Genomic DNA, 57,671 nt, shown 5'->3' on the forward strand with positions numbered 1-57,671 from the left:
GTTGTTTTTCCATGCGTTCCTGCAATAGCAATACAAAACATTCCTTTACTGATAATCCCCAATACTTCTGAACGTTTTTTCAGACTGAAACCACCACTTTTAAAATGATTTAAAATTGTAGAATCTTTAGGGATTGCCGGCGTATATACAACCAATGTATGTTTATCCTGATGAGCAAATTCTTGAGGAACTGCAGACAACTCATCCTGGTAAGTTACGGCAATGCCTTCTGCTTCTAAGGCGCTGGTCAGTTTAGTTTTAGTTTTATCGTAACCCGAAACCGATTGACCGCGTTTGGCAAAATAACGTGCAAGCGCACTCATACCGATACCACCGATACCCACGAAATACACTTTTGTTATTTTACTTAATTCCATTTCTTTAAATTAAATGCAGAAAGACTAAAGCTTAAAGCAGTCTTTCTACAGTCTTGTTATATTTTATTTTGTTGCTAATGTTGCTTTTACCACGCGTAGCATTTTGTTCTTGCTTTGGTTTTTCAACTATAGTCTATAATCTTATTCAATCAACTTTAATACTTCTCCGGCTATAATTTCATCAGCTTGCGGCAATGCCATTTTCGCCAGGTTTTCACTAAGTTGTACAGATTGCTTTTCATCCTCTAACAACAACAAAGCTTCTTTAACCAAGGTATCTTCTGCAGCACGATCTGTGATCAGTATCGCTGCTCCATTTTTTACCAATGCCATTGCATTTTTAGTTTGATGATCTTCCGCTACATTTGGCGAAGGCACCAAAATCACCGGTTTTTTAATTAAACAAAGTTCTGCGATTGTACCCGCTCCTGCTCTGCTGATGATAACATCTGCTGCTGCGTAAGCCAGATCCATTTTATTTAAAAACTCCAGTATGCGCACATTCGGATGGTAATTCATGCCCAATCTTTCTATAATTCCTTTATAATAGAATTTACCTGTTTGCCAAATTACCTGAACATCATTCGCGATAAGCTCACCAATATGTTTTTCTATACTTTTATTCAATGTTCCGGCACCTAAACTTCCTCCGGTTACTAAAATGGTTTTCTTTAAAGGATCGAGCTTTAACAACTCAGCACCCGCATGGTGTTTACCTTTAATATCTACCACTTCTTTACGCACAGGATTTCCGGTTTTTAAAATAGCAGCTGCCGGAAAAAACTGTTCCATATCATCAAAAGCAACGCAAATTTTAGAAGCTTTTCTTCCCAGCCATTTGTTGGTTACACCGGCATAAGAGTTTTGCTCCTGAATTAAATACGGAATACCTTTTAACGATGCCGCATATAATAATGGCCCAGAAGCATAACCACCAACACCAACAACTGCATCTGGTTTAAATTCTTTAATAATTTGTAACGCCCTTCTAACACTGCCAATTACTTTGAAAGGAAGCGATAGGTTTTTAACAATAGAACCACGCTGCATTCCGGCGATATTAAGTCCGACAATTTTATAACCCGCAGCCGGAACTTTTTCCATTTCCATCCGGCCGTTTGCGCCCACAAACAAAATTTCACAAGCGGGCACCAAACGCTTTAGCGCATTGGCTATGGCTACGGCGGGAAATATATGCCCGCCGGTGCCACCACCTGATATGATAATTTTTGGGGAATTATTCATTTTACTTTAGTTTAAAGCTAAAAGACTAAAGTCTAAAGCTTCTTCTAGTGTTTAATTATTATTTCAATTTTCGTTTTACTTTAAGCCTTAAGTACTAGTCTTTTAGCTTTAGTCTTTTAGCGCTCTATCCCATAGCCGGAATTTCTCCAACGATCACTTTATTCGTTTTCGATTTTTCTTTCTCAGGAGCCTCTTTACCCAACACATTTTCTTCAACATCACGGCTTACCGACAATATAATTCCAAAAGCAACGCTGGTAAAAATCATCGATGTACCTCCCATACTTACCAGCGGCAAAGGAACTCCGGTTACCGGGCCCAATCCTACCGCAACGGCCATATTTGCAAAAGCCTGTATAGTTAAACTAAAACTTAGTCCGGCGGCAAGCAATGCACCAAAAGCTTTGGGTGCGCGTGTTACGATTTTTATACATCGGTATAAAAGCACCAGGTAAAGCGTCATAATTACAATTCCGCCCACAGTTCCCCATTCTTCAATAATAATGGCAAAAATAAAATCCGAATACGGATGTGGAAGGAAATTGCGCTGCGTACTATTACCTGGTCCTTTACCAAAAACTCCACCGGTAGCCAAAGCAATTTTTGCCTGATCTGCCTGGAAAGTTTTATCTGAATGCACCAACTCTGGATGCATAAAGGTTTTTATACGGGATTTATAAGTTTCTCTCCTCGGACCTAAAAATCCTACAATCAATAACAAAACTAAACCGCCGGCACAAACGATGGAAATCTGTTTAATGCTGATCCGGCCAATAATTAACAACAAAATGCTTACGCCAAATAACATTAAGGCGGTAGACATGTTTGCCAGTGCAATAAGCACAAAAACGGTACAAACAGATGCCATAATCGGAATAAAAGATTCTTTCAAATCTTTTATATTCTCTTGTTTCTTGGTCAGCATTCTGGCCAAAAATGTGATTAAGGCAAGTTTGGCTAAATCTGACGTTTGGAAGGTAAGCCCAATTACCGGGATTTTTACCCAACGTGATGCATCATTCAGATTTGTTCCAAAAATCAACGTGTAAATCAAAAGCGGAATCGTTATAATCATCAGGATTTTTGAAATTCCGGCGTAATATCTGTAATCAAGCAAATGCGCAATATAAATCATTCCAATACCCAGCAACACAAAAATCAAATGTTTGGTGAGCAATAGTTTTTCAACCGCTTCGCCTTTTTTATACGCCAAGGTTCCTGTTGCGCTGTACACTGCCATAACAGATATAAGCGAAAGCAAGATGATAATCAACCAGATCCATCTATCGCCTTTTGTTTTATTAAGTAGTGCATGCAACATATTAGGTTCTCCTATTTACAATTCTTTTACCGCAGCTTTAAACTGGTTGCCGCGATCTTCATAACTTTTAAATAAATCAAAACTTGCGCAAGCCGGTGAAAGCAAAACCGCATCGCCTCTTTTTGCCAGGTGAAAAGCAATCTGCGCAGCTTCTGCAGCAGAAAAAGTATTGACAATAATGTCTACATCATCTTCAAAAGCATCATGAATACGTTTGTTGTCTTTTCCTAAGCAAACAATTGCTTTCACTTTGGATTTAACCAAATCTTTAAGCATTTCGTAGTCATTTCCTTTATCTACGCCACCCATAATTAAAACCACCTCGCTGGTCATACTTTCCAGTGCATACCAGGTAGAATTTACATTGGTTGCTTTACTATCATTAATAAAATCTATACCCGAAATCTTCGCCACATGCTCTAACCGATGTTCGATATTTTTAAAATTGCCCATGCTCTCGCGGATGGATTCATTTCTCAATTCCAAGACTTTGGCTACTATGCCCGAAGCCATAGAATTGTAAATGTTGTGTTTGCCTTGCAAGGCTAGTTCTGAAATCGACATGGTTAGTTCGTTATTTGGTTCTGTACGGATGTGTATTGTATTTTCTACTAAATAGGCGCCAGCTTCCTGATCCTTTTCGATAGAAAAAGTATAGGTTTTTGCCAAAGGCTGATCGTGCTGCAAACTGATTAAACTTTGCTGATCATCAGCGCAGTATATAAAAGTATCGTTAGCCGTTTGATTTTGGATAATGCGCATTTTCGATGCAGCATAATTCTCCAGTTTGTATTCGTATCGGTCTAAATGATCAGGTGTAATATTTAAGAGCACAGCAATGTCTGCTTTAAACTGAAACATATCATCAAGCATGAAACTGGAAATTTCCAGAACATACCAATCAAAATTTTCTGTAGCTACCTGCGCGGCAAAACTGTGACCAATGTTGCCTGCAAGGCCAACATTAATACCTGCATTTTTTAAAATGTGATAGGTAAGTAACGTTGTTGTCGATTTGCCGTTTGAGCCGGTAATACAGATTGTTTTTGCCGAGGTATATCGCTTTGCAAACTCGATTTCCGAAATCACAGCGATACCGGCATTTTTCAACTGCTGAACAATTGCTGCAGTAGAGGGAATCCCCGGACTTTTTATCACTTCAGTTGCATTCAATATCAGTGATTCGGTATGCTTTCCGGATTCAAATGGAATATCCAATTCCACTAATACAGATTGATATTTATCTGCAATTGTTCCGAAATCGGATACAAATACCTCAAATCCTTTTGCTTTTGCCAATTGTGCTGCGCCTACGCCACTTTCGCCTGCACCCAAAACCACAATACGGCCCTGGCCACTCGTATTTGAAGGGCTGTTGCTGAAATTGGATATTGGGTTGTTGCTCATTTTTCCTACTATTTTTTTTGATGATTATCTTAATTTTAATGTCACTACCGTGATGATGGCCAGGATAATTCCGATGATCCAGAAACGTGTAACGATTTTCGCTTCGTGATATCCTCTTTTCTGATAATGGTGATGCAAGGGAGACATCAGAAAAATTCTTCGCCCTTCGCCAAACTTTCGCTTGGTATATTTAAAGTAAGACACCTGCATAATTACAGAGACCAACTCAATTAAAAACACGCCACAAAGGATTGGAATCAATAATTCTTTGCGAATCATGATGGCAAATGAGGCGATAATACCACCGATCGCCAAACTTCCGGTATCGCCCATAAAAACCTGAGCCGGATAAGAATTGTACCAAAGAAAACCTACACAGGCACCCACAAATGCACCCGCAAAAATCATCAGTTCCCCAGAATTTGGGATATACATAATATTCAAATAATCGGCCATTTGCGTATTTCCAGACACGTATGCCAGAATACCAAGCGTTGTACCAATTATGGCTGATGTACCTGTTGCCAAACCATCTATACCATCGGTAATATTTGCTCCATTAGAAACCGCTGTAATGATAAAAACCGTAAAGGCTAAAAAAACCAAAAAGGCATATTTTTCATAACCCGGACCTAAAAACTTCAGAACTTTAGCATAATCAAATTCATTGTTTTTATAGAACGGAATATTAGATTTTGTTGATTTTACATCTTGTGTGTAATAAAAAGTTTCTCCTTTTTGACGCAAAACCATTGGTGCAGTAGAGGCACTTTTAACATTATCCTGAACGGTTGTACGCACCACAATATTGGGGTGAAAATACATGGTACAGCCCACAATAATTCCGAGCCCAACCTGGCCAACAACTTTAAATTTACCCGCCAGTCCTTCTTTATTTTTACGGAAAACTTTTATATAATCGTCTAAAAATCCGATAGCACCCATCCACACTGTGGTAATGATCATTAAAATGACATAGACATTGGTGATATTGGCAAACAGCAAAGTTGGAATAAGGATACCCAAAAGAATAATGATACCGCCCATTGTTGGTGTACCTTGTTTTTGCATCTGGCCTTCCAAACCCAAATTTCTAACGGTTTCTCCAACTTGCTTTTTATGCAAAAAATCTATTAACCTACGGCCATAAACCGTAGTAATTACCAGTGAAAGGATAATAGAAATAGATGCTCTAAAAGTAATATACTGGAACAACCTTAGTCCAGGAATATCATAATGCTTATGCAGGTATTCGAATAATAAATATAACATTAGCTATTTTGGATTAGTTGTTCGCGTAATATTTCTTTGTCGTCAAAATGATTTCTCACTCCATTTATTTCCTGATATTTTTCGTGCCCTTTCCCGGCAATTAAAATGATATCGCCACTTTTTGCCAAATGGCAAGCCGTTTTGATGGCTTCTTTACGATCTAAAATGGAAAGTGTTTTTCTCTTATTTGTTGGCGAAACGCCTTCTTCCATTTCTGTTATAATACTTTGAGGATCTTCTGAACGTGGATTATCTGAAGTTAAAATTACTTTATCGCTCCAATCGCAAGCCACCTGGGCCATAATCGGCCTTTTGGTTTTATCTCTGTCGCCACCGCATCCAAGCACTGTAATTACCTGTTCGTTTCCTTTACGGATATCGGCAATTGTGCTCAGCACATTTTGCACTGCATCTGGTGTATGCGCGTAATCTACAATACCAATAATCTGATTGTCTGAAGTGATGTAATCAAATCGTCCTTCGGCGCCGGTTAAGCGGCTTAGTAAAGTGAGCACTTTAAGTTTATCCTGATCAAGCAATAAAGCGGTACCGTATACGGCAAGCAAATTATAGGCATTAAAAGAACCCACCAGTTTGAAAAAGACTTCTTCGTTATCGATATCCAGATGCAAACCACTGAAAGCGTTTTCCATAATCTTCGCTTTGAAATCAGCCATTTGTTTTAGTGCATAAGACTTTTTGTGCGCTTTGGTATTTTGCAACATCACCATACCGTTTTTATCGTCGATATTGGTTAATGCAAATGCCGATTTCGGCAATCCATCAAAGAATGCTTTTTTGGCTTTTAAATAGGCATCAAAAGTTTTATGAAAATCTAAATGATCGTGTGTCAGGTTAGAGAAAACGCCACCGGCGAAAACAAGCCCTTCAATTCTATGCTGAGATACAGCATGGGAACTTACTTCCATAAAGCAAAAATCGCATCCGGCAGCAACCATATCTCTCAACATGGCATTTAGCGCAATTGGGTTTGGTGTAGTGTGCGTAGCCGGAACAACCAAATCATTGATATAATTTTCTACCGTAGAAATTAATCCGGTTTTAAAGCCAAGTTCTTTAAAGAGTTTAAAAAGAATTGTGGCAATAGTAGTTTTACCATTTGTGCCGGTAATTCCAACCAATTTAAGTTGCTTGGAAGGGTTACCGAAGTAATTGGCAGCCATTATACCTAAAGCAACAGATGTATTATCTACTTTAATATATGTGCGTGTATAATCCTCAATTTCAGGAAGATTTTCGCAAAGAATTACCTCTGCACCCATTTCTATGGTTTGCGGAATATATTGATGGCCATCAGAAAGTGTACCGGGTATGGCAAAAAATACGTCTCCTTTTTTGATTTTACGAGAATCAAAATTAAGCCCGCTGATTTCCCGATCGGTTTTACCAACCAATTCTTTAATCGTTACGCCATAAAGTAAATCCTGTAATTGCATCTTTTAATATTAAGTTGCGAGTATCAAGTATTAAAACTTCTCCTCTGTATCAATTCCTCTATATCAAACTCCGGGCTCCTAAATTCAGACTCCGGACTTTTTAATTCAATTCTATTTGCACACCTAATCCTTTTCCTACACGTGTACCAGCAGTAATAGACTGACTAATTACTTTCCCTGCACCAACTACTTTGGTTTTAAGACCTGCATTGCCCAATAAATACAATGCATCTTTTAAACCCATTCCTTCTACATTCGGCATAATACCTTTACGTTCACTATTCTCTTGAAAAACCGGCCCCGCGCTGGTAGAAACCACATTATAATATTCTGATTTTGAAGCAAAAAGCGGTTTAAAACCAAAAGCGGTATACACTTTTTGTGTGGCCTTACTTTGTCCGGCTTTGGTTGGCGGATTTGCTGTATTTCCAACCAATCGCGTTGGTACATCATTGTACATTTGCATATCGCTGGCATAAATCCTGTCTGCAATTTCACGGAAAACTGGTCCTGAAACTGTTGCTCCATAATACGCGCCTTTAGGATCATTGATCACGACAATCATGGAATACTTTGGCTTATCAGCGGGGAAATATCCAACAAAAGAAGCTTGATATTGTCGTTTGCCTTTATACCCGCGATTGCCATCGGCAACCTGAGCTGTACCTGTTTTTCCAGCAATTTTATATAAAGGATTGTACACAATCTGCTTTCCGCTACCCTCAGTAACTACACCTTCGAGCATTTTTTTAATTTTACTTAAAGCTTCGTCTGAACAGATTTTATCGTCAATTACGCGTGCTCTAAATTGCTCAATCGGATTTCCGAGTCTGCGGATTTCTTTCACAAAAATTGGCGCTACATATTTCCCTTCGTTCGCTACTGCGTTATAAAACGAAAGCATTTTCAATGGTGTAAGTTGCATTTCATAACCGTAAGCCATTTGAGGCAAGGTCATGTTTTTGTTCCAGCTTTTGAAGCTCGGATTTTTCACAACCGGTTGTGCCTCGCCAGGAATTTGAAGAATTGTTTTTTCATTCAGTTTCCAACGATATAGGTGATCAGTAAATTTTGACGGATTTTCGCCATAATGTGTATTGATCAATTTTGCAATCGCCGCGTTAGATGATTCTTCAAATGCTCTTTTTACAGTTACAGTTTCTATCTTCGGATGCGAATCTGTGATCAGTTTTCCCGGAATCTGATAGTATCCCGTTCCAATCAATGTATTTGTATCTACCAGATTATCATCTAAAAGTGCCATATAAGAGGCTAGTTTAAATGTTGAGCCCGGATCTTGATTTCCAGCAATGGCATAATTAAATTTCTCTTTATACACACCCTCTTCGACCTTAGAAAAATTAGCAACCGCCCTGATTTCGCCGGTAGCCACTTCCATTAATATCACCGTTCCGTGATCTGCCTGCGATTTAATCAATTGTTTTTCAAGCGCGCTTTGTGCCAGATCTTGCATATTGATATCAATGGTAGAAATAATATCTGCACCATCTTTCGGGGCAACTTCTGCCTCATCATTTACCGGAATATATACACCGCCAGCAATACGCTGCATTAAACGTTTTCCGGTTTCACCGTTAATATATTCGGTATACGCACCTTCAAGTCCTACTCCATTTTTAACGTTTTCATTTTTGTAGCCAATGGTTCTTGCCGCCAGACTTTTGAACGGCAAAATTCGCTTGTTCTGCTGAACCGCGATTAAGCCGCCAGAAAATTTGCCGACATTATATAAAGGAAAAGTGCGAATGGTTTTTAAATCTGCATAACCAACTTTGCGGTGAATCAGAAGATACCGCGCACTGTCCCGTCTTCCTTTGCGCAGGTAGCGCGCATATTCTTTAGCGGTTTTATCCTGAAAAATCATTGCGAGTTTAGCCCCAAGAGAATCTACTTTTTCATTGAATAAGTGGTCATCCTGGATTCCGCCGGCAAACATATCCATCCGAAGTTCATATTCCGGAACAGATGTTGCAAGCAAACTTCCATCATTAGAGTAAATATTTCCACGGGTTGCCTCAACATTTACATAACGGGTAGACAGGCTATCGGCCATATCTTTCCATTTATGTCCTTGCACAAACTGAACCTGCCCCAAACGCAGCAAAACCGCAAGGGCAAAAAGCACAATTAAGCCAAATGCCAGATATACCCGAAGCAATATGTTTGCTCTAATATTCATCGCTTTTAACAATTATTTTTTTTGGTGGTTCAATTAATTCCTTTATACCGAGTGTATCTACTTTTTTGGCTACTTCTGTTAATTTACTCTTGAACATCAGATCCGCTTTTAAAGATTTATACTCCCATCTTAACTCTTTTACTTCTTTATTTAATTTGTCTATCCGGCGAACATTGTTTACTGCAAAATGGCTGTTTGCGATATAAACCATGCCCAAAAATGCCAGAAAACACAAAAAAGGCAATGCATTTGTTGCAGCCTCTTTGGTAACTAATCCTTCACTAAAAAGCTTATTGATAAATGAATTACTATCCATTTTATCGTCTACACTTTTCACCTTTTTGGGTGCAGATTTCAACTCTGGTTCTGGCCCAGTTTCTTCCTCTTCTATTTCTTGTCTAAACTTGTTCATATCTTTTCAGCTATTCTTAGTTTAGCACTTCTTGCCCGGTTGTTCTGGGCAATTTCTTCGTCTGTAGCAACAATTGCTTTGCGGGTAATTACATCAAATGGTTTTTGTTGGTTACCGAAAAAATCTTTTTCGACTTCGCCCTGAAATTTGCCTTTCGCCATAAAATTCTTAACCGGCCGATCTTCTAAAGAATGGTAAGACATCACCACCAATCTGCCCCCTGGTTTCAAAACTTCTGAGGATTGTTGAAGGAAATTTTCAAGCACTTGTATTTCTGCATTAACCTCTATACGCAAAGCCTGAAAAACCTGCGCCAGATATTTATTTTCTTTTCCTCTTGGGATATACTCTGCAATAGCCGTTTTAAAACTCTCGATATCTGAAAATGGCCGATCCAAACGCGCAGTAACAATTGCTCTTGCAAGTGATTTTGCGTTTTTCACCTCGCCATAAATACCAAAAATGCGGTGCAGTTTATCTTCTGCATACGTATTCAATACCTTTGCTGCCGTAAGATCTCCATGCTGATCCATACGCATATCCAAATCGCCATTTTTACGAATGGAAAAACCGCGCGCCGGAACATCAAACTGATGCGATGAAACACCTAAATCAGCAAGAATACCGTCTACTTCGCGAAAACCTTTTAAGCGTAGGTTATTTTTTAAAAAGCCAAAGTTCTGATCGATAAAAACCAAGCGATCATCTTGCGGAATATTTGCCTGCGCATCCGGATCCTGATCAAAAGCAATTAATATTCCTTTTGGACCAAGGTGTTTTAAAATTTCTCTTGAATGGCCACCGCCACCAAAAGTTACGTCTACATATACGCCATCTGGCTTAATATTCAATCCGTCTATGCAAGGCTGCAACATAACCGGAACGTGGTAATTATTCTCCATCTTCCCTCCTGTTATTACCACCCATTACTTCTTCAGCCAAGCTGGCGAAGTTTTCTGGCACATCATCAAAAAGATTTTCATAAGCCTGTTTATCCCATACCTCGATTTTATCCAACTGACAAGCCAAAACAACATCAGATGAAATGCCGGCAAATTCTACCAGGGATTTCGGAAGCAAAACCCGACCAGCCGCATCAAGGGAAAGATCTGTTGCACCACGGGTAAACACACGTAAAAAATCACGATTCTTTTTTTCGTATAAATTAAGTTTATTCAAATCCATGACAATGGCTTCCCAAACTTTTTTCGGATAAATCACCAGATTTTTCTCAAATCCGCGATTCACGACCAAACCATCCCGCTCAGCATCAGGCAATTGTTTCTTGAGCGAAGCAGGCACCATTAGGCGGCCTTTCGCATCAAGTTTACAATCAAATTCTCCTAAAAGTTGAGTCATTACGGTATCTACACTTTTTATGTAGTGTAAAAGTAAATACTTCTACCACTTTTTACCACATTTTACCACAAAAAAGTTTTCAACACAACATTAACGCTCACTTGAAGGGTAAAAATTGTGAAATCTGCTGTTTAAACTAAGATTGAGACAAATCAAGAAATGAGCTTACTTGGCGTCAAAAACTAACTTAAAGCCGTTTTTGAGCACCACAACAAAATAAAAAACCGGAAATAGTGCGTTTTAACGGGAATGGTGTTGTAAAGTGGGAGAATTTCCCAAAACGAGTACGATTTTCTTCAATCTTTGATGAGCAGTATTAAAGGTCAATCGGATAGCTGTATCCAAATACCGGATCATTATTCTGCGCATAAAAAAAGCAGGGAATTTTTAAAAAACCCTGCTTTCCAATCGGCCTTTCGGCTAAATATATTTATTCGTTAATGGCTTTAACGCCGGGCAACTCTTTACCTTCCATATATTCTAGTAAAGCACCGCCGCCTGTAGATACATAACTTACTTCATCTTCAAAGCCAAATTTCGCAATTGCAGCAGCAGAATCGCCACCACCGATAAGTGAGAAAGCACCGTTATCTTTAGTTGCAGCAACAACCGCTTCTGCAATCGCTTTTGTTCCGATCTGGAAATTTTCCATTTCAAAAACACCCATCGGGCCATTCCACAATAAGGTTTTTGAGTTTTTGATTACTTCAGAGAAAAGTTCAACAGATTTCGGGCCGATATCTAATCCCATCCAATCTGCAGGAATTTGTCCGGAATCTACGGATTTTTTATCTGCATCATTTGCAAATTTATCTGCAATAACGGTATCAACAGGTAAAATCAGATTCACGCCTTTGGCTTTAGCTTTTTCGATTAATTCTAAAGAAAGATCTTGCTTGTCGGCTTCTAATAGTGAAGTACCAATTTCGCCACCTTGCGCTTTGGCAAAAGTATATGCCATACCGCCACCAATAATCAGATTGTCTACTTTATCCAATAATTTCTCGATCAAAAGAATTTTGTCTGAAACTTTTGCACCGCCCATAATTGCAGTAAATGGTTTCTCTGCATTGTTCAGGATTTTCTCTGCATTAGCCACTTCAGATGCCATCAGATATCCAAAATATTTTGCATCAGGAAAAAACTGAGCAATAACAGCTGTCGAGGCATGTGCACGGTGTGCAGTACCGAAAGCATCATTTACATATACTTCTCCAAGTTTTGACAATTTCTCTGCAAAAGCAACGTCCCCTTTTTCTTCTTCTTTATAGAAACGAAGGTTTTCTAGCAATAAAACTTCGCCTGCTTTTAAATCTGTTGATTGTGTAGTTGCAGATTCGCCAATACAATCGTCTGCAAATTTTACTTCAACATTTAATAGCGAAGAAAGATCTTTCAGGATGTGTTTTAAAGAATATTTATCTGTCGGACCATCTTTTGGTCTGCCCAGGTGAGACATCAAAACAACAGAGCCGCCATCTTTTAAAATTTTATTGATGGTTGGAAGTGCCGCGCGGATTCTTTTATCGTCGGTAATATTAAATTCTGCATCCAAAGGAACGTTAAAATCCACCCGGATCAGGGCTTTTTTGTCTTTGAAATCAAGCTGGTCTATTGTTTTCATCGTTTTTTATTTTGTAATTAAGTTTAATTTCATTTCATAATGGAATCCGATACCGGGGATATCAAATTCTGGTGATTCACTGCTAAAGCCTATTTTTTTGTAGAATGGCGCAGCGGCAGATCTTGCATTGCACCAAAGGTAATCTGTGTTGTATTCTTCAAGATAGCTTATGGCAAATTTGATTAATGCAGCGCCAAAACCCAATCCGCCAAAATCCGGATGAGTGGCCATACCGCGAAGCTGGTAACCTATGCCACCGCCGGGAAAGAAATCACTGCGCATAAAACTTGCAACCGAAAGAATTTGGCCGTCTTTTTCATAACCAAGATGAAAGGTATCGTAGGCATCGTCACCATCAAATACACACTGCTCAAAAGGTTTTCCATTGCGCAAGAGTAAACTTCTTAAAGGCAATACTTGTTCTGGAAGAATAAACTTTACCATATTTATTGTTGAATCAATAAATGCCTCAGGGGACAATCGTACAGGCAAAGTTATAAAAACCCTCAACATTGCCAAGCCTTGCTTTAGTAAAACGGGATTTAGATTTACCGAAGATTAGCGGCTTCAATCTTTTTAACAATATCGATTAATCTACTGCTGTATCCAAATTCGTTATCGTACCAACCCACAACTTTGACCATATCGCCAACGATAGAGGTAAGCTGTGCATCAAAAAGGCAAGAATGTGGATTATCAATCACATCAACGGATACAATCGGATCTTCCGTATATTCTACCACACCTTTCAGTTCATTTTCGGCGGCAAGTTTAAATGCGGCATTAATTTCAGCAATTGTTGCTTTGCTTTTTAGCAAACAGGTAAAATCTGTGAGAGAACCGTTCAACACCGGAACACGGATACCTGCACCACCCAAACGCCCATCCAGCGATGGAAAAATATGGGTAATGGCTTTTGCTGCGCCTGTAGTAGTGGGAATAATTGACGAAGATGCTGCACGTGCCCTGCGCAAATCGCGGTGATTCGCATCGTGGAGATTCTGATCGCCAGTCATAGAATGTACGGTGGTAATATATCCTTCTTCAACGCCCCAATTGTCGTTCAAGATTTTTATCATTGGCGCAATGTTGTTGGTTGTACAACTCGCGTTAGATAAAATTGGCGAGTTAATGTCTATTTCGTGATCATTTACACCTAAAACAACCATTGGAATATCATCTGCTGCAGGTGCAGAAATCAAAACCTGTTTGGCCCCGGCAACAAGATGTTGGTTTGCGCGCTCTGTAGTTAAATTCCGGCCGGTACAATCTACCACCAAATCAACATGCAACGCAGACCAAGGTAATTCCTCGGCATCTTTAATTGAAAATACCGGAATGCAGGTTTTATCTATACATACTGCATCTGGCTTAGCTTTAACATTACCGTTAAATACTCCGTGTACAGAATCGTATTTGAATAGATGCGCCATGGTGGCAGCATCGGCAAGGTCATTAATGGCCACAACCTCAATTCCCGCTTTTAATGCCAAACGCAAAAAGGTTCGCCCAATTCTCCCGAAACCATTAATTGCTATTCTCATTGTGATCAATTTTAGAGCGCAAAACTAAGTTAATTTAATGGATTATCGCAAGAAGAAATTGTACCATATAACAGGTCTGATTGCGCCTTTACAATTGCCTAACAAATGCCACACGCAACTGCCGGTTTTACACACAAAGTGGATACTGGTTTTTAGGCCGGGAAACCTGATTTCTCTTTTTTGCGAAGCAATAATGTTAGCGAAAGATTTAAAAGTGCGCAAACACTTATAAGCAGAATGATAAGCATGAAATTACCTAAATTCTGCAGTGTAAATGTACAGGCAACAATGACAACATTAAACAATACCGTAAACAAAACGATTTGATTGGCTTTTAAACCTAAGCGCTCCAAACGATGATGAATATGGTTTCTATCACCCTTAAATGGCGATTTTCTGGCTAATATCCGAATGGAAAATACACGCAAAGAATCAAAGATAGGCACTATTAATACTGAAACCGCAATTGCAGGAGCGGAATAAAAATATGGGTTGTTGTTGAGTTCTGAAAATTTATTCATTTCAATAAATTTGATGGCCAGTGCAGCAGATACAAGGCCGATGATTAAAGCGCCGGTATCACCCATAAAAATTTTTGCCGGACACCAGTTGTAACGGATAAATCCACCCACAGCACCTGCAAGTGCAAAAGCAATAAATGCATACGCCGGATGGCCCATAAAGGCAAAAGCCAAACCAAAAGTGATATTTACCACCAAACCGATTGAAGCAGCGAGCCCATCTATTCCATCAATCAAGTTAACGGCATTATTCAGAAAAATAATCAGAATGATAGAAAAAATACCGCCCCAGAGTGGAATCATTTCTCCGATATTAAGCACTCCATACAAGCTGCTTAATCTAAAACCACCAAAAAAAACCAAAATTGCCGCAACAACCAACTGCAAAATAAACTTCGTACTGGTATTTGTGCCGTACATATCATCTTTAAGCCCTAATGCAGATAAGATGATACACGAAACGATCAAAAAATTGGCCTCTTTAAAGTCGATCAATGCAGAAAAGAGCAATAATGATATCGTGAAACTTCCTACAATCGCTAAGCCGCCCAAGCGAGAAATATTCCCTTTATGGGTCTTTCTATACAAATCATTGGTATCAAAAAGTCGATATTTTAACGAAGTATAAATAATAGACGGAATACTGGCCAAAACCATAATAAATGAAAGGCAGATGATTGCCATGTAGAAGTAAATCGGCTCGGTATGTATCAAATGTCTCAGCAAAATATCGGGGATGTTTTACACAAATATAAGAAAACCCGCAAAACTGGGCTCCCGTATCAGGTTAATTTCGTCCGAAAACAAAGATTTTACCAGACAAATGTCAATATTGAAGAAGTTTAGAGAGTTTCTTTTTAAATAACGCAATTAAAGGATAAGATAAACCATTCATTTTCATGGCTTTGAAATCGTATCGTATGGCACGGATCAGGTTTTTAAATGAGGAATTACTGACCCCACCAACACGCATATTCACCATCAAAACCGGCAAATAGCTCATTGTTATTTTTTGTTTAAACAAAAAGCGTAAAATTAACTCATAATCTGCGGCCGAACCAAAATTAAGCGCATATCCCCCGTATCGGTCAAAGAGTTCCTGTTTCAGGTATAATGTTGGATGTGCCGGCATCCATCCATTTTCAAAATCACTTACCCCTGCTTGTTTTGATTTCCAACGGCGGATAATTTTTTCCGAAACAGGATGTATATAGTTTAAATCTCCATATAAAGCCTGCAACTGCTTATCCAGTTGAAATGCTTTTGAAACTTTTTGTAAAACATAAGAATCGGCAAACTTATCATCCGCATTTAACAAACCAATAACTTCTCCAGAGGAAAGTGCAATCCCTTTGTTAATTGCATCATATAGACCTTTATCGGGCTCTGATACCAGTACATCAATTTTATTCTCGAAAGACTTGATAATCGATGAGGTAGAGTCTGTTGAAGCTCCATCGATCACGATATATTCAAGATCAACGCCTTGTTGTGCAAAAACACTTTCCATGCATTGACGCAAATAGGTTTCTCCATTATATACAACTGTAATCAGCGAAATCTTCATGTATCTTTAAACCATAAAAGCCTTTTCATATTTATTAGAGGCATCAGCAAAGCAAAGATAAGGAATAGATATACATGATTGTCAAATGAACAATAGGCCGCATCAAAGTCTGTAAAATAACCGACGTCTTTTAACGTCCCATCCAGCTCATAGAGATAACAAGTTGTTTGTGTTTCCAGTGGGCATCGATCGCTTATCCGGTAATAATTATTAGCGTAATTACTGCCATTAGAGCTAAACAAATAATTTGGATGCCCGCCCAGATCCGAATATTCATTGTAAAAAATGTAATATGGATAACTGGGAACCATACAACCCTCCCGATCTGCATAAACCATCTCGGACCAGAGTATAACAAATAGAAATATGGGTGTAGAGAAAATCCGTCGCTTCGGATTCAGCGCATTAGGGATGATTAACAACAATTTCTTCATAAAGATAAAAGCATTAATCAAGTTCTAAATATAAGGTTTTCAGAGGATTGCAAATTGGCTGATCACATAAAAACCTATAAAATTACACCGGGTTTATTTAATCGGTTACCAAAGAAAATACAGTGTTGTTTTCTTTTCAATCAAATGGAAAAATGTTCTATTTATTTCAACAAATTTTTGCCTCGGATAATGATCAGTCCGAAAATCCCAGCTGCTGTTCCGAGTGCCCAGGAATAATCGTCAAGGTTGCAGGCAACAATCCTAGGCGATGCGACAAAACCTTCAAGAGAGGAGCCGTTGCAGCCGGTTACCAGATTTAAAACATTATAGCCTGATGGACAAACCCTGCAAGGTGTAGAACCGGCCACCCATACTGTTTGTTGCCCGGACATGCAAGCGGTCGTACTGGAAGTACTTGGACTCGATTTGTATGCTTGAACACTTCCGAATATGATAGCCAACACAGCGTTGATCAAACCCACGTTTTCCGTTTCAGTATAAACTGTTTTACTTGAAGCAATGAGACAGCCCGAGATTTGTGCCCGCGCCATGACTGGTAAAAAAGAGGTAGTAATCACGGCTAATACAACCGAAACGAATGGATATTTCATGATTTTAACAGAATTTTATTCTGCTAAATTAATTTACATAAGTACCAAATTTCCCATTCCTTTTGTTCATTGACATAGTCCCCTCCTAAGGGTTGAAGTAACAAAAAGCAAACCTATTTCTAGTTATCATTAATATACCTATGCTAACTGTTAAAAAAATCATTGGCCAAGTAAAATCATCAAGATCACATGAAAAGTAATTATATTGCACTATTGTGCCACTTGGGCAATTTAAGCACACAGCTAAGTTATTGCCGCCCAAGCCAAGAGAAACTGTCGGGCTACCATATAAACAGCTTGCACCAGTAGAGGTTACTACAGCATAACCTGGACATGCATTAACCTCGGTAGATATACCTCCAGTATTGTAAAAAACCTTGTCCCCAAACACAATCACGGGAGGGATGCTAGCGCTCAACGATAAAGTATTGTATCCGGCAAAATTAGGATATACAACATTTCCTACACGACATCCCTCAGCTGCTTTTATTTCACACAACGAAATGATGAGTGAAGCAAATATAAAAACCAAACGTTTCATAACCTTATATAAGTCAAAGACTTAAACTAAGTTACTCCACATTTCCCGATTATCATTTGTTCTTTTTATTCATTAATCATAGTTACAATTTGGATTACTATGATAAACTATTTGTTTGCTATGGCGATACTGAGTAATATATAGAGAGATAGAACTAAACTACCATTTTTTTAATCCATCCAAATCCAATAAAACAGATCACTGCACCAATTGCAAAGATGTGGTCATCTAAAGGCATTGGGGTTATCGTGGTTGTGCAATAAGTAGAATTGTTAATACTATACTGGTAAAGTGTTCCATGGGAAGCAGATCCCGATGGTGTACTTGCAGTTGGAGCAACCTCACATGGTTTGTTTAGTGATGTCTGTTCCATTTGAGTTGGACCATAGTCACTATAGAACTCATTGATCTGACCACATATATAATTGTAATGATTTCCCGATGATTTATATCCCATAACGTTTCTGGTTATAAAACTTGCTGGGCTAGTAGAATTCGAGTAAACAGGCCTGATATCAGTGGAACTTCCATAATAATTTGCATCACCTAGATAGGTAATATACAACCCAGAGCCATTTAAGTTACAGCCAACACCGGTAGTTCGTGGATAAACAACAAAGCATGCACACGACAGCACAACTGTCGCAGCGATTGCGATAAACAATTTCATAAAAATAGGGATAGACAACTAAAAAAACGTATGAGTTATCATACATTTTTTGCAAATATAGCACATTTCTATCCCCTAATAAATGGTGATCGAGAGTTGGAACCTACGTCATGACCTTTTTGTAACAATTTACAATATACCAGGTTAGCTATCAAAAGGTAGTATTAATACTACATAAATTACTTTTTATGCTTTTAAACGACAGAATGGGAATGTTTTGGAAGAGTGGAAATTTGACAAATAACTTTAGCCCGATCGGGCTATTGCAAAAATTCAACTTAAAAAGTTGACCGATGTCAAGAAGAAAAAAAATCGTCAATAATTTTACAGGCATATTTGGCAGGTTCGCTTCTAAAATTACTTTGGGCAGCTCAAAAATGCTAACAAACTACAAAGCCTTTAATCTAGGTTGCAGAAAATCCCGGCGGACAATTAAAACTGCTGTAAATACAGAAAATCCAAGTAGAAAATAAGCGTCAGAATCTAAAGGACAACGAACCATCTCATAGCTCCCTCTTACCCCTACAATTGGCGTATCGCAGCTGATGTATTCATTTGTACTGGTATTATATGTGATGCTATTTGGCCCAGAACAAACTCTGCAAGAACTTGAACTTGTTGTAATTTGTCTCCAACTACAATAGCCGCTACTCAAAGAAACAACACCAGATTTTGAAGAAAAAGCACCGTTATTAAAGGGTTCGTACGTATACAATCTATTGTTTGAGCTAAGAAAACAACCACTTTGTGCAAATGTTGTTGTTACAAAGAATAGTAATAAAAAGGCTATTCCGATGGACAAAAATTTCATCATAGGATTACACAACTAAATAGGGAATTAGACATTGCAAATGTAAATATTCATACCTATTTATGTGTAAGAAAATAAAATATCTCGCAAATCTTTTACGAATACAGACCAAAGAACACCTTCCTCAGATGTTTAGTCAAATTCTGGAGAACTAGACGTTGCCATTTTTTAGTCTGCTATAAACCTCCTAAACAAAATGATACAGCAACATGATATTAAAACAGTGTAGATGTTTAAATCCAACGCGCAGTTGGCAACCACATAAGTCACCCTTACCCCTGTACCATAACCAATTACGGTACAAGTTTCCGTTGGGGAATACATAGTTGTTCTTCGAAATTGCGTTAGCGCTGTTGAACCTTCAGGACAGTAATTTATCCCATAATCTGTGAATACATACAAACCTGTAAGTGAATTGTATCCAAATACATAATTGTTATAGTTTCCGCTGGTGATCAGACATGCACGGGTTTGCGCCTGAGTGAAAAAGCTACATACTGCGAGGAGAATTATCGCGAGCGTTATCCCAATCTGTTTTTTCATTTCATTAGATTAAAATGTCAGAAAATGGGGATGAGCAACCCTTCAAAACTACAAAACAAGAATCAAAACCTTGCAATCCAACGAATTAAAAATAAACAGAGTTAAAAAGAAAATTGCTATAGTTGAACTCATTTCATTTTTTACGCTAAACTTGACCAGTCCAGGAAAATGCATATTATTGAACCAGGGAACTGAAAACTGGGGAAACAAGAATTTTAATAAAAGGTTGTGCAGTCTTAAAAAGCAGGTTTTCTTTTCTAAGTCGAAAAAAGACGACAATGCCGCTGATGATGATTGGAAGAAAAATATAATCATCAAGCGGCAGACGATGATAAGTATAAGTATAGCCGTCGGCATACACAGGGAATGAAACAATAAATCAATCGTACCTGATGTTGATCCCACCACTGGTCCGGACGCCCAGCCAATTGATATTGACCGGATTGCAAACTGCACCGACTGTCCAATATCCTGCATTGGTATTCACTGGCGTACCCGATGGATAATCATGACTTCACCCACTTGTAAACAGATTACCGCTATATTGTTCAGCACAAATACTTTGCCCGTTGCTTTGTGCGACACTAATTTTGCTGCTTAAAATTATGCAACAACATGAAAATATAATTTTGACTACGAAATTCAATCGAAGAGACGGTCCGGCAGACATAGCGTATAAGAATATTCAAAGCTATTCTCTGCTGAAATACCTTAGCTATATTGTAGCTATTGAACATGACAATTGTCATGCTGATTTAGCAGCGGAAGATTTTTGACCTTATAAAACAGTTCCTAAACAGCTGATTTTTTACGTAAAAAGACGCATACTAATCCCGCAGAAACAATAAACAAAACTGGGATATACTCATCCAACGGACATTCTACACGATATTCGAGTTCGGTATAATAGGCACTCCAACCCAGGCAAATGCCGAAAAAAATCCATCCGTTACAAACCCGGCTTTCCCTGGTTTGACCTGTTGGCACATAGGAACAACGTGGATCGGATTGGCAACTGCCGGCAATCACATTACTGTTACGATCTAAAAGGCAACCTCCACTTGTTGAAACAGCCCAACTTTGCGCCTTCATGCTTCCGCCGTAACACAACATTACAATTAGCAATATTCTTGAAATCCTCATGCGTTTTTTTCAATACATTATGCATGCATAAACTTGCAGGCACTATTCGGTATTTCTTCACGATGGGGATCTCGATCTGATTAGTTATTTTGATTTTAAGCGTTTTTATAGCTTCCTAGTTTTTCCCAGCAATAATCTAATTCAACTCAATAACGATGATTACGGCAATGACTGGGACTGGTTTACATCGAACACTTTTTAATCATACAAATATAGTTACCTGGAAGAAGGTGGATTAGATACGCCCACTTTCTGTTTGACATATATCAAGCAGCCAGACTTATTTATGTAAACTGCAGCAAATGCGCTTTTTTTTTATTGAAATCTGCCATTTAAAGGTATTTTTGTATTTTACACGAAAGATCCCTGCGTATGCTTAAGAATTTTAAACTGGTGTATTTCCTTGTTCTGGCTGTTTTTATCACCTCATGTGCGGCCAGAAAAGAACACGCTCTTTTCAATGCACCGTCTGATATTGTCACAGATACAATTAAACATGTGTACGTAGTCAATGATCAGGGAATCAGTGATGCTTATTATAAGATCAAAATTAATGACATGCTGGCGATTAGAAACGTTCAGAATTTTGAATTCGGCGCCACAACCGGATCAGGCATTTCAAACCAATCTACTGTAAATTCAAGCGCTGGAAGCCAGGCCGGCGGAAACATACAAAATGTACTGTCTTATCCCGTAGAACCTGATGGAATGGTCAATTTACCTGCGATTGGCAAAGTAGAAGTTGTGGGTTTAACGCGCAGAGAAGCTGCAATAAAGATTCAGGATTTATATAAAACTAAACTTCTGAAAGATCCGATTATTGAATTGAGTGTAGTAAACTTAAAAGTAACGCTGCTAGGCGAGTTTAGCAAACAGGGAAATTTCCTACTGGAACGAGACAACACCAATTTAATAGATATTATAGGTGAAGCCGGAGGGATCTCTAAAAACGCAGATCCTAAAAGTCTGAAAATTATTCGTGGGGATCGCGCCCATCCGGAGATTATTTACGTAAATCTAAATGACATTAACAGTTTGGCCAGTAAAAAACTGGTTTTGCAGAACAATGATATTATCGTGCTTCAGCAAACCAAAAGTAGTGCCGTTAGCGACAAATTACAGAGTTTCAACAATATCTTGCAGCCTGTACTCGTTGTGGTAAACTTAGCGGTATTGATATTTACGGTAACCAGATAAAAAATCCTGATATTTAACTTCAAAATCACATACATTGACAGAGTTAGTGCAAGAGAAAAAGGCTGTAAGCCAAAGTATCGATTTTTACAAAATATTTAAGGTATTTCTAAGCCGTTGGTATTGGATCGCCGCAACCGTAGCCATTTCACTTTTTGGTGCCTGGCTCTATTTGTGGTACACACCACCCATTTATCAAACCGGCGCATCGCTGAAACTTGAAGATAGCAATCCGTCTATCAGCACCGGACCGCAATCGCCAATGCAAAACTACAATTACACGGATAAAATACAGGCCGAGAGTTTTACAATACGCAGTAACGAGGTAATTTTAAATGCAGTAAAAACGCTGGATTACAAAATCAGTTATTATCTGAAAGGACGGGTGAGAACGACTGAGCTGTATCCCAATGTTCCTTTTGTAATTGAAATATTGAAACAAGACAGCGTAAACTTCGGTCGTTCAATGTATTCAGTCAAATCTGTAGACGACAAACATTTTGAAATATCTACCACAGAAAATGAAGATGCAAAAACCCGTTACCAATACAATCAAGCTATAAATATGGGAAACATGATCTTTAAAATTAAAGATCGGATACCGTCTAACAGCACCTATCAATTTAAGTTTAACAGTAAAGAAGATTTTGTTGGCCGCGCCATGGGCGGATTAAATATTGGCGAAGCTGCTCGTTTCACCAATGTGATGGGACTAAGCCAAACCGATGCAAATGCGGTTTTCGCTGCAGATATTCTAAATGCCATTATGAAAGAATATGTCAAGTATGACGTCATCCAACGCAGACGATCGGCCAGGCAAACCGTAGATTTTATAGACAATCAACTCGGTTTTATTGATGCCGAAGCCGGAAAATCCGGAAGTACTTTGGCCACCTATAAAACACAGAACAAAATGTACGATGTAGGTTCATCTACATCTATGACTGTAAATAAACTGGCTGATTTTGAAAAGCAAAAAACTGAACTGAACATCAAATTACTGGGCATAAAACAACTTGAAGAACAGGTAAACAACAACAGCAATAAAATAGAAATCGGTGTAGATTTAGAGGGAGAGCTGAGCTCTGGCGTTGGTGCAACAGTCGCGCAACTCAACACTTTACTCGCCAATAGATTGATGAAACTTAGTCAGTTTAATCCAGATTCTCAACCCATAAAACAAATTGATCAGCAAATTGCCAATGTAAAAGCAAGTATCCGCAGCGGCATCCAATCTATGCGCCGGAATAACGAACAAACCATTCGATATATCGACAATCAGATTTCCGGAGTAAACCAAAGCATGACCACCATTCCTGTGAAAGAACAAAACTTTGTGAAGCTTCAGACAAATTTCGAAGTAAACAACAAAGTGCGCTCTTATTTATCGGAAAAGAAACTTGAAGCTGAAATGAATGCCGCCGCCATCGTTCCGGGTGCATCCATTGTAAATCCGGCATACCCGTCTTATTTTGCCATTTCTCCTAACGCAAATAAAGCGTACAGCACGGCGCTAATGCTTGGACTTGCTGCAGGTTTTGGTTTAATTCTGCTCGTTCGTTTTCTAAATCCATATATCTACGATAAAGAAACCGTTGAAGGTTTAACGCATACGCCGATTATCGGTGTTATCCGTAAATTCCCGGATTTTATAGACAAAAACAGCAAACAAGCTTTGTCTCTTGCTAAGCCGAAATCGGTTTTCGCAGAATCCGTTCGTTCCGTACGTACAAACCTGAGCTTTTTAGCCAGCCATAAGCAAAGTAAAATTATTTGTATCACTTCAGAAATATCCGGAGAAGGCAAATCTTTTGTAACCGTAAATCTGGCGAGTACGCTGGCGCTGATTGAGAAAAAAGTAATCTTAATTGCCGCCGATTTAAGAAAATCTAAGCTTCACCACGCCTTTGGTGCAGACAATAAAAAAGGTCTGAGTTCTATACTTTCGGGGCAGGCAACTTTAGAGGAAGCATTGATCCACGATGAATTGCATCATATTGATTTTATTCCATCTGGCCCTGTTCCGCCAAACCCATCAGAACTGTTGCATACTTCAGCAATGAAAGATTTACTGGTGAAACTGGAAAAAGAATATGATTATGTTTTAGTAGATACCGCACCGGTTGGTTTGGTGTCTGACGCCATTCCACTCATCCGTTCTTCAGACATCAATTTATTTGTAATCCGGTCTGGCGTTTCTCAGCAAAGGGCTGCAAATATTCCGGAACGTCTATCCAGAGAATATGCTTTGAGTAACTTAGCAATTGTGTTAAATGCCTTTGGTGACGATGCGTTATATTCAAATTACTATACTACAGATTATAGTCGCGGTGGCGGAAACAGCACCTATTATTACTCTGATTATTCAGGATATTCTGGTTCTGGATACTATGAAGACGAAAACAGACGCTGGTGGCAATTCTGGAAAAAGAAATAATGGAAATTTAGCCGCATACGCTGCAAAAATTAAACTACAGTGAACAAAAACGCATTTAACATGAGAAATGTCACAAAGCCGGTTACAAATCATCATTTATTTTCGGCAAACACAACATCATTGCTACTTTCGTTGGAGAATCTGTTCCCAAACAAACAAACTGAAGACCGAGTTATATTTAAAAAATACCTTATAAAAAATGATCGATCACAATTATAAATGGTATCCAATATATACTCGGTCCAGAGCAGAAAAAAAAGCTTACCAGGAATTATGCCGTAAAAATATTGAAGCATATTTACCCTTGCGCAAAAGCATTAAGCAATGGAGCGACCGAAAAAAAATGGTCGAAGAACCCCTTATAAATTCCTATTTGTTCGTATATATATCTGCAAAAGAATACGCCGAAGTATTAATGACCAATGGCGTTGCGCGATTTTTATATTTTTCAGGGCATATTGCTACAATCCCTGACCAACAAATCAGAGATTTGAAATTACTATTGGCTACCGATGCAGAACTTGAAGTATTGGAACTGGACGTTAACCCCGGACAAAAGGTTGTAATTAAAGCCGGACCTTTTAAAGGAATAATGGCCGAATTGGTATCTTTACAGAATAAGCAGCGCATTATTTTGCGTTTAGAAAATATGGGCCATGCCATTGAAATTAATACCTCAATGGCTTTTATAGACCCAATTTAACCTGCAGCACTCTTCACTTTGCATAAAGCATTGGGAGATTAGCTGCCAGCAATAAATAATATCTTTTTTATCAGTTCATTTTAAAAAAAAATGTGACTGAGAGGGCGAAGCTGTGCCCGGCAGCCATTGAAATATCCAAAACAGAGCTTCAAATTTTTAAACTACATGTGCCGCATAGCCGGAATTATTGATAAAAATCGTTCAGCAAAACAACTGCAAAAAGACATTCAATCTATGTGTGATGTAATGGCGCACGGCGGACCAGATGGCGAAGGGTTTTATTTTGATGATGAAAACGGTTTGGCGCTTGGACATAGAAGGCTGGCACTGATTGATCTGTCTGAAAATGGCCATCAACCGATGCAAGATCAATCTGGTAAAATCATTATTTCCTTTAATGGCGAAATTTACAATTACCAGGAACTTAAAGCAGAGCTTATTGAACTGGGTTTTCAATTTCGTACACATACGGATACTGAAGTCATTTTATTGAGTTACCACAAATGGGGAATAACTGCCTTTGAAAAATTTAAAGGCATGTTCGCTTTTGCTTTATACGATCAGCAGCAGCAGAAAACACTTCTGGTACGCGATGGTGCAGGTATCAAACCGCTTTATTACTCAGAAGAAGAAGATTGTTTAACCTTCGCTTCAGAGGTAAAGGCTTTCAAGCAATCGCATAAGAATTACCAGGAACATCCGAACTGGAAAGTGTATTTACTCGCATTTGGCCATATTCCGGAACCTTATACCACGCTGGAAAAGGTAAAAATGCTCCCGAAAAGACACATACTTTTTTTTGATCATATTACCCAAAGAAAGTCTATAGTGCCCTTTACGAATTCTGCTGCGCGAACTAAAATTTCTGACAAACGCGAAGCGATTGAAAAAGTGGAGCGCAGCTTAACTCAAGCGGTAAACAGACACCTTATAGCAGATGCGCCGATCGGTTTATTTTTGAGCGGCGGAATAGACAGCAGCGCGCTTGCTTTACTGGCCAAACATCCACAACTAAATACGCTATCTGTCAATTTTGATGTTGAACAATTCTCTGAAATAAAATATCAGACACAAATTGCCGAAAAAACCGGCAGCTTGCATCGCAGCTATACCATTGATCAATCTTTTTTTGAAAAACATTTCGAACAGGCATCGCGGGCAATGGATCAACCCACAACTGACGGAATAAACTCTTGGTTTATCAGCTATTTTGCAAAGCAAAATGGATTGAAAGCCGTACTTTCTGGCATAGGTGCCGATGAACTTTTTGGCGGTTATCCTTCTTTCAAAAGAATGTGGTTGGTTAAATTATTCAATCGGTTGCCGAAATTTGTGCTGAAATCTGGATTAAACAGTCGCAGAAATTTCCTCAAAAGAATGTATTACCTAAGCTATAAAAATACATCAGGCTTGTATCTGTTTTTGCGTGGAATTTTTAATCCTCTTGAAATTGCTGAACTCTTAAATTTGAGCCTGAAACAGGTGAACGAAATTCTTTCTCAAGTAAATATCCAGAATTTGCCAGAGCACTTAAATGCTTCAGAAACTGCGCGTTGGATAGAGTGCAATATGTATATGCAGAATCAATTGCTAAAAGATACAGACTTTATGAGTATGCAACATGGCGTTGAAGTTCGTGTACCTTTTCTGGATCAGGATTTGATAAAAACTGTCGAAAGCATTAACTGCAATATTCTTTATCAAAACAAAACGCCTAAAAAACTTTTGATAGATTCTTTAAAAGGGCTTTTACCCGAAAGCATTTGGAACCGGCCAAAAATGGGTTTCACATTTCCTTTTCAACACTGGCTGAAGCACAATACATATTTTATTGAAGGTTTATCCCAAAGAGAAAACTTGAACAAAAATAAAGTGCAAACAGCTTTTGTACGTGGAGAATTACATTGGTCTAAAGCAATGGCTTTGTTTCAAGCCAATCAATTTGAACTTACTTCTGTTGATCAAAAACCGAATCCAAGCGCTAAATACGCATAAGTAAATTGAGTAAAAATGTGCTCTTCTTAACGTTGAATACCTTTAGCTTAACTGGCGGAATAGAAAAAGTTTGCCGCTCTGTATCTAAAGTGCTTACTGATTTATCTGCAAGAAATGTAGTGTCAAGACATTCGGTTTTGAGTATGTATGATGATGACACTGACGAGAGATATGTGCCCAAAGCAAATTTTACTGGCTTCAGCGGTAAAAAAATAAGCTTCGCTTTGCGTGCAATCTCTGAAGGTTGCCAGGCAGATATTGTTATCCTTAGTCATGTTCATTTACTGCTGTTCGCCTGGATCATCAAAAAATTAAAACCAAAGGTGAGAATTGTACTTTTCGCCCACGGTATAGAAATATGGAATACATTTGCAACCTGGAAACGTGTCTTTTTGCAAAACAGTACCGAAATATTGGCTGTAAGTGATTACACCGCTTCTAAGATTAAGCAAATTCATCACGTAGATTCTCGAAAAATTACTATTCTCCACAACTGCATTGATCCGTATTTTGAACTGCCCACAAATTTTGAGAAGAATGAAGCTTTGCTCAACAAATATCAGCTGAACACTTCAACAAAAATTATTTTTTCGTTGTGTCGGTTGTCATCTGCAGAACAATATAAAGGCTACGATAAAATTATTGAAGCCATGAGCCATCTGCCCGAATCCGTTCATTTCATCCTGGCTGGAAAAAGTGATCAAGAAGAAGAAGCGAGATTGCAATCTTTGATTTCAAAATACAATTTAAAAAACCGCATAACCTTAACAGGATATTTGAGCGATGAACAATTGACAGATCATTATCTTCTGGCGGATGTATTTGCTATGCCCAGTAAAGGTGAGGGTTTCGGCATTACGTTTATAGAAGCTGCCGCTTGTGGTTGCGCCGTAGTTGCCGGAAATGAAGATGGAAGTTCAGATGCACTTCTAAATGGTGCATTAGGAACGTTGGTAAACCCAGACGATATAAATTCGATTGCCCAAGCAATTGAGGAGATCTTTAACCAGCCAAAATCTATCGAGTGGAAGAACCAACAACAGAAAAATTGTATTTCTGCTTTTGGTTTCAATCAGTATGCAAAACATCTCGAAAAACTATTGGTAATTTAATGCACAAAAGTATTTCAATTCGGCTTTCCAAACAGACATCGCTCAAATCTTACACCTTAGATTAATCAATGGAACACAAAACAGAAAGCTGGGTAATAGAAAGTAAATCATCTTTACTGGATTTGAAGCTGAATGAAGTTTGGGCCTATCGGGATTTACTGATCCTTTTGGTGCGTCGGGATTTTGTTTCCTTTTACAAACAGACCATTCTTGGCCCACTTTGGTTCTTTATCCAACCGCTGTTTACCACAATAATATTCACATTTATATTTGGTAACCTGGCGGGAATATCAACCGATGGACTACCGAAGCCTTTATTTTATATGGCCGGAATTACCGCCTGGAACTATTTTGCAGATTGCCTGACCAAAACCTCGACTGTTTTCCGTGATAATGCTGGTATTTTTGGGAAAGTTTATTTTCCGCGTTTGATTATGCCGCTTAGCATTGTAGTGAGCAATCTGGTGCGCTTTGGCGTTCAGATGATTTTATTTCTGATGATGGTTATTTACTATTATTTCATTGGAACAAATTTCAACATCACCTGGGCAATCAGCCTCTTCCCTATTGTGGTTCTGTTAATGGCGTTGTTGGGTTTGGGAACAGGAATGATCATTTCTGCAATGACTACAAAATACCGGGATCTTGCTTTTCTGGTGACTTTTGGCGTTCAATTGCTGATGTATGCAACAACGGTTATTTACCCATTATCAGAAGCGATAAATAAATATCCGGCTTACGCCTGGATTATAGAATACAACCCAATGACACCAATTATTGAAACTTTCCGTTACGGCTTTTTAGGCGAAGGAAGTTTTAGCTGGAATGGTTTCGGCTATGCTACAGTTGTAACGGTTGCGTTGTTGTTATTTGGTATTGTTATTTTCAATAAAGTGGAACGGAATTTCGTGGATACGGTGTGATGAATCAACCATGTTTATACTTTATCACTAATTGCTAAGCATGTTTTTAACCTACAGAAACAAATTAAAAGACATATTATATCGGCCTTATGAATGTCCGGAATTTCTGAATGTTAAACATATTCCATCGTTAGATGGCTGGCGTGCAGTAGCTATCTTAATGGTAATTTTGGGGCATTTGATGCTCACCTTGCAAAAAGGAACATTATTTCATTCTATTTTACGGATAACAGTCTTCGGATCTCTTGGTGTTAAAATATTCTTTGTCTTGAGTGGCTTTTTGATTACTACGCTATTAATCAAAGAGAAAATCAAGTTTGGCGAAATAAACATCAAAAACTTCTTTATAAGAAGATTTTTAAGAATTGTGCCGGTACTGTATTTATACATCACTGTACTTTACTTATTAAATTCAGTAATCACTTTAAATTTAAGCACCTTAAATTTTTTAGGCCCAATACTTTACATCAATAACTTTAATTTTCTACCAGGAAAATGGTTAACTGGTCATACTTGGAGTTTAGCTGTTGAAGAACAGTTTTACCTGATATGGCCATTCCTTTTTAAATCTTTGAAAAATTCCTTATTGTTGTGTGTTGGAATAATTTTAATCATTCCATTAGTAAGGATTATTCAATATATATCTCCACAGACAGAAAATTATATTTTAGCGCCTTTTTTCATTCCGGCAAGTTCTATCTTTATGGGAGCGTTTATAAGCTTGATTTGTTTTAATCCGCAAATAAGTACAAAAATAACCGCTAATATAAAAAACTATAAATTGGTTTGGTTTGCAACAGCGATACTTGTTATTTATTCCATTTATTGCATTTCCAACAAAGGAAGGTTCGGATATTTCACTTTACCATTTGGGAATATCCTAACCGATTTTAGCATTGCTTACCTGCTTCTATTTTCCATAATCAGAAAAGATCATTTAATTTTTCAAGCTCTAAACAGTAAAGCTTTTGTTCAAATTGGCATTATTTCTTACAGCCTATATATTTGGCAACAGATGTTTATTATACCAATTGGATATTATCCTGCATTAGAGCCTTATCTCTTCTTCCCTGTTAATCTCGTTTTGGTTTTTATTTTTGGATTTGCCTCCTATTACTTTTATGAGAAACCATTTTTAAAACTAAAACTATTTTTTTCAATTCATTAGACGTCGGTTTTGTCAAGTATAGCCATTAAAGTAGAAAACCTCTCCAAAGCTTACCAACTCGGAGACATTGGAACCGGAACGATCAGTCGTGACCTCGAACGCTGGTATGCTCGTATACGTGGAAAAGAAGATCCCTTCTTGAAAGTCGGCGAAACGAATGACCGAGCTATTAAAGGCGCGAACGATGTGGTTTGGAGCTTGAAAGATATTAATTTAGAGATTGAACAGGGTGATGCTGTCGGGATTATTGGCCGCAATGGAGCAGGAAAATCTACATTATTAAAAATATTAAGTAAAGTTACAGCCCCAACTACCGGAAGAATTTCTGGCAAAGGCCGTATCGCCAGTTTGCTGGAAGTGGGCACCGGTTTTCATCCCGAACTTTCTGGTCGGGAAAATATCTTTTTAAATGGCGCCATATTAGGCATGCGTAAGAAAGAGATACAACGCAAATTGGAAGAAATTGTAGATTTTGCGGGAATAGAAAGGTATTTAGACACTCCGGTAAAACGCTATTCATCTGGCATGTATGTACGCCTTGCATTCGCTGTTGCAGCACATCTGGAATCTGAAATATTGATCGTAGATGAGGTTTTGGCTGTTGGTGATGCGGAATTTCAAAAGAAGTGTTTGGGCAAAATGGGCGAAGTGAGCAAAGGCGAAGGTAGAACGGTGTTGTTTGTGAGCCATAACACAATTAGTATTAGTCAATTATGCAAAAAGGGTGTATTTATTGAAAAGGGTATACTAAAATCATATGGCGAAATACACGATGTGATAAAACGGTATGCGGAAGACCACAAAGAGCTATTAATGGGGACAATAGAACACTATGCACAGGTAGATTCTGAATATTTAATTATTCACTCAATTTCCGTTAACAACTCTAGAATGCCCACTTTCTCAATTCAGGAAAATACTATACGAATTTGTTTAGAAGGTAGGATACTTTCACCGTTTAAAGGAAATATAGAAGTTAGAATTTTCACAAATGAAGGATTGCCCGTTTTATTCTTTAGCCCTGGTCATTTGAATGACGACTTAATCATTTTTGAAGCTGGAGAATTCCGTTTTGAGGAAGTGCTCGCCTTTCCCAAAAACATAACGAACGGAAGATTTTCCATGTCAATCATGCTAAGCCATCCAAATGTTATGACTTATTTAAATGTTGAAAATATTCTATTTGATAATTTTCAAATTTTTACTTCTACAGGCAGAAGTTTAGACTATAATGATGTTGGCTTCAATATTCTAAATAAACATGCAGAATCACAGTCTCATAAATAGGTACTCGGAAATCAACAACAGCTTTAAAAAAACAATTGTTTTTAGAATTGGCAGCAACGCTGGTTTCTTTTCTGAATATAATAACATGATTTTTGGCATGCTATATTGCCTGAAACACCGATTAAAATTCAGGCTATCCTCTTCTTACGCAAATTTCTCTGAAACTGGCTGGACCGATTTTTTTATCGCATTTTGTGAGCAGGATCACAGCGAATACCACAGGTATTTTAACAACCGGGCCAACTCTAAACTGCCGGTTAAGACATTGATTAAACGAAAGTGGATTAACTTATTCCGAAACAGTTATTTAACGCAAGACATTTGGCGTCAGTTTAGAAATCCTAAATTTCAATACTTTGACTTTCACTTTCCATCTCTGAACATAGATGGGCAATTTTTTCAGGCAAGTAGGGAACTGGTTAAACTAACGTGGCAGTATAACTCATTAATAAATATACAAATAGCAGAAAAAATCAAACAACTTAATCTTCCGGATAAATTTGCTGCTTTACACATTCGTAGCGGTGACAAAGCTTCCGAAGTCGAACTCACGGAAGTCGGCATGTATGTTGAAAAAATATCCAATTTGACGTCCTTAAAGAATATTTTCATTGCGACTGATGATTTCAACATTGTATGTGATCTGGAAAAACGGTATCCAAATTATAATTTCTATCACCTGACAGAGCCTTCCGCAAAAGGTTATGATCAGCACAGTTTTATTTTATTGGCGGAGCGTCAAAAAAGACAAGAATTGATAAACCTGTTTACTTCTGTCGAGATCATGGCCTTGTCAGAAATGCTGGTCTGCACGTTTACCTCGAATGTAGGCCTTTACATGGCTATGAGAAGAGGGTTGGAAAATACGATAGATGTAAATGACAGACCTTGGACAGTATGGTAAAAAGGAACAAAATAAAAATTAATTTCACTGATTTTTGGGAAGGTTTCGACCCTGCTGATTCCTTTTTTTACCAATTGCTGGCTAAACATTTTGATGTGGAGATTTCGGAAAAGCCGGATATTCTGTTTTACTCCGTTTACACCGATGTGCATCGACGATACAGTTGCACAAAAATTCTGTATACTGGAGAAAATGTCAGACCCAACTTTTCAGATTGTGATTATGCCTTCAGCTTTGATTTCTCCACAAACTCGAAAAATTACCGCTTGCCATTATACGCCTTATATTACAATGTTAATAACCTAATCAACAAAAAAATTGACACAAAAAAAACCTTAGAAACCAAGAAAAAGTTCTGTTGTTTTATTGTCTCTAATCCAATATGTGAAATCAGGAATAACTTCTTTAAACTTCTATCATCTTATCAAAAGGTAGATTCAGGTGGAAAACTATACAACAACATCGGATATTGTGTAGAGAATAAACTCGAATTTATTCGAGACTACAAGTTTGTTATCGCTTTTGAAAATAGTGCTTTTGATGGGTATGTTACCGAAAAAATATACGAACCGTTTTTTGCCAACAGTGTCCCGATATACTGGGGCAGCGAAACTGTAAGCAAAGACTTCAATACCAAGCGGTTTATCAATTGCCATGATTATCCAGATTTCGAAGCGGTCATTGAACGAATTCTTTTTCTGGATCGAAATGATGAGGAATACCTAAAAATACTTTCAGAACCTGTATTTACAAATGATCAGCTTACTGAATTTGTTAAAGAAGAAAACATCCTAAACAAACTTACTGAAATCATTGCCTATACACAAAACAAAACCATTCTGCAGAAAATCAGAGACAAAACCCGATTCTTAAGATATCGGTGTACGGATCTAATCATGAAAATCCAAAGTAAACTTAAAATTAGAACAAATCATGCCTAGTGTATCTGTAGTTATTCCCAATTATAACCATAGTCTTTTCCTCGATCAAAGAATTCAATCAGTCTTGAACCAGTCCTTCCAGGATTTCGAGCTTATTATTTTGGACGATTGTTCTACAGATAACAGCAGATCCATTATTGAAAAATACCGAGGTCAACAGCAGGTTGCACAAATCATATACAATGATGTAAATAGCGGTAACACCTTTAAGCAATGGTTAAAAGGGATTGATCTATGTCGTGGAGAATATATTTGGATTGCGGAGAGTGATGATTATGCAGATAAACATTTTCTGAGTTTAACGGTAGAGGCGTTGCGTTCAAAAAACGATGCGAGTTATACCTTTGTACAGTCTAACTGGATAGATAAATTTGGGACAGTTTTTGAACAGCCCAAACACCCGGACATCGAAACAGAAAAGATTGATGATAAAGCATTTATCGAGAAATATATGCTTTGTGGCAACTTAATATACAATGCAAGTGCAGTATTGTTTAGAAAGAAAGCATATATAGACAATAAAGTCCGGCTGGATAAATTGCTGATAAACTTTAGATATTGCGGTGATTGGTTATTCTGGTCCGTACTGCTGAAGAATAAATCTTTGGTTCTTATACCCTCCTTTCAAAACTACTTCAGAAGACTGGACTTTTCGGTATCTGAGCAAGGGAATAAACGCGTCGATAGTATATTTGAAATTATAGAAGTTATCCGGAAAATAAAGACCCTATACAAAATTTGTCCAAGTTTGAAACTGCTTTCCCAAATGGGAAATAAGATTAGCTCTTCTTATCGCCAAACGGAAAGCAGTTGGTTGTATACAGCAAATATTTTAGTTAAATGTGCTAAAATCCATGTTCTACTTCCTCTAATTCTTTCATTTAAACTTGCACGATCTTGAACATTAATGTACATCCAAAATCCTGCATCAGCTGGGAAAATCTGTTCGAAAACAAATATTGGGAAAACGTTATGGAGGAAGTTTCCCATCTGTTAATGGCATCTCCAAAAGAATACTATTTTGAATTTTATTTACACAAAAGATCAGTATTCAATGGCAATTTAATTTGCAGCAACCATGACTCTGATCGGAAAAAGGTTTTATTTCTGTTGGGAGACGAAGCGAATGAGTTCTGTGGTAACCGAGTAAACGGTTACGATGTCATATTTAAAACGTATTTACCGGGCGACGATAAAAAGTTCATTCCCATTCCAGTCGGTTTTAATAGTCAGGTTCCTGTTTTACCACTAAAACGGCTGAACGATAGAAAATATACCGCTTTTTTCTCTGGAAATCTGAATGAAAACCGTTTAAGTACCCTATACAAAGCCGTACATCCCTTACATTTTTTACCTAAAAAAATTTTTATCTGGTTGTCCCGAAGGCCGCGGGTGCAAAAGTTACTTCGAATACCCTTTCCTCATTCTCCTAGATCAAAACGGGAAGATATTGATATCCAATTTACCTCTGGGTTCGGTGAAGGGCTATATCCTGTTGATTATGCTTGCAAGCTAAACAATAGCATATTTGCACTCTGCCCAGCAGGATTCGTTAGTCGAGAAACCTTTCGAATTTTCGAGGCTTTACGTCAGGGCTGCATAGTGGTTTGTGAATCCTTGCCAAATCATTCCTTTTATAAGGACGCGCCTTTTATCGTGATAAAAAACTGGAATAATGTATTGAAAAGACTGGAAAAAATTGATAAACCGACTGTACAGAAGAAGTCGTTACAGTATTTTGAAAGTGTCTTATCTGAAACCGGTGTAGCGGACTATATTATGAATAACCTGAACCTACCATGAAAGGTATTAGCATAATTGTCTGCTGTTTTAATAGCGAAAAAAGACTCCCTGAAACGCTTGGAGCAATTTTAAATCTGAAACTTACAGATGACAATATAGAAATCCTAATTGTTGATAATGCCTCAACAGACGAAACCAGCAAGCTAGCCTCAATGGAGTTAGCAAATAGTCACATCCCTCACCGAATCATTAAAGAGTTTCGCCCTGGCTTAAATAATGCCAGACAGGCTGGCGTTAACCACGCCAAATACGAATGGTTACTTTTTTGTGATGATGATAACTGGTTGGATCCTCAATATCTCGAAAATTTTCATCTAAACATCAATAGATTTCCATCTTTATCCATAGTAGGTTGCGGCATCTCAGAGGCAGTTTTCGAGATCTACCCTGAAGAGTGGTTTTTCAGGTTTAAGTATCTTTGTGCAATTTTCGATATGGGAGATCTACAAGAAAAGTATTGGGTTTGTACAAACCTGTCGCAAGAAAGCAAAATTTGTGGGGCCGGCATGTTTATTAAGAAAGACCTCCTTTCTCATTATTTCCTAGACAACTCGTTGAAATTGCTCGGTAGAAATGGAAAGCATTTATCATCGGGAGAAGATAGTGATATTGTCTTATATACGTTGAAAAATAATCTAACGGTGGGGCAATTTGCGAACTTAAAAATCCGGCATTATATCCCTCAAACACGAATTTCAAAGAAATACATTTTGAATCTCAATCAATCTATGTCTTTCTCTTATGCGCTATTAGATTATAAATACCATCAACTTCTAAAAAACCCGAATCGAAAACAGTTTATTTTCCATTTTATAAAAAACCTGGTGCACCTCAACTTTTTTATATGCCGCTTTGACTGGTCTGCCTTTCGCGGAAGAAGACGTGCATTCAAATTTTTAAAAAATAATGCCAGAGGTAATTCACCTTATATCCAATAGGGACAACAGCGGGGGAAGCATTGCAGCTGTCAATCTCCACACGGAACTATTAAAACAAGGTTACAACAGTTCAATATTGTCGACAGACGAATTAGGTGGCAAACGATCAGATGTGGGTTACAGAAGATTTGGAGGGTTAACAGGCAGGCTACAACAGTCTTTTCTTCAGTTGGAGAATATATTGGCTAAACCGGGTTTAATTAACCCCATGGACAGTTTACTGGCCCCTGCAAACCTGGACGACTTTGCCGGTATTCTGCACATACATGTGACTCATGTGGCTCAAATATCCTACCAGCTCATATCGAGGCTGGCCAGAAACAATACCGTTTTTTGGACTTTACACGATTTATGGCCACTGACTGGTAAGTGTATTTACCCTACATACTGTCATAAATATTTAGAGACCTGTCAAAATTGTCCGAAATTGGCTGAGTATCCCAGACTGAAATGGGACACAACCACCAATCTTCATCATTTCAAGAAAAGATTCATCACACGTCACAAGATCAATTTTATTTCGCCTTCCAAATGGATAGAACAGGAGAATTTTCAGTACATATCAAGCTTAGGGGGGACCATACAAACCGTAGTACACGGAGTTAATCGCAACTTTTTTTTTAAGGGCAATAAGAAAAAATTGAGAGAAAGTTACCGGCTACCCGTAGATTCTGAATACATCTTATTTCCCCAAGGCAGATGGGACGATCCAAAAAAGGGAATAAGCTGGTACAAGAATATGGTTGATCAGCTTGTAAGCCAACCGCCAATTGGAAGAAATGTTATCTTCGCACGGATTGAAGGTGATGAAATCAAATTTAAACCGCTCAATTCGTCGGTAATGGAGCTATCTTTGCCAGCCACAAATAATCAACATGTTATGGCAGACTATTACAACCTGTCGGATGTTTCGGTTTCCCTAAGCGAAACCGAAACGTTTGGGCTTTGTGTCGCAGAAAGTTTGGCTTGCCAAACGCCAGTGATCGCGAGAAAAGCCAATGGGGTTAATGAACTTCTAGGCTTCGACGGAAAAATTTTAGTGAATAGCCCTTCAGATCTTTTAAAAATCATTACCGAACAAACTTACAGAGATGTTCATTATCAGCCGTATTATGAAAACATCGATGACCTGTCTATTCACGCCAAAAAGCATATCGATTTATATGAGCAAAAGCCTCAATCGTCAATATAATCCGCAAGAAAATGCTATTGGTTTTTTACGACTCGTTTTTGCGGTACTCGTAGTGATCCAACACTGTTTCTATTTAACGGAACACGGAGAAACCGACCTCGGATTCGAAAACATTGGGATCGGCTCACTTGGTGTAAATGGCTTTTTTGTATTGAGTGGTTTTCTGATCGCGGCAAGTTGGGAAAAGACACAATCGTTTTTATCATTTCTATGGAAAAGATTCTTGAGGATTTTCCCCGCATACTGGATTTGTATCTTGGTTATATCCCTGATTTTCGCACCGGTCATGGCAGGCTCCTTGCATATCCCTTTTGACTACGAATTCCTGCGTTCTCAGATAAACTACATAATCAAAAACTTCTTTCTAATGGCTAATCAGCCCGATATCGCCAATATCACCGGCACGTTAAAAGAGAAGAACTTAAATGGCTCGCTGTGGACACTACCCTGGGAATTTTTACTATACATTTGCACTGCTTTTGCCGGCATTCTGGGCCTATTAAGCAAACGAAAAATAATTTTCCTTTTCTTGTTTTCCCTTTATACCTTGGGTTATTACTTGGATCCTTGTAAATGCCGTTTTTTTCTCACCTATTATTCCTCAGATAGAGTGGTGATTCTTCCAATCTTTTTTGGTTTAGGTGCCCTAGCTCAATTATACCTTTCTAAAATCCCAAACTCAAGAATAATTTTCCTAATCTCTTTATTTGCCTACATAGCCTCTTATCAATATCCTGTATTATTTTTTTTAGCGCCTGTATTTTTCGCATATATGGTAATATATATGGCTATACACGTGCCAATTAGATCCATAGAAAAAGATGGAGATTATTCCTATGGCATTTATATTTATCACTTTCCATTGACCCAGTTGTTTTTAATTTGGAGCAATGGGAAAACGTCTATTGGATTACTATTGGTACTTACGCTGATTACATCTTCGATTATGGCCATCCTGAGCTGGAAATTTATAGAAAAACCTGCATTACGACTCAAAAACATAAAATTTAATCAAATATCTTGATGATGAAATTGCTTATTTTAGGAGGGGGCGCTGTTTTTCAGGAATACTACCTTCCCGCCCTTCAATACCTGGACAAGCTTAAGGACGTAACCATTGTGGAATGCAGTCTGAATCTGGTCGAAGAACTTCAAAAGATGGGAATAGAAGCCATTCATTCTGATTTTGAATCCTTCATGAACCAAAATGAAAAGTCATTTGACAGAGCCATTATTACCTTACCAAATCACCTCCACGAGCAAGCAATCACCTGTTGCCTGCAATCAGGTTTAGCCGTATTGTGTGAAAAGCCTCTGGCCATGACCCTGGATTCGTGTAAGCGCTTGCTCCTGCTCGAAAATACGCTATCCAAAAAGGTTTATGCGGCAATGGTGAGGCGACTCATGCCCTCTTTCAAAGCTTTGAAAAAAAGCATAAAATTACTTGGGGACATTAAATCTGTGCATATAGAGGACGGAAATTCTTATGCATGGGTAGCAGACTCCTATGCCTTTTTCGATCCTAAAAACGGAGGAGTCTTGGCAGATATGGGCATTCATTATCTAGATCTTTTAATTGATCTTTTTGATCAGGTTAAATGCATCTCGTACTCAGATGATGCCGAAGGAGGCGTAGAAGCAAATTGTACGCTGCATCTCGAAAGTTATATCTCAATCCCTATTTCACTCAAACTGTCGCGAACAAAAAAGCTGAAAAATACATTTGAAATTATTGGAGAAAACGGCAGTCTCTGGATGGAAAAAAATGTTTTTGATCGATGCTTTTTTTCACCTGAGCCCGGAGTAGTACATGAAATTAAACTTTCACAGGTATTTACAGATGCAGACCTTCCATATACATTTCATGCCTGCTTCGTAGAACAATTGATCAACTACTTAGACGACAAAACGACTAATCTCGTCGGCCTAGAACAAGCGACACAGGGGATATCCGTTATCGACTGGGCCTATCAAAACCAGAATCCCTATAAAAAGCCGGAAAATATTCCAGATTGCTATCTGGTAACGGGAGCTACCGGATTTATTGGCACGGCATTGGTTGAACGTTTATGGAAAAATGGCGTTCATCAGATTACCGCTCCGGTAAGAAGTTACAAAAATTGTGCGTCTATCGCCCGCTTTGCCATAGATTTACCCAGATTAAACCTGTTAGATTATGCGGCTGTCATGAATCAAATGAAAGGCAAGAAATATGTCGTACACCTAGCCTATTCGACTGACGGGAATAATGCTTTTGAAGTCAATGTTACGGCTACACAAAATATCGTAAAAGCTGCATGTGAAGAAGGTGTAGAAGCTATCGTCATATTAAGTACCATGAATGTATTCGGTTTCCCGAATGGTTTAGTCACTGAACAGTCGCCGATGAAACCTGTAGCGAATGAGTATGGAAAAACAAAAAAAATAATGCAAGAATGGTGTATCAATTTTGCGAAAAATCAACATAAAACGCGCATAGTGGTTTTAAATCCGACCTGTGTATATGGTTCCAATGGTAAAACCTATACCAGTTTACCGGTTAATTTAAATAAAACAAACCAGTTTTGCTGGATTGAAAACGGCACTGGTCTAGCGAACGTTGTTTATATTGAGAATCTGCTGGATGCGATTTTGCAAGCCTTAATCGTAAAAAAAGCACATGGCCAGAGTTTTATTATTAATGATGAAACTTTAACCTGGAAAGATTTTCTACTTCCACTACTAAATCCGGGTGAACAGAAGATCAGAAATTTAAGTTCGAAGGAATTAATTTCGCGGAGCTTCAAAGAAAAAAGTAGCGTCAAAAAAATTATCCGTTACTTGCTCACCAATTATGAATTGGTCTCACTGATTAATCAACATCCCATTCTGGGTGGGTTAAAAAAAAATGTATTCAAAATGATCCCAGGATTCAGAAGTAAACTCGATTCAGAAAGAAAAATGGAGTGGAATTCAAAGGGATTTGAAGAATTGAGTAAAACAATGCCTTCAGATTTCGATCCACCCATTTGGCTTAATGAATTATTTGGGGCTACAAAAAGTACGTTTTCCGCAGAACGGGCAAAACAGATACTGGATTGGAAATCCAAAGTAAGTTTGCAAGATGCATTAAAAACAACACAAAAGTGGCTACGGAACCAAAATTAGTTTCCATTATTATCCCAGCCTATAACGCGGCTAAAACGATTGGCAACACCCTGGATTCAGCCTTTAAACAAACCTATAAACCTATTGAGGTCATTGTGGTAAATGATGGCTCTACAGATGATACATTAAGCATCGTGGAAACCAGTAAATATCCTGTTCGGCTATTTTCGACAGAAAACAGGGGCGTAAGTAAAGCCAGAACACTTGGTTTCATGGAATCCAAAGGCGAATATATTCAGTACCTCGATGCAGATGACCTACTGATGCCTGATAAGATTCAGCGCCAATTGCATGCTATGATACTCCATAAAGCTGATGTGGCTTATGGAGACTGGGAAAGGTTTAAACTAAAAAATGACCAGATAGCGGTTACGGAACAAGTGAGTCGTAACATTGAAGGGGAGTTGGAGATTGCTTTGTTTACGAATTTCTGGTGCCCTCCTGCAGCAATATTATACGCTAGAAAAGTATGTGAAAAGCAAACATGGAAAGACAATCTGCCTGTAATTCAAGATGCCCGTTACCTACTCGATGCGGCGATTCATCAGTTTGTTTTTCTGTACACTCCAGGTTTTGTGGCCATGTACCGCGATGGACAAAGCCAATCCCTTTCTAAAAAAAGCAGTTTAGCTTTTGTTAAAGATTGTTTTGTAAACTGTAGGGAGATTTACGAACATTGGAACCGCCAAAATCGAATTGCCAGAACACAAAAAGAGGCCATTATTGGGTGTTTAAGATATTGTATCCATGAATTTAGAAGTTTAGATAAAATATTATTTTCCGAAGCTATAGATTATTTGTTAACAATAGAACCAAACTATATTCCGGAACAAAAAGGTCTGTTGCGTTTGACATCCAAAATTTTTGGATATAAAAAAGCAGAGCAAATTGCTTCGGTAAAAAATAAAATCGCATGAAAGTACTGCTCGGGATTCAATACTTTTACCCCTATACAAATGGGGGGACAGAATTGTATGTTTATGACCTTGCAAAAGCACTGATCGCTAATGGAAATGAAGTTGCCATTTTAAAAATTGGCAAAGAAAAGGATTATAACTACGACGGAATAAAAGTGTTTGTACTGCCCGAAGGAGATTTTAACCATATACTTTCAGATCGTGAATATACCATTCTGACTCAATTTAATAAGGTATTGGACGAATTTGCGCCCGAAGTGTTTCATTTGAACACCTTACACGAAAAATTAAATGGACTTTTTTTCAAAGAAACTCAAAAGTCAGGCATCCTCAACGTATATACCAACCACCTCGCCAACACCACTTGTGCAAAAGGAGACTTATTGCTTATGGGAAACGAACCCTGCGATGGAAGATTCGGATATAAACGCTGTTTTAAATGTATTTTAAGTGTAAACAATAGTACATTAACGCCCTTCTCCAACTTAATTTTAACATTCGACAAATACACTTCCATCCTTCAAAAAAAATCGGCTGCACTCCGGACACTGCATCAAACAAATCATCAAATCCAATTATTAAATGCGTACTCAGATTTACTTTTTGTGCAAAGCAATTGGCAATATGAAGTATTGCTCCGCAACCGTTTTGACCCCGAAAGACTTCACTTAATTAGACTGGGAATTGAACATATAAGGCGATCACCGGCTAATGTAAAGCCAAGAGATAAAAAAGCCTTCGGTTTTATTGGAAGATACTCGCCAAATAAAGGAATTCATGTCCTAATTCGTGCACTGCATAAAATTACCAGTCCGCTAAATCTATTTTTCTGTATTTCCATTAATGAAAATGAAATTGCCGAATTTGAGAATCTTTTCGGCACTTTAAAAAAGAACCACCACGTGCACATTAGATATAATGCAGCAAGGGCTGAAGTGATAGACGTTTTAGATACCATCACAGCCTTAATTGTACCCTCATTGGTAGCGGAAACCGGACCATATGTTGTATTGGAAGCACTCTCCAGAAATACACCTGTAATTGGTTCTGACATCGGTGCAATTCCTGAAATGATTATTCACAACGTCAATGGTTTACTGTTTAAACCGGGTAAAGTTAACGCATTATACAAAGCAATAAAGCATTTTATAGCACATCCCATTACTTTGCTGAATACAAACAAATTTCCGGTCCGCATACATTCTACAAAACAATATGCTTCTGAAATTGAAAGCCTCTACAAACGAGTCCTCAAATCTAGATAAGATGTTGAATATCTTTTATCAGGAACCGGACCCAGATCGCTGGATTAAATTCGATCGTTATCCCCGAAAAATAATTAGACGACTAATAAGAGGCAAACAAAGGCCCGGCGGGGTGATGATGGTGGCTCTTCAATTGTTAAAAGGTTTGGATAGACTCGGCATTACATATAGATTTAACGATTTCAAATATGCAAGAAATCATCCAAATGAATTGATTGGTGTGATTGGAAAACCGAATTTAATCTTTGAAAATCAGTTCAAAAATCCAATTCTATTTGGAGCGGGCGTTTTTTCACACCCCATAGAATGTCCAGATCTTTTTGAGAAATACCCGAACGTAAAAAAAATATTAGTTCCGGGAAATTGGATGAAAGAGATGTTTATTCCATACTATGGTAATAAAGTTGCCGCCTGGCCGGCTGGTATAGATACGGATTTTTGGGCCGACACTTCCAAACTCGAAAAAACAGTAGATTTTTTGATCTATTTCAAGCAATTTGAAAATAGAGATTTTTTAAATCATATAACGACCATCTTAGAGCAAAATAACAAAAGCTTTAACATTATTGAATACGGGAAATATGTCCCAGCAGATCTAGTTAAACAAACTTCGATTTGTAAAGCAGCCATATTTCTATCAAATAGTGAAACACAAGGTTTTGCCTATCAACAAATATTATCTGCAAATATTCCGATCCTAGCCTACGATAGTGCTGGTTATTGGCTCGATCCACATTATTTCCCGCATAAAGTCAAATATAAGCCCATATCGTCAGTACCTTACTGGTCAGACACTTGCGGAGAAAAATTTAAAAACCTAATCGAATTCGAAAACAAATTAATTCTTTTTTTATCTAAAATACATTCGTATACACCGAGAGTTTTTATCTTGAACAACCTAAGTTTAGAAGTTTGTTCAAAAAAATACATTGAAATTTACCGTTCTCTAGCCGAATCCTTAGAGCAATAGACATCTTATGGCACAATTTCATAAGCTATTATAAACATGAGATCCACCAATCAAGTCGATACCGAAATCGTAGCCAGAAAAATAAAATATCATCACACCATTAGAGACACCGAGTAAATTGAAAATAGCAATCACAGCTGATCCCGAAATACCTGTACCGCCATTGCATTATGGAGGCATTGAAAGAATTATTGCGCTGCTTGTTGATGGCTATATAAAAATGGGGCATGAAGTAACTTTATTCGCTAATAAAGATTCAGTAACCGCAGCAACACTTATCCCTTATCAAGGCAAAACAAGTCATAGATTTTTAGACATTTTAAAAAATGCAGTTTTAATCAACAGCCACCTCTTTCCGAACAAATACGACATTATCCATAGCTTTGGAAGGTTGCTGTATATCATCCCACAGCTTCCACGGCCAATACCAAAGTTGATGAGTTATCAGCGCGAACCCACTTTATCGCAGATTAAAAAAGCAAGTTGGATTTCAGCAAAAAATACGCTAGCTTTTACGGGTTGTAGCGGCTACATTAGCAAACAAATTTTACCTATCGCTCCTTCCTACCCTATTTTTAACGGCGTAAATTTACAGATATACGATTTCAAACCGGAAATTGACGCAGATGCTCCCTTGATTTTCTTAGGTCGTATTGAACCAATCAAAGGAACACATATTGCCATTGATGTTGCCCTTGCTACAGGTAAAAAACTGATAATTGCTGGAAATGTCCCTTCAAAATACCAAAATTACTTTAACACTCAAATTAAGCCGAAGCTTAATGACCAAATCAGCTATATTGGACCAGTTAACGACGAGCAAAAGAACAAGCTTTTAGGGCAAACTCTGGCGTTTTTGATGCCGATTGAATGGGATGAACCCTTTGGTATTGTAATGGCAGAAGCAATGGCATGTGGAACTCCTGTGATTGCCTTTAATCGTGGCTCTGTTCCAGAAGTAGTTATAAATGGCCGGAACGGCTACAGATGCAACACAATTGAGGAAATGATAACTTGCGTTAAAAAAGTCGATCAAATTGACAGGAATGTTGTACGACGCGATGCTGAAAGACGTTTTTCAGCAAAGGTAATTGTTGAAGAATACCTCACACTTTATAAAAAATTGATAAATGAAAGTGGTATTGGCTAGTCCATTAATTGCACCGCATGTAAAACAAAGTGTACGCGCTTATTACGAGGCGGGTTTACTTCAGATGTTTTTGAGTACTTTTATTCAACATCCGGAGAGCAAGATAGCAAGGCTTTTAAAAAAGTTCATTTTTTTAAACAAAACATTAAATCGAAGGGATTTTGATGAATTGCCAATTGAATATTTTAAAGGCAGAGCACTTCCTGAACTAATCAGAAGTTTTTCAGCCCGGAGTTTTGGCCCTATTTTAACGGACTTCATCTGGGAATGGGCCGAAACTTCTTTCGATAAATGGGTAAGCAAACAAATATTAAAAAGCAAACCAGACATTGTTCATACCTATGAGCATGCCGCTCTTCAAACACTTCGCAACGCCGCGAAAGAAAAAATATTCAGTATTTACGAACAACCTAGCCAACATCACAGCTTTCTCACACCGATTATCCATAGTCAAATAAAAAAGTACCCAGAACTGCATTCAAGTGTTTCCGCACTTTTGATTAACAAAAAAGCAAAACGAAGGAACGAAAGGCGCGACGAAGAGCTCCGCCTTGCTCATTTAATATTATGCAATTCTACCTTTACGAAGCATACACTTATACTTGCTGGAATAAAATCAGAAAAAATTAAAGTAATCCCTCTTGCCTTTCCTACACCTATACAGCATAAAATAAAGAAAAATTCAAAAAAGCCTATTCGATTTTTGTATGCTGGAAATCAATCCATCAGAAAAGGGACGCATTTGCTTTATGAAGCTTGGCGGATGTGTAATTTACATTCATCGCAAGCAGAGCTTTTTCTGGTAGGATCGGTCGACCCATCTATGTTAATGGGAAAGTCACTAACAGAAAATACTATTATTGAAGGAAATATGCCTCATAACGAATTGATGGATTTTTATAAGACTGTGGATGTACTCATTTTGCCAACCTTGGCCGATGGATTCGGCATGGTTATTTCAGAAGCAATGTCACAGGGAGTTCCGGTTATTGCAACAGAAAATTCGGCTGGGCCAGATTTAATCGAGCACGAAAAAAACGGATGGATTATCCCGCCAAATGATGTCCCGTCAATTGTTGAAACCATACAATCCATCGTCTCCGATACAGATTCTTTAGCTACTTTTAGTGCTGCAGCCTTGTTAAAGGCAAAATCGTGGCAGTGGGAAGATTACCGAAAGTCATTAGTTAACACTGTTCAGCAGGAGTTTAAAAATTTCAATGAGACCGAACCCACCCCACGTAGCATTTTTTAGGGAATGAATACTTAAAGATGTTGAAACTAAAAAACACATCAATAAACTGGATTAATGGTGTAGATTCGCTTGGGTTCGTATTGGCTCTATTGGTTCTGCTATCTCATTTCGATAAATGAAAGTTATTAGCCGCATTTGCCTGATAACTCCCGGACATATTTCTTCGAACCCAAGATTGGTGAAAGAGGCCGTAACACTAATTGCTGCCGGGTATTCTGTACACATAATCTTTACGCAGTATATGGATAACTTGGTTCGCCAGGATCAAAAAATTCTTGATGAGAACCCTACAATCACATATGACAAATTGGTCTGGACGAAAAAACATTTTATTAGAAGAGCTTACACTAAAATTCTTCAGAAATTTAGACTCTCCACTTTTTTTTCATTAACCGACAGGTTATCTACAACAACATTTTTAGTTAACCGTAATTTCCGTTGGCAATTAGGTAAAGCGCTCCACGCAAAGTCCAATTTGTATATCGCCCATAATTTAGGGGCATTACCCGTAGCAGCTATAGCGGCTAAACGGCTTGGTTCAAATTCTGGTTTCGATGCAGAAGACTTTCACAGGCAAGAGGTATCAGACGCTTCATTTTCCAAAGAATACCAGGCAACCAAGTTGATTGAAGACACATTTATTCCTCAATTAAATCATTTTACTGCCGCGAGCCCTATGATTGCAAATGCATACACCCAACTTTATGTAAATAAAAGAGTACAAACGCTTAATAATGTTTTTTCAAAAAACCTATTTTGCCAACCAAAAAAACAATTAGATGATCAAACACTAAAGCTATTCTGGTTCTCGCAAACCATTGGTCAGGGTAGAGGAATAGAGGACGTACTTAAAGCAATCGGTCAATTAAGAAATCCGTGCATCACTTTATCGCTTTTGGGAGCGATTGACCATTATAATACAATGTACTTCAAATCTGTAGCGAAGCAAGCTGGACTACTCGCAAATCAGTTGGCATTTTTGGCACCAGTATCTCCCAAGGAAGTTTTCGTAATCGCAAACCAACACGATATTGGCCTGGCGTTAGAGCAAGCGTCGCCTTTAAATCGTGATATCTGTCTAACCAATAAAATTTTTACGTACTTAGGTGCCGGACTTGCCACAATAGCCACAGAAACTTCTGCTCAACGCGCATTCATCGAACAATTTCCTCAAATCGGAAAATCCTATAAAATCGGCGATATCGATCATTTAGCCTCGATTATAGAATATTATTACTTGGATAAGGAAGCACTCAAAACTGTAAAAAATGCATCTTACCAGCTAGCGAAAACTACCCTTAACTGGGAACTGGAAAGTGAAAAATTTTTGAAGGCCCTTAAAGAAATTGATTCTCCTATAGTAAATTAAAAGCGGAGTGACTGAACAAGTCAATAAGAAACTAATAGTATGTGAGGCCATTAGAGGTATTTTAGCCCTTTTGGTTATTTGTGGGCATCTGGTTTCAAGAGTAGAGTCTATACGAATGAAACAGAATCACATCTTAAATTTTTTCACTGTTTGGGGAAGAGAATGCGTGTTTTTGTTTTTTATTCTTTCTGGTGTTGTGATCCATTATTCGTTTACTAGGCATAACAGACCAAAGAGCAGAAATAAAGATAAGGTGTGACAGAAAATAAACGACATAATCTACAAACTCTCGACGGTCTCAGAGGTCTAAGCCCTCTTTACGTATTGGTGCATCACGCAAGACTCGGACTTACCCAATCATATCATTCAGGTTTACTCCATCATCCCGAAAAATACAGCGCAATTGATAAACTGATGGTCTACTTTTTTGGTTTATTCAAATACGGACACGAGGCCGTTATAATTTTTTTCGTTTTAAGTGGTTTTGTTATTCATTTAAGGTATTCCGATGAAAATTACATTTTCGCCGACTTTAGTCTATCTAAGTATTTAAAGAAAAGGGTAGTCAGAATCTACCCCACCCTAATCACTTCAATGATATTATGCTTATTTGTAGATATAATTATCCATTTCACCACCAGTGAAAATTTCGCGTCTCTTTTCTACAAATACAGCCTAGGAAGTTTTCTTTATACTATTTTTTTAATTCCTGACTCGCCCATTTGGGGAATAAACTATCCCATTTGGTCATTGAAGCATGAATGTTTTTTTTATCTGATATACCCCGCATTGTTGTGGGCAGCTACCAAGAATCGTTTATATCCATTAGCTGTAGTGGTCTTACTATTCACGTTATTTTCGCTCGGAATTACAATTCCTTTTATCGGGTCTGCTGCATACACACTGCTGGCTTGGTTTTTAGGCTGCTGCTTAGCCTATATGTATAACAACAATAATGGTTTTCGATATCTACCCTGGTTAATATTATTTGGACTTGGTTATCCATCGATAAATCGAGAAAATATTACCCTATATCCAATTCTAGACTTGGTTTTTGGATTAATTACGGTTGGAATAATTGCGCTATTATTAGCCAAGCCCAATACGATAATTTCACGTGTAATGAGAAGCCTATCTGTCCTGGCTACGTTTTCCTATACGCTATATCTAGTACACTCTCCAATAATTTATGGGTTTCAAAAACTGATAATCTACTACAGCCCGAAAAACCAGCTACCTTTTCATACCTGGTACGTCTTACTTGCCAGTTTGACAATTCCGCCAATATCTTATGTGATTTACTACTACACCGAACGTTTAGCCATTAACTACAAGAAGAAAATTTAGTGAAAAAAACCCTCCTCATCATCTCGCCATATTTTCCTCCAGTTAATGCAGCAGATATGCAGCGCGTAAGAATGAGCTTACCTTATCTTAACGAATTGGGATGGAAAGCCACTGTGATAACGGTTGATCCCAAATATTGTGATTTCCAACAGGAGCCTCTACTTATGGAAACGGTACCCTCAGAAATTAAAATCGTTAAAGTAAAGGCGTTTTCAAAAACCTTAACAGGCAAATTAGGATTAGGTAGTATCGCGCTGAGATCGCTTTACTTCTACCGCAAAGAGGTAAACAAACTTCTGAAAAATGAACGCTTCGATTTGATTTATTTTTCGACTACACAATTCCCAGTAACGATTTTAGGTACCTATTGGAAACAAAAATTCGGAATCCCGTTCGTAATTGATATGCAAGATCCCTGGCATTCAGAATACTATCAGGACAAGCCCAAAAATGAACGCCCAAAAAAATATTGGTTTTCTTACCGGTTGAACAAATTTTTAGAACCCATTGCCATGCAAAAAGTTGGTGGACTCATCAGTGTGTCAAAAGGTTATCTGGATACTTTAGTTGAGCGATATCCAAGATTGACAGATTTGCCTAAACGTGTCATTACGTTTGCTGCATTTCCCCCAGATTTCGAAACCGTAAAAAAGCACAGCAATCAATTCAATTTGCCCTATTCTAGCGCAAAATCAAATTACAATTTTGTGTACATCGGGCGTGGCGGGCACGATCTTAAATATGCCGCAGAGCTTTTATTCGGTGCCTTTAAACTCGGACTTAAAAAACATCCTGAGCAATTTAAAAAAATTCGTTTTCATTTTCTTGGCACAAGTTATGCCCCTAACGGCGAAGGAGTTGCAACGATAAAACCCATCGCAATGCAAATGAATGTCGGCGAATATGTGGAAGAACTTACAGACAGACTTCCATTTTACCAAAGTCTATTCACCTTAAATCATTCTGATCATTTACTGATACTGGGTTCAGACGATCAAAACTATACCGCATCTAAAATATTTCCTTACATTCTGTCAGAAAAACCAATATTGGCTTTTTTTAACACTAAAAGCAGCGCCGCACAAATCATTTCTAAGTGTAATGCGGGCAATGTTATTCCATTAAATCAAGATGCTACTGTGTTGTTAGAAATGGTTTACGAATACCTGCATCAAACTTTGCTGCGAAAACCGCAACGCCCACAGACAGACTGGACAGCTTTCAAAACTTACGAAGCTTCAAATATGTGCCGCGCGCAGTGCGAGGTTTTCGACGAAGTTTTAGCAGCAAGGTGAACAAAAAAACATTTATGAAACCAATCCAAAGTTTGCTGAAATTTATACTGAAACGGAAACTCTTTAAAGGCCAATTCAGAATTTTTATGGCTTTATTTCAACGCAATTTGCTTAATGGAGTGCTTGCAATTACTAAACCTGTATCAGGAAATTTCCGCATCAATCTGGATACAAACAATTTTATTGATGCGGCGATTTATTTTACCGGCGACTACGAACCCTATTTAAAAAAACAGTATAAACAACTGATTCATGCAGGAGACTATGTATTGGATATTGGCGCAAATATTGGGTTTCACACCCTGTATTTTGCTGAACTTTGTGGCGAAGAAGGGCGTGTATTTGCTTTTGAACCCATTCAATTCAATTATGATGCATTATTAAAAAATTTATCGCTGAATAAATTTAGTCAGATACATCCCATTCATGCCGCACTGGGAAATGAAAACAAAGAGATGGAAATCCATATCGATCCATCTGCCAAAAATCCTGGCGCTTACAATTTGCTCACCGAAGGAAAAAAAAATACCAGTATAAACTGCCTTAAAGGCGATGACTACCTTGACAACCTCTCGCTTCCTAAAATTAATTTTATCAAGATTGATGTAGAAGGTTATGAGTTTGAAGTACTGAAAGGTTTAAAAAATAATATTGCACGTTTTCGGCCCACAATAATTTTTGAATATGACCGGAACTACCAACTTAAAATGAATGCAGACGCTGGTCTTATATTTGATTTTTTTAATGAACTAAACTATAGCTTTTACGCTGTTGATGGTTATGGTAACAAAAAACCTTTTGCTTATAGCGAGCAAATTCAGGGTGCAGAAATCATAGCACTTGCAAACTAATATGAAAAAACTGGCTATCGTAATTACACATCCAATTCAATATTACGTACCGGTTTTTAGGTTGCTTGCAGAAAAAGCAGAAGTAAAAGTATTCTATACAATCGGCGGAAACGCATACAATACACAGTTTGAGCCTGGTTTCAAAAGAGAAATAAAATGGGACATTCCATTACTAGATGGCTATCTGTATGAGTTTGTAGAAAATACGGCAAAACATCCTGGAAGTCAAAATTTTAGTAGCATCAAGAATCCAACTTTGAACGGCAAGATTAAAACCTTTAAGCCAGATGCCATTTTAATATATGGCTGGGCTTATCAAAGTCACCTTGCAGTTATCCGGCATTTCTATAAAAAAATCCCATTGTGGTTTCGTGGCGATTCTACTTTGTTAGATGAAAATAGCGGGATCAAAAACCTTTTGCGTGCAATATTATTAAAATGGGTTTACCATCATATCGATCGGGCTTTTTTTGTTGGTCAGGCAAACAAGTCTTACTTTGCAAATTTTGGTTTGCAAGAACGGCAACTTACTTTCGCGCCGCACGCAATAGACAATAACCGTTTTGGAGAGGATAGATTAACTGAAAGTGACCTGCTCAGAAAAGAACTGGGTGTTACTGACAATTCTGCATTGATTCTCTTTGCCGGAAAATTTGAGAAAAAGAAAAACCCAACATTACTATTGCAAGCATTTTTAGAATTAAAACCAATCAACGCACACTTACTTTTTGTTGGTAATGGCGAAATGGAGCAAAGTCTAAAACAACAAACAAGTAAATCCGGCGACGGAAATCATGCATTCAAAAAAACAAAAATTCATTTCATGGATTTTCAGAATCAGAGTTATATGCCCGTAGTTTATCAGGCCTGTGATTTGTTTTGTCTACCTTCGCAAGGCCCGGCAGAAACCTGGGGCTTAGCTGTAAATGAGGCGATGGCTGCCGGAAAAGCAGTGCTGGTTTCTGATAAAGTTGGTTGCACGGAAGATTTGGTTTCAGAGGGAGAAAATGGTCTGATATTCGAATCGGGTAACCTTACCGATTTGAAGATAAAACTATCGCAAATGCTTGAAAACCTAAATTTTCTACTTAAAATGGGCAAAAAAAGCCAATTGATCATTAAACAATGGAACTTTAAAAATCAAACAGACGCTATTTTAAAAGAGTTGAATGCAACAAACTAAACACATCTATTATACATTACTTTATTTGCCTTATCTGCTGGCTTTACTCTTTAGAGGTGCCCCACATGCGTCTTATCTGGTGGCATGGTTAGGCTCATTTTTTATTTTCTTTGTTTGTTACAGAGGCATCATCAAACCATTGCCTGATGAGCTTCCCGTTATCGAACAGTTGTTAAGGCCGATATTTTTCCTTCAGATAGTATTTGCGGGGTATATGGCCAGTACCTCCATTTTCTATTATGCTGATGCTTTGGGATATGAGTATCTGACTTATATTGGAAATCGAAATTTTATTTTTGGAGATGTATATCAATCAATAGCAAAATGCCAGCGATATTATGTTTTAGGCCATGCTGCCCTCGCCCACGGATTACTTGCAGCAATGCGTTATCCGATTAAAAAGCGATACCAAGTTTACGCACCATCTATGAGTAATCTGCTTTTAGGCATTTCAATTATCTGTTTCCCCCTTGGTTACCTGTTTTCCAGAATTTCGGCTTTAAATCAGTTTAGTGTTCAGCTAAGTGGATTGAGTTTCGTTGCCGGAACTATAGCTTTGGCTTTTGCAATTCGCGAACATAAAAAAGTGAACTTTTGGGCAGGCGGCGTACTTTTCTGTTTAAATCTTTTGTCTGCTTTAACTTCCGGCTACAAAGAGCCAATTATTATTTGTGTATTGCTCCTTGGTATTTTCCTAATGCCCGTATATGGTAAAAAAGTATTGCCTGTTTTAATTCCAGTTATACTTTTATTGTTTTTTGTGTTGCCAACATTTATCGGAAACTTTAGAAAAATGGTCTCAGAGGGCGTTGATCCACTTACAGCAAGAAACCAAAGTATCGATAACATTGTGAATAATGATAACATCGCAACTGAACTTAGGGAAGACAACTGGAATTTTTTAACGATCAGACTATCAGAAATAGAGATGTTTATCCGATACACAGAATCTACACCTTATTTTGTTCCCTATTACAAACTGACTCTGGTAGAAAATGCCTTTAAAACTATTGTACCCAGATTTCTATGGCCAAGTAAACCCGATGTAGAACAGTTGGTTATGGATAGAGTGTATAATGCCGGTGTTGTAGATAGAATGTCGGCCGTTTCTGCCAAACCCGCATATATTGTAGACTGTTACCTTTCTTATGGTTTGATTGGAATTTGGATCGGACTTTTTTTATATGGGTACGTGGCTCAAAAACTATCCGAACTCGCCGAACTTTGGTTTGGCGGCTATTTTATGGGAACAGCGGTGATGTTTGCCGGGTTATTTCAAATTCTTTGGCGCGGTAACAGCTTCGAATTTGTGTCAAATGCTGTGTTCTGGAGCGTATTTACCATGTTTATAATTCAACAAATCCTGAAAATGAGAAGTATTCTGTATCACGCAGATTAAATGAAAAACCAGTTGAAAATTATTCACGTTACACCTTCCTACAAACCTGCTTATATTTACGGTGGTCCCATTCAAAGTGTAGGCAAACTGTGTGAGGCACTTGTTCAATTTACTGCACCAGAGCCCCAGAATTCTGGCTGTTTTAAGAATGATTTTTTGTCTATTCAGGTTCTAACCACAACCGCTAATGGTAAAAATGAGTTACCTGTAAAATCCAGTGCGGCGACAGATGTAAATGGTGTTCAGGTGAGGTATTTTCCGCGGTGGACTAAAGATCACAGTCACTTTTCGCCAGCATTACTGTTTCAACTCAGTAAAGAGCTAAAGCAAGCAAAACGAAATGGCATAGAAACAGTTGTTCACATTCATGCCTGGTGGAATCTGGTTTCTGTACTGAGTTGTTTGGTTGCAAGATACCACAACATTCCGGTGATTGTTTCTCCGCGAGGTATGCTCACAGGTTACACAAAAAATAATCGCAATGGATTTTTTAAGCAAGTGATACATGTATTACTGGGTAAAAATTTATTAAAATCTTCGCGTATTCACGCAACTAGCCATCAGGAAAAACAGGAATTTGTAGAGATTGTTAAACCAAAAAGTATCACAGTGATTCCCAATTTGGTGAATTTGCCCCCTCAACTAATTGACAATTCAACAGGTAAAACAGAAGGCAGTTCTCCAATTTTTAATATGATTTTTCTCTCGCGCATAGAGCAAAAAAAAGGACTGGATTTATTGTTTGAAGCACTTGCAAAATTGGAATTTCCGTGGCGATTAACCATTGCAGGATCTGGAGATCAGCTTTACATCAAAAGCCTGAAACTAAAGGCCGAATTGCTTAAAATTGATCGATGTATAAATTGGCTTGGGCAAATTTCAAATGAAGAAAAGTTTAATGTATTGGCCAATCATGATCTTCTGGTATTGACCTCTTACAATGAAAATTTTGCCAATGTTGTTTTAGAAAGTCTTAGTGTTGGAACTGCTGTTTTAATATCAGATCAGGTTGGATTATCAGACTACGTTGCGCAAAAAAACTTGGGTTGGATTACACCAATGAAAATATCAGACATTACCTTAAACATCAAAAACGCGCTTAAAGATGTCGGCAGGCGAAACGAAATCCGTTTAGAAGCGCCAACCCTTATTCACGCAGATTTTGAAGATTTGACTTTAGCGAAAAAATACTTAACCCTGTATAAATCCAGTTTGTGAATCTGAACTTCAGTTTTGTTATTTTAACCTATAATGAAGAAATTCATTTGCCCAGGCTTTTAAAATCGATCAAAGGATTAAATGCAAAAATCTATATTTTAGATAGCGGAAGTACCGACAATACAATTAATATTGCGACACATTTTGGTGCAGAGGTTAAAATTAATCCTTTTGAAAATCATCCAAAACAATGGGATTTTGCGCTCAATAATTTTTCAATAGAAACGCCTTGGATAATTGGTTTAGATGCCGATCAGATTGTTACTCAAGAATTATTTGATCAACTGGCTTCCTTCGATAATGAAAAATTCAAAGGAATAGACGGCATTTATTTCAACCGTAAAAATTTCTTCCAGGGTCATTGGATCCGTTACGGTGGATATTATCCATTATACCTGTTGAAGATGTTTAGAACCGGTGTCGGTTTTTCTGATTTGAATGAAAATATGGATCATCGTTTTATTGTTCCGGGCAGAACTATAGTATGGAGAAATGCGCACCTTCTAGAAGAAAACCTCAAAGAAAACAATATTGATTTTTGGTTTGCCAAACATGAGCGTTATAGTGATTTGGTTGCGCAGGAAGAAATTGAGCGCATGCAAAAAATACGATTGCAATCTATACAACCAAACTTTTTAGGCAATCCGGATGAGCGAAAAGCCTGGTTAAAACGTCTTTGGTGGAAAATGCCACTCGGCATTCGCCCTTATTTGTATTACAGTTTCAGAATGGTTTTCCAACTTGGAATTCTGGATAGTAAAACTGGTCGCCGGTTTCATTATCTGCAGGGTTTGTGGTTTAGAAAAAAGGTAGACAAGAAAATAATGCAACTGAAACGATCCATGGACAGCGGAAGCTGACAAGCGATTTTAGAACGCTGCTAATTCCGTATAAATTCCATCAGAAAATTACTCTGAAAAAGCGCCGAAATATCTGATATTTACAGATTAGAAACAAAAAACTGCTTTGACTGCTGGATTAAAAAATCGTATTTTTGTTTACTTTTACCAATAGATATGGACGAAATCAGTCAAAAACTAGCAAAAAAACAGGCCGATATAAAAGCAATTAAATTTGTAGTCGCCCTGTTTATACTGTACATCATTTTTAGCCAGGGCAACATTTTCATGAACAGTGTAATGACCCCAAGTGGTCATTATTACAATCCATATATTGCAACCCATTTTGATTACATTCAGGGCCTCAAAACGTCACTTATTGTGCCAGCCGTCTGGATTATTAAAGCTGGAGGTTTTTACGCCATTTATAACGACATGGATGTGATGGTGGTAAACGGACCTTATCTAAGAATTAATTATTCTTGCCTCGGCCTGGGTGTTATGAGTTTTTTAGCCGCCTTCGTTTTGGCCTTTCCAGCCAGCTGGAAATCGACCTTCAAAATGCTTATTATCGGCATTATTTCCATTTACTTCCTCAACATCTGTAGAATTGCTGGCTTAGGTCTTCTATTTGGTTATTTCCAAAGCCAACGAAATTATTTTGAGTATCACCACGAGATTTTTAATATATTGGTTTACATTATAATTTTTGTGATGCTGTATTTCTGGATCAAAAGGAATACTAAAAATAAACAAACCACTATAGAGAACGTCGATCAGATTTCTAAACAAGAGATCTCCTAGTTTAATAAAACCATATGTATATTTTAGGGCTCAATGCCTACCATGGTGATTCGTCTGCCTGCATATACCATAACGGATTACTTATTGCAGCTTCCGAAGAAGAACGTTTCAGACGGATTAAACACTGGGCTGGATTTCCATCCATGTCCATAGAATTTTGTTTACGTGAAGCAGGAATTTCCATTCAAGATGTAGACTTTATTGCCATTTCCAGAGATCCAAAAGCAAACTTTTCAAAGAAAATTCTCACCGCATTAAAAAACAAACTAAGCTTTAAAAATATTGTTAACCGTGCTAAAAATCTTCGAAAGGCAGGAAGTATTGAAGAGGAGATTATTCGCCATTTCAGGCTAAAGAAAGATTCCTTAAAAGCGAAAATTATAAATGTTGAGCACCATAGAAGTCATTTAGCCAGTGCTTTTTTTGCTTCTCCGTATAAGGAATCTGCAATACTTTCAATAGATGGGTTTGGAGATTTCAGCAGCACCATGACTGCTATTGGTAAAGACAATAAAATCGAGGTCTTAAACTCTGTATCTTATCCGCATTCTCTAGGCGTATTTTATACCATGCTGACCCAGTTTCTCGGATTTGAGAACTATGGCGATGAATATAAAGTTATGGGATTGGCGCCTTACGGAGAACCAAAATTTTTGTCGGAGCTGGAAAAGGTGATTACATTAAAACCTGGCGGATTATTTGAATTGGATTTAACATATTTCAACCATCCCAAAAAGGGAGTAAACATGGTTTGGGAAAATGGCATTCCAAGTATGGAAAATCTGTATACTGAAAAAACGATAGAACTTTTGGGGCCACCCCGTAAAAAAGATGAACCCCTAACACAAAGCCACAAAGATCTTGCTTCGTCAATTCAAAAACGTACAGAGGAGGTGATTTTTCATATACTATCAGCTCTCCACAATAAAACTGGGCTTGATGCAATATGTATTGCTGGCGGAGTTGCTCAAAACTCGGTTGCTAACGGTAAAATTTTAAACAATAC

Annotated in this window: 52 protein-coding genes and 1 pseudogene (2 of these 53 running past the window's edge); 33 read left to right on the plus strand and 20 right to left on the minus strand. The window is 37.9% G+C overall.

Annotated elements, in window-relative coordinates; all coding sequences use genetic code 11:
* The 18 genes from murC to ACJVDH_RS14950 form a co-directional block, all read right to left on the minus strand.
* Positions 1–377, minus strand: partial view of a UDP-N-acetylmuramate--L-alanine ligase gene (gene murC / locus ACJVDH_RS14865; protein ID WP_443944189.1) — the beginning only. The gene continues 979 nt to the left of window position 1, outside the view; the window shows 377 of its 1,356 coding nt (coding positions 1–377); it begins with the start codon at positions 375–377; its stop codon lies beyond the left edge, outside the window.
* Positions 378–518: 141 nt separating this feature from the next.
* A complete protein-coding gene (murG, locus tag ACJVDH_RS14870; protein ID WP_443944190.1) occupies positions 519–1,622 on the minus strand; it encodes an undecaprenyldiphospho-muramoylpentapeptide beta-N-acetylglucosaminyltransferase in 1,104 nt (367 codons plus the stop codon).
* Positions 1,623–1,746: 124 nt separating this feature from the next.
* On the minus strand, positions 1,747–2,943 hold the full coding sequence (locus tag ACJVDH_RS14875; protein ID WP_443944191.1) for an FtsW/RodA/SpoVE family cell cycle protein: 1,197 nt from the start codon (positions 2,941–2,943) through the stop codon (positions 1,747–1,749).
* A 15-nt stretch (positions 2,944–2,958) separates the two neighbouring features.
* Positions 2,959–4,350, minus strand: a complete 1,392-nt coding sequence (gene murD / locus ACJVDH_RS14880) for a UDP-N-acetylmuramoyl-L-alanine--D-glutamate ligase (RefSeq protein ID WP_443944192.1) — start codon at positions 4,348–4,350, stop codon at positions 2,959–2,961.
* A 24-nt stretch (positions 4,351–4,374) separates the two neighbouring features.
* Complete coding sequence (mraY, locus tag ACJVDH_RS14885) at positions 4,375–5,622, minus strand: phospho-N-acetylmuramoyl-pentapeptide-transferase (protein WP_443944193.1); 1,248 nt, start codon at positions 5,620–5,622, stop codon at positions 4,375–4,377.
* Positions 5,622–7,079 (minus strand): UDP-N-acetylmuramoyl-L-alanyl-D-glutamate--2,6-diaminopimelate ligase, encoded by a 1,458-nt coding sequence (locus tag ACJVDH_RS14890; RefSeq protein ID WP_443944194.1) that lies wholly within the window; start codon positions 7,077–7,079, stop codon positions 5,622–5,624. Before ACJVDH_RS14890 ends, mraY begins: the two co-directional genes overlap by 1 nt.
* A 100-nt stretch (positions 7,080–7,179) precedes the next feature.
* On the minus strand, positions 7,180–9,279 hold the full coding sequence (locus ACJVDH_RS14895; RefSeq protein WP_443944195.1) for a penicillin-binding protein: 2,100 nt from the start codon (positions 9,277–9,279) through the stop codon (positions 7,180–7,182).
* A complete protein-coding gene (locus ACJVDH_RS14900; RefSeq protein ID WP_443944196.1) occupies positions 9,269–9,691 on the minus strand; it encodes an FtsL-like putative cell division protein in 423 nt (140 codons plus the stop codon). Before ACJVDH_RS14900 ends, ACJVDH_RS14895 begins: the two co-directional genes overlap by 11 nt.
* On the minus strand, positions 9,688–10,593 hold the full coding sequence (rsmH, locus tag ACJVDH_RS14905) for a 16S rRNA (cytosine(1402)-N(4))-methyltransferase RsmH (protein WP_443944197.1): 906 nt from the start codon (positions 10,591–10,593) through the stop codon (positions 9,688–9,690). Before rsmH ends, ACJVDH_RS14900 begins: the two co-directional genes overlap by 4 nt.
* A complete protein-coding gene (mraZ, locus tag ACJVDH_RS14910; protein ID WP_443944198.1) occupies positions 10,583–11,050 on the minus strand; it encodes a division/cell wall cluster transcriptional repressor MraZ in 468 nt (155 codons plus the stop codon). Before mraZ ends, rsmH begins: the two co-directional genes overlap by 11 nt.
* A 430-nt stretch (positions 11,051–11,480) precedes the next feature.
* Positions 11,481–12,674: a phosphoglycerate kinase gene (locus ACJVDH_RS14915; RefSeq protein ID WP_443944199.1), complete on the minus strand. Its 1,194-nt coding sequence runs from the start codon at positions 12,672–12,674 to the stop codon at positions 11,481–11,483.
* A gap of 6 nt (positions 12,675–12,680) precedes the next feature.
* The gene (locus ACJVDH_RS14920; protein ID WP_443944200.1) at positions 12,681–13,118 is read right to left on the minus strand and encodes a GNAT family N-acetyltransferase; all 438 of its coding nucleotides are present in this window, start codon (positions 13,116–13,118) and stop codon (positions 12,681–12,683) included.
* A 104-nt stretch (positions 13,119–13,222) separates the two neighbouring features.
* On the minus strand, positions 13,223–14,218 hold the full coding sequence (gap, locus tag ACJVDH_RS14925) for a type I glyceraldehyde-3-phosphate dehydrogenase (RefSeq protein WP_443944201.1): 996 nt from the start codon (positions 14,216–14,218) through the stop codon (positions 13,223–13,225).
* Positions 14,219–14,370: 152 nt separating this feature from the next.
* Entirely contained in the window at positions 14,371–15,423 is a 1,053-nt protein-coding gene (locus ACJVDH_RS14930; RefSeq protein WP_443944202.1) for an MraY family glycosyltransferase, read from the minus strand.
* 142 nt (positions 15,424–15,565) lie between these two features.
* The gene (locus ACJVDH_RS14935) at positions 15,566–16,306 is read right to left on the minus strand and encodes a glycosyltransferase family 2 protein (RefSeq protein WP_443944203.1); all 741 of its coding nucleotides are present in this window, start codon (positions 16,304–16,306) and stop codon (positions 15,566–15,568) included.
* Positions 16,307–16,901: 595 nt separating this feature from the next.
* The gene (locus ACJVDH_RS14940) at positions 16,902–17,351 is read right to left on the minus strand and encodes a hypothetical protein (RefSeq protein ID WP_443944204.1); all 450 of its coding nucleotides are present in this window, start codon (positions 17,349–17,351) and stop codon (positions 16,902–16,904) included.
* Between the two features lie 85 nt (positions 17,352–17,436).
* Positions 17,437–17,892 (minus strand): hypothetical protein, encoded by a 456-nt coding sequence (locus tag ACJVDH_RS14945; protein ID WP_443944205.1) that lies wholly within the window; start codon positions 17,890–17,892, stop codon positions 17,437–17,439.
* Positions 17,893–18,046: 154 nt separating this feature from the next.
* A complete protein-coding gene (locus ACJVDH_RS14950; protein WP_443944206.1) occupies positions 18,047–18,349 on the minus strand; it encodes a hypothetical protein in 303 nt (100 codons plus the stop codon).
* 506 nt (positions 18,350–18,855) lie between these two features.
* On the opposite strand from ACJVDH_RS14950, the gene ACJVDH_RS14955 reads away from it, so the two are divergent.
* Complete coding sequence (locus tag ACJVDH_RS14955) at positions 18,856–19,035, plus strand: hypothetical protein (RefSeq protein WP_443944207.1); 180 nt, start codon at positions 18,856–18,858, stop codon at positions 19,033–19,035.
* Positions 19,036–19,541: 506 nt separating this feature from the next.
* Here the strand turns inward: ACJVDH_RS14955 and ACJVDH_RS14960 are convergent.
* Together ACJVDH_RS14960 and ACJVDH_RS14965 are read right to left on the minus strand one after the other, a co-directional pair.
* A complete protein-coding gene (locus ACJVDH_RS14960; protein ID WP_443944208.1) occupies positions 19,542–19,916 on the minus strand; it encodes a hypothetical protein in 375 nt (124 codons plus the stop codon).
* Positions 19,917–20,708: 792 nt separating this feature from the next.
* The gene (locus ACJVDH_RS14965) at positions 20,709–21,059 is read right to left on the minus strand and encodes a hypothetical protein (protein ID WP_443944209.1); all 351 of its coding nucleotides are present in this window, start codon (positions 21,057–21,059) and stop codon (positions 20,709–20,711) included.
* Between the two features lie 372 nt (positions 21,060–21,431).
* Between ACJVDH_RS14965 and ACJVDH_RS14970 the strand changes: the two genes are divergently transcribed.
* From ACJVDH_RS14970 to ACJVDH_RS15125, 32 genes and pseudogenes are all read left to right on the plus strand, one after another.
* Positions 21,432–22,256 carry a polysaccharide biosynthesis/export family protein gene (locus ACJVDH_RS14970; RefSeq protein ID WP_443944210.1) on the plus strand — a complete coding sequence of 275 codons (825 nt, stop codon included), beginning with the start codon at positions 21,432–21,434 and terminating at the stop codon, positions 22,254–22,256.
* Positions 22,257–22,290: 34 nt separating this feature from the next.
* A complete protein-coding gene (locus tag ACJVDH_RS14975; RefSeq protein ID WP_443944211.1) occupies positions 22,291–24,690 on the plus strand; it encodes a GumC family protein in 2,400 nt (799 codons plus the stop codon).
* 199 nt (positions 24,691–24,889) lie between these two features.
* Positions 24,890–25,393 (plus strand): UpxY family transcription antiterminator, encoded by a 504-nt coding sequence (locus ACJVDH_RS14980; RefSeq protein ID WP_443944212.1) that lies wholly within the window; start codon positions 24,890–24,892, stop codon positions 25,391–25,393.
* Between the two features lie 165 nt (positions 25,394–25,558).
* Positions 25,559–27,388 carry an asparagine synthase (glutamine-hydrolyzing) gene (asnB, locus tag ACJVDH_RS14985; protein ID WP_443944213.1) on the plus strand — a complete coding sequence of 610 codons (1,830 nt, stop codon included), beginning with the start codon at positions 25,559–25,561 and terminating at the stop codon, positions 27,386–27,388.
* Positions 27,389–27,393: 5 nt separating this feature from the next.
* Positions 27,394–28,500, plus strand: a complete 1,107-nt coding sequence (locus ACJVDH_RS14990) for a glycosyltransferase family 4 protein (protein WP_443944214.1) — start codon at positions 27,394–27,396, stop codon at positions 28,498–28,500.
* 68 nt (positions 28,501–28,568) lie between these two features.
* Positions 28,569–29,423 (plus strand): ABC transporter permease, encoded by an 855-nt coding sequence (locus ACJVDH_RS14995; RefSeq protein ID WP_443944215.1) that lies wholly within the window; start codon positions 28,569–28,571, stop codon positions 29,421–29,423.
* Positions 29,424–29,463: 40 nt separating this feature from the next.
* Complete coding sequence (locus ACJVDH_RS15000) at positions 29,464–30,591, plus strand: acyltransferase family protein (protein ID WP_443944216.1); 1,128 nt, start codon at positions 29,464–29,466, stop codon at positions 30,589–30,591.
* A 9-nt stretch (positions 30,592–30,600) separates the two neighbouring features.
* On the plus strand, positions 30,601–31,878 hold the full coding sequence (locus ACJVDH_RS15005) for an ABC transporter ATP-binding protein (protein ID WP_443944217.1): 1,278 nt from the start codon (positions 30,601–30,603) through the stop codon (positions 31,876–31,878).
* On the plus strand, positions 31,853–32,782 hold the full coding sequence (locus ACJVDH_RS15010; RefSeq protein WP_443944218.1) for a hypothetical protein: 930 nt from the start codon (positions 31,853–31,855) through the stop codon (positions 32,780–32,782). Before ACJVDH_RS15005 ends, ACJVDH_RS15010 begins: the two co-directional genes overlap by 26 nt.
* Positions 32,776–33,723, plus strand: coding sequence for a glycosyltransferase family 10 domain-containing protein (locus ACJVDH_RS15015; protein WP_443944219.1), 948 nt, complete (start codon positions 32,776–32,778; stop codon positions 33,721–33,723). Before ACJVDH_RS15010 ends, ACJVDH_RS15015 begins: the two co-directional genes overlap by 7 nt.
* Positions 33,716–34,624 carry a glycosyltransferase family 2 protein gene (locus ACJVDH_RS15020; protein WP_443944220.1) on the plus strand — a complete coding sequence of 303 codons (909 nt, stop codon included), beginning with the start codon at positions 33,716–33,718 and terminating at the stop codon, positions 34,622–34,624. Before ACJVDH_RS15015 ends, ACJVDH_RS15020 begins: the two co-directional genes overlap by 8 nt.
* Positions 34,621–35,526 carry a hypothetical protein gene (locus ACJVDH_RS15025; protein ID WP_443944221.1) on the plus strand — a complete coding sequence of 302 codons (906 nt, stop codon included), beginning with the start codon at positions 34,621–34,623 and terminating at the stop codon, positions 35,524–35,526. Before ACJVDH_RS15020 ends, ACJVDH_RS15025 begins: the two co-directional genes overlap by 4 nt.
* Positions 35,523–36,464, plus strand: a complete 942-nt coding sequence (locus tag ACJVDH_RS15030; RefSeq protein WP_443944222.1) for a glycosyltransferase family A protein — start codon at positions 35,523–35,525, stop codon at positions 36,462–36,464. Before ACJVDH_RS15025 ends, ACJVDH_RS15030 begins: the two co-directional genes overlap by 4 nt.
* Positions 36,433–37,656 carry a glycosyltransferase gene (locus ACJVDH_RS15035; protein WP_443944223.1) on the plus strand — a complete coding sequence of 408 codons (1,224 nt, stop codon included), beginning with the start codon at positions 36,433–36,435 and terminating at the stop codon, positions 37,654–37,656. Before ACJVDH_RS15030 ends, ACJVDH_RS15035 begins: the two co-directional genes overlap by 32 nt.
* A complete protein-coding gene (locus ACJVDH_RS15040) occupies positions 37,628–38,680 on the plus strand; it encodes an acyltransferase family protein (protein WP_443944224.1) in 1,053 nt (350 codons plus the stop codon). The genes ACJVDH_RS15035 and ACJVDH_RS15040 overlap by 29 nt, the downstream gene beginning before the upstream one ends.
* Positions 38,680–40,803 carry an NAD-dependent epimerase/dehydratase family protein gene (locus ACJVDH_RS15045; RefSeq protein WP_443944225.1) on the plus strand — a complete coding sequence of 708 codons (2,124 nt, stop codon included), beginning with the start codon at positions 38,680–38,682 and terminating at the stop codon, positions 40,801–40,803. Before ACJVDH_RS15040 ends, ACJVDH_RS15045 begins: the two co-directional genes overlap by 1 nt.
* On the plus strand, positions 40,782–41,720 hold the full coding sequence (locus ACJVDH_RS15050) for a glycosyltransferase family 2 protein (protein ID WP_443944226.1): 939 nt from the start codon (positions 40,782–40,784) through the stop codon (positions 41,718–41,720). Before ACJVDH_RS15045 ends, ACJVDH_RS15050 begins: the two co-directional genes overlap by 22 nt.
* A complete protein-coding gene (locus tag ACJVDH_RS15055; RefSeq protein WP_443944227.1) occupies positions 41,717–42,985 on the plus strand; it encodes a glycosyltransferase in 1,269 nt (422 codons plus the stop codon). Before ACJVDH_RS15050 ends, ACJVDH_RS15055 begins: the two co-directional genes overlap by 4 nt.
* A gap of 1 nt (position 42,986) precedes the next feature.
* Entirely contained in the window at positions 42,987–43,955 is a 969-nt protein-coding gene (locus tag ACJVDH_RS15060) for a hypothetical protein (RefSeq protein WP_443944228.1), read from the plus strand.
* Between the two features lie 118 nt (positions 43,956–44,073).
* Complete coding sequence (locus ACJVDH_RS15065; protein WP_443944229.1) at positions 44,074–45,105, plus strand: glycosyltransferase family 4 protein; 1,032 nt, start codon at positions 44,074–44,076, stop codon at positions 45,103–45,105.
* A complete protein-coding gene (locus ACJVDH_RS15070; protein ID WP_443944230.1) occupies positions 45,086–46,360 on the plus strand; it encodes a glycosyltransferase family 4 protein in 1,275 nt (424 codons plus the stop codon). Before ACJVDH_RS15065 ends, ACJVDH_RS15070 begins: the two co-directional genes overlap by 20 nt.
* Positions 46,361–46,601: 241 nt before the next feature.
* Positions 46,602–47,729 (plus strand): hypothetical protein, encoded by a 1,128-nt coding sequence (locus ACJVDH_RS15075; RefSeq protein ID WP_443944231.1) that lies wholly within the window; start codon positions 46,602–46,604, stop codon positions 47,727–47,729.
* A 7-nt stretch (positions 47,730–47,736) separates the two neighbouring features.
* On the plus strand, positions 47,737–47,988 hold the full coding sequence (locus ACJVDH_RS15080; protein WP_443944232.1) for an acyltransferase family protein: 252 nt from the start codon (positions 47,737–47,739) through the stop codon (positions 47,986–47,988).
* Positions 47,985–49,076 (plus strand): acyltransferase family protein, encoded by a 1,092-nt coding sequence (locus tag ACJVDH_RS15085; RefSeq protein WP_443944233.1) that lies wholly within the window; start codon positions 47,985–47,987, stop codon positions 49,074–49,076. The genes ACJVDH_RS15080 and ACJVDH_RS15085 overlap by 4 nt, the downstream gene beginning before the upstream one ends.
* Entirely contained in the window at positions 49,076–50,371 is a 1,296-nt protein-coding gene (locus ACJVDH_RS15090) for a hypothetical protein (RefSeq protein WP_443944234.1), read from the plus strand. The genes ACJVDH_RS15085 and ACJVDH_RS15090 overlap by 1 nt, the downstream gene beginning before the upstream one ends.
* Before the next feature lie 14 nt (positions 50,372–50,385).
* Positions 50,386–51,222, plus strand: coding sequence for an FkbM family methyltransferase (locus tag ACJVDH_RS15095; RefSeq protein ID WP_443944235.1), 837 nt, complete (start codon positions 50,386–50,388; stop codon positions 51,220–51,222).
* A 1-nt stretch (position 51,223) separates the two neighbouring features.
* Positions 51,224–52,405 (plus strand): glycosyltransferase family 4 protein, encoded by a 1,182-nt coding sequence (locus ACJVDH_RS15100; protein WP_443944236.1) that lies wholly within the window; start codon positions 51,224–51,226, stop codon positions 52,403–52,405.
* Complete coding sequence (locus ACJVDH_RS15105) at positions 52,392–53,804, plus strand: exosortase Y-associated Wzy-like protein (protein WP_443944237.1); 1,413 nt, start codon at positions 52,392–52,394, stop codon at positions 53,802–53,804. Before ACJVDH_RS15100 ends, ACJVDH_RS15105 begins: the two co-directional genes overlap by 14 nt.
* Entirely contained in the window at positions 53,805–55,022 is a 1,218-nt protein-coding gene (locus ACJVDH_RS15110) for an XrtY-associated glycosyltransferase XYAG1 (protein WP_443944238.1), read from the plus strand.
* A pseudogene (locus ACJVDH_RS15115) lies at positions 55,019–55,855 on the plus strand (glycosyltransferase family 2 protein); the annotation flags it as partial. The gene ACJVDH_RS15110 and the pseudogene ACJVDH_RS15115, both read left to right, overlap by 4 nt.
* A gap of 183 nt (positions 55,856–56,038) precedes the next feature.
* Positions 56,039–56,665, plus strand: a complete 627-nt coding sequence (gene xrtY / locus ACJVDH_RS15120; protein WP_443944239.1) for an exosortase Y — start codon at positions 56,039–56,041, stop codon at positions 56,663–56,665.
* A gap of 14 nt (positions 56,666–56,679) precedes the next feature.
* Positions 56,680–57,671: the 5' portion of a carbamoyltransferase family protein gene (locus tag ACJVDH_RS15125; protein ID WP_443944240.1), read on the plus strand. It continues 754 nt past the right edge of the window; the window shows 992 of its 1,746 coding nt (coding positions 1–992); the start codon lies at positions 56,680–56,682; its stop codon lies off the right edge, out of view.

This window comes from Pedobacter terrestris (genome assembly GCF_052343045.1).
Lineage (GTDB): Bacteria > Bacteroidota > Bacteroidia > Sphingobacteriales > Sphingobacteriaceae > Pedobacter.

What these genes read in the sequence shown, in the direction of transcription:
- murG (WP_443944190.1), bottom strand. Translation starts at nt 1,622, where the DNA reads ATGAATAATTCCCCAAAAATTATCATATCAGGTGGTGGCACCGGCGGG.
- ACJVDH_RS14875 (WP_443944191.1), bottom strand. Translation starts at nt 2,943, where the DNA reads ATGTTGCATGCACTACTTAATAAAACAAAAGGCGATAGATGGATCTGG.
- murD (WP_443944192.1), bottom strand. Translation starts at nt 4,350, where the DNA reads ATGAGCAACAACCCAATATCCAATTTCAGCAACAGCCCTTCAAATACG.
- mraY (WP_443944193.1), bottom strand. Translation starts at nt 5,622, where the DNA reads ATGTTATATTTATTATTCGAATACCTGCATAAGCATTATGATATTCCT.
- ACJVDH_RS14890 (WP_443944194.1), bottom strand. Translation starts at nt 7,079, where the DNA reads ATGCAATTACAGGATTTACTTTATGGCGTAACGATTAAAGAATTGGTT.
- ACJVDH_RS14895 (WP_443944195.1), bottom strand. Translation starts at nt 9,279, where the DNA reads ATGAATATTAGAGCAAACATATTGCTTCGGGTATATCTGGCATTTGGC.
- ACJVDH_RS14900 (WP_443944196.1), bottom strand. Translation starts at nt 9,691, where the DNA reads ATGAACAAGTTTAGACAAGAAATAGAAGAGGAAGAAACTGGGCCAGAA.
- rsmH (WP_443944197.1), bottom strand. Translation starts at nt 10,593, where the DNA reads ATGGAGAATAATTACCACGTTCCGGTTATGTTGCAGCCTTGCATAGAC.
- mraZ (WP_443944198.1), bottom strand. Translation starts at nt 11,050, where the DNA reads ATGACTCAACTTTTAGGAGAATTTGATTGTAAACTTGATGCGAAAGGC.
- ACJVDH_RS14915 (WP_443944199.1), bottom strand. Translation starts at nt 12,674, where the DNA reads ATGAAAACAATAGACCAGCTTGATTTCAAAGACAAAAAAGCCCTGATC.
- ACJVDH_RS14920 (WP_443944200.1), bottom strand. Translation starts at nt 13,118, where the DNA reads ATGGTAAAGTTTATTCTTCCAGAACAAGTATTGCCTTTAAGAAGTTTA.
- gap (WP_443944201.1), bottom strand. Translation starts at nt 14,218, where the DNA reads ATGAGAATAGCAATTAATGGTTTCGGGAGAATTGGGCGAACCTTTTTG.
- ACJVDH_RS14930 (WP_443944202.1), bottom strand. Translation starts at nt 15,423, where the DNA reads ATGGCAATCATCTGCCTTTCATTTATTATGGTTTTGGCCAGTATTCCG.
- ACJVDH_RS14935 (WP_443944203.1), bottom strand. Translation starts at nt 16,306, where the DNA reads ATGAAGATTTCGCTGATTACAGTTGTATATAATGGAGAAACCTATTTG.
- ACJVDH_RS14940 (WP_443944204.1), bottom strand. Translation starts at nt 17,351, where the DNA reads ATGAAATATCCATTCGTTTCGGTTGTATTAGCCGTGATTACTACCTCT.
- ACJVDH_RS14945 (WP_443944205.1), bottom strand. Translation starts at nt 17,892, where the DNA reads ATGAAACGTTTGGTTTTTATATTTGCTTCACTCATCATTTCGTTGTGT.
- ACJVDH_RS14950 (WP_443944206.1), bottom strand. Translation starts at nt 18,349, where the DNA reads ATGGGATATAAATCATCGGGAAATCATTACAATTATATATGTGGTCAG.
- ACJVDH_RS14955 (WP_443944207.1), top strand. Translation starts at nt 18,856, where the DNA reads ATGTCAAGAAGAAAAAAAATCGTCAATAATTTTACAGGCATATTTGGC.
- ACJVDH_RS14960 (WP_443944208.1), bottom strand. Translation starts at nt 19,916, where the DNA reads ATGAAAAAACAGATTGGGATAACGCTCGCGATAATTCTCCTCGCAGTA.
- ACJVDH_RS14965 (WP_443944209.1), bottom strand. Translation starts at nt 21,059, where the DNA reads ATGAGGATTTCAAGAATATTGCTAATTGTAATGTTGTGTTACGGCGGA.
- ACJVDH_RS14970 (WP_443944210.1), top strand. Translation starts at nt 21,432, where the DNA reads ATGCTTAAGAATTTTAAACTGGTGTATTTCCTTGTTCTGGCTGTTTTT.
- ACJVDH_RS14980 (WP_443944212.1), top strand. Translation starts at nt 24,890, where the DNA reads ATGATCGATCACAATTATAAATGGTATCCAATATATACTCGGTCCAGA.
- asnB (WP_443944213.1), top strand. Translation starts at nt 25,559, where the DNA reads ATGTGCCGCATAGCCGGAATTATTGATAAAAATCGTTCAGCAAAACAA.
- ACJVDH_RS14995 (WP_443944215.1), top strand. Translation starts at nt 28,569, where the DNA reads ATGGAACACAAAACAGAAAGCTGGGTAATAGAAAGTAAATCATCTTTA.
- ACJVDH_RS15000 (WP_443944216.1), top strand. Translation starts at nt 29,464, where the DNA reads ATGTTTTTAACCTACAGAAACAAATTAAAAGACATATTATATCGGCCT.
- ACJVDH_RS15010 (WP_443944218.1), top strand. Translation starts at nt 31,853, where the DNA reads ATGCAGAATCACAGTCTCATAAATAGGTACTCGGAAATCAACAACAGC.
- ACJVDH_RS15015 (WP_443944219.1), top strand. Translation starts at nt 32,776, where the DNA reads ATGGTAAAAAGGAACAAAATAAAAATTAATTTCACTGATTTTTGGGAA.
- ACJVDH_RS15020 (WP_443944220.1), top strand. Translation starts at nt 33,716, where the DNA reads ATGCCTAGTGTATCTGTAGTTATTCCCAATTATAACCATAGTCTTTTC.
- ACJVDH_RS15030 (WP_443944222.1), top strand. Translation starts at nt 35,523, where the DNA reads ATGAAAGGTATTAGCATAATTGTCTGCTGTTTTAATAGCGAAAAAAGA.
- ACJVDH_RS15035 (WP_443944223.1), top strand. Translation starts at nt 36,433, where the DNA reads ATGCCAGAGGTAATTCACCTTATATCCAATAGGGACAACAGCGGGGGA.
- ACJVDH_RS15040 (WP_443944224.1), top strand. Translation starts at nt 37,628, where the DNA reads ATGAGCAAAAGCCTCAATCGTCAATATAATCCGCAAGAAAATGCTATT.
- ACJVDH_RS15045 (WP_443944225.1), top strand. Translation starts at nt 38,680, where the DNA reads ATGATGAAATTGCTTATTTTAGGAGGGGGCGCTGTTTTTCAGGAATAC.
- ACJVDH_RS15055 (WP_443944227.1), top strand. Translation starts at nt 41,717, where the DNA reads ATGAAAGTACTGCTCGGGATTCAATACTTTTACCCCTATACAAATGGG.
- ACJVDH_RS15060 (WP_443944228.1), top strand. Translation starts at nt 42,987, where the DNA reads ATGTTGAATATCTTTTATCAGGAACCGGACCCAGATCGCTGGATTAAA.
- ACJVDH_RS15070 (WP_443944230.1), top strand. Translation starts at nt 45,086, where the DNA reads ATGAAAGTGGTATTGGCTAGTCCATTAATTGCACCGCATGTAAAACAA.
- ACJVDH_RS15075 (WP_443944231.1), top strand. Translation starts at nt 46,602, where the DNA reads ATGGATAACTTGGTTCGCCAGGATCAAAAAATTCTTGATGAGAACCCT.
- ACJVDH_RS15095 (WP_443944235.1), top strand. Translation starts at nt 50,386, where the DNA reads ATGAAACCAATCCAAAGTTTGCTGAAATTTATACTGAAACGGAAACTC.
- ACJVDH_RS15100 (WP_443944236.1), top strand. Translation starts at nt 51,224, where the DNA reads ATGAAAAAACTGGCTATCGTAATTACACATCCAATTCAATATTACGTA.
- ACJVDH_RS15105 (WP_443944237.1), top strand. Translation starts at nt 52,392, where the DNA reads ATGCAACAAACTAAACACATCTATTATACATTACTTTATTTGCCTTAT.
- ACJVDH_RS15110 (WP_443944238.1), top strand. Translation starts at nt 53,805, where the DNA reads ATGAAAAACCAGTTGAAAATTATTCACGTTACACCTTCCTACAAACCT.
- xrtY (WP_443944239.1), top strand. Translation starts at nt 56,039, where the DNA reads ATGGACGAAATCAGTCAAAAACTAGCAAAAAAACAGGCCGATATAAAA.